This is a genomic window from Streptomyces sp. NPDC033270 (assembly GCF_055576575.1).
The window spans coordinates 88,105-130,957 of record NZ_JBVIRA010000006.1; the positions used below are offsets into that span (position 1 = coordinate 88,105).

The following is a 42,853-nucleotide window of genomic DNA, read 5'->3' on the forward strand; positions in this document are numbered from 1 at the left end:
TTTGGGCGGCGGGGGGGGGGGGGGGTGGGGGGGGGGGGGGGGGGGGGAAAGAGGGCCCCCCCCCCCCCCCCCCCCCCCAAGCCGGACGCGGTGGCGCCCGCCGCCTCCGTACCGTCCCTCGGCGCCGGGCGGGGGGCCGCCAAGGGGAAGGCTCCGCAGGGTGGGGACAGTGCACCCAAGGATGACTTCTCGGACATCGAAGCGATCCTGAAAAAGCACGGGATCTGATGAACTACCGCTGCTGAGACGCTGATTGGGCGTAGTCAGACGATCATCTGCGTCATGATGCGCGCGAGATGAACGATGAGTGCGCCCTCGCCCAAGACGACGCCCCGTCCGCCGAACCGCGCGGTTGCCTGTTCGCGCTGTCCCAGCCGCCGCTGATGCTCTTCCTCGCCGTCATCGGCTTCCTGCTCCTTCTCGGCGCCGTACACGACCTCTTCATCCTGTGAGGCCGGCCGTGCCCCGCCGCCCGATCCCGGCGTTACTCAGCCCGCCGCCTCCCGTCGCCGCGCCCGGTAGGCCGCGACATGCAGGCGGTTTCCGCAGGTGCGGCTGTCGCAGTAGCGCCGGGAGCGGTTGCGGGAGAGATCGACGAAGGTGTGCCGGCAGTCCGGCGCCTCGCAGTACCGCAGCCGCTCGCGCTCTCCGGCGACGACGATGAAGGCCAGCGCCATCCCGCCGTCCGCGGCCAGATGGTCGGCGACCGACGCGTCCGGCGCGAAGTAGTGGACATGCCAGTCGTACCCGTCGTGGTCGGTCAGCTGTGGTGTGGTGCCCGCCGAGGCGACCAGCGCGTTGAGCCGCTCGGCCGCGGTGCGGTCGTCCTCGGCCGCGAAGACCTCGGCGAACCGCGCCCGGACCGCCCGTACGGCCGCCAGATCGCCGGGGCCCAGGGCGCCCACCCCGCTGACGTCGTTGCGCCGGACGAAGTCCTCCAGGCCCGCCAGGTCGGTCAGGCTGTCCGGCGCGCCGGGCGCCTCGCCCTCCGGGGCGGTGTTGAGCAGGTCGACGACCGCGTCCAGCGCGCACCGGGTGTCATGGGTGATCATCACGGTTCCGCTCCCTGGCCGCCTGAGGCCGGACGGGTGCCGCCCGGTGCCGTTGCCGAATGGTCGCCGACTCTAGCGTCTGGAACAAGCTCCACAGCGCCTGGAACAAGCTCCAGCGTCGCCTCCGCGGTGGGCCCGCGGCGACGACGCCGAAGTGTGCCGTATGAACTTGTCGGTCCTGCGCCGTCTCCCCGAGTCGGACGGTCGCAAGTGTGAGCGGGTGAGTGCTTTCGGTTACCTCTCCGCGTCTCAGCTCTCCGCCAGGATGTGGGAGAGCTCGGTGTCGAGATCGAAATGCCGGTGCTCCGTACCGGGCGGTACGGCGGCATCGGTCCTTTTGAGGAACGACTCGAGGGCCCGTGCGGGCGCCTCCAGCAGTGCTTCGCCTTCCGGGGAGCTCAGGGCGATGCAGACAACGCCCTGCCCGTGACTCCGGGACGGCCATACGCGGACGTCTCCGGTGCCGGTGGGCCGGTGCAGACCTTCGGCGAGGAGGTCGCGGGCGAAAACCCACTCGACGGTCTCCTCGGCTCCGGTGTGGAAGGTGGCATGCACGGCATAGGGATCGGCCGTGTCATACCGCAGGCCCGCGGGTACAGGCAGTGAGGACTCGCTCGACACAACGAGGCGCAGGTGCAGCTCGCAGCTGACCGTGGTGTTCATAAGCGCCAGGGCCTTTCGCTCAGTGTGCGCTCGGGGATTCGCACGTCGGCGAAATCGACATGCCACCTACGGTGCCGTTGTAAACCCCTCTGACGGTTTTGAGTGGTTTCAGGTACCTCTTACGGCGGATTGCGAGATCGTCCCCGGCGGTAATTCCGCGGAGTGATCCCGTCCGGTAAGTTTGGGAGTATGAATACGCAGAGTAACGGGGGGCCGGGAGTCGTCGAGGAGGATGCCGTGCCGGCCGAGCAACCACTCGGATCGCGAGCGCCGCACTTCATCAAGCGCTCCCGGCCGCTGCACGTGAGCTGGCAGGTCGGGGTCTTCGTCGTCGGTCTCGCGGTGGTCGTGGGCGGCGTGATCATGCTGCCGCTGCCCGGCCCCGGCTGGCTGGTGATCTTCGGCGGTATGGCGATCTGGGCGACGGAATTCGTCTGGGCGCAGCTGGTGCTGCGGTGGACCAAGCGAAAGGTCACCGAAGCGGCCCAGAAGGCGCTCGACCCCAAGGTGCGGCGCCGCAACATCATTCTCACCACCATCGGCGTGGTGATCATCGCGGCGGCGCTCGCGGTCTATGTGTGGAAGTTCGGCTTCGCGATGCCCTGGAACGTCTCCGAGTGACCTGGCGCCGATGCGGCCGCGCTGCGCCGAGGCGGCCCGGGTCATGGTCATGAGTGCCCGCCGACGTGGGGTAATGTTGGCGGTGCGCCCGGGCGATTAGCTCAGTGGGAGAGCGCTTCGTTCACACCGAAGAGGTCACTGGTTCGAACCCAGTATCGCCCACCCCGGACGACGGCCCGGAGACTTCCAAGTCTCCGGGCCGTCGCAGTTGTTGGGCGCGCGCGGCCGCTGGCGCACACTGGTCCCATGCCCGACTGGTCGCGCCGGCTGCACCACTACCGCTTTCGCAGCGTATGGCTGCTCGACGCCCCGCCGGCGGTCGTCTACGCCGCCCTGGCGCACGCCGAGGCCTACCCCCGGTGGTGGCCGCAGGTCCGCGAGGTGACCGCGCTCGACGACCGCAGCGGCACCGCCCGGTTCAGATCGCTGCTGCCGTACGACCTGAAGGTCACCGCGACCGAGCGGGTGCGGGACCCGGAGGCGGGGCTGCTGGAGATCGCGATGCGGGGGGACCTGGAGGGCTGGGCCCGCTGGACGGTCGGGCCCGCGGGCGGCGGCACCCGGGCCGTGTTCGATCAGGACGTCGAGGTCCGCAAGCCGCTGCTGCGGCGGTGCGCGCTGGTGGGGCGCCCGCTGTTCGTGGCCAATCACGCGCTGATGATGCGGGCCGGACGGCGGGGGCTGGCCGCCCGGCTGGCCCGCGGCTGACAGGAATTTGATGGAAGGCCCGGACGACCTGTATTGTTCAGGTCGTTCGCGAGGGAAACCTCGCCGCATCCGGGCGATTAGCTCAGTGGGAGAGCGCTTCGTTCACACCGAAGAGGTCACTGGTTCGAACCCAGTATCGCCCACCGGATCAAGAACCGGGCCACCAAGAGGTGGCCCGGTTTTTTGCTGGCGGAATGCCGCGGCCGGAATTCCCGTCCGGTGGTGGGTCTTTGCCGGGCGGAGCGCGGAATTCCTGATGTGTAATCAGGCGGCGGCCGGGAGTTCGGGACGCAGCGGCCAATGCGGATCGACCGCCTCGAAGCTGCCGGTGCGGGCGAACCACGCCTGCAGCCCCCGGGCCTGGGCGGCGTGCCAGACCGCCTGGCGGGTGTGCAGCTCCGCCGGGTGCAGGCCCTCCAGCCGGTCGGCGAAGCGGTGGCCCAGGGCGCGTACGACGCGCAGTGCGGCCAGCGCGTCGGCGGCCGCCTCGTGCGCATCGGTCAGCTCGACCTCGTAGTGCGCGCACAGATCCGTGAGCGTGCGGCGGCCCTTGCGGTAGCGGTCCAGGTGTTTGTCGAGGACACGGGGGTCGAGGACGCACAGCGGATGCGCGCCCAGATAGGCGTTGAGCGAGCTGGCGCGGTGCCGCTTCAACTCGCGCTCCAGAAGGGTCAGATCGAAGGGGGCGTTCATCACCACCAGCGGGCGGCCGGCCACCGACTGCGCGGCCAGGGCGCGTGCGACCTCCTCCAGCACCGGCGCCGGCCAGCGGCCGTGCAGGGCGAGATGGTCGGCCGTCAGCCCGTGCACCGCCGTCGCGGCTTCCGGGATCTCGACGCCGGGGTTGATCAGCCAGCGGGTGGTGCGGGGCGTCGAGCGCGGGGTCTCCTGGACCACCAGGGCCGCGGAGACGATGCGGTCCTGCTCGACATCGATGCCCGTCGTCTCGGTGTCGAAGGCGGCGAGCGGACCGTCATACCAGCACGGCATCATCCCAACTCCTCGTGCTTGTACGGGGGATGGCATCGCATACCACCCGAGCTGGTGATACCCGAGCCGCCCGGTGGTCGAACCGTCGTTGTTTGCGGACCACTTGACGCGGAGACAACCAAAGGGACGGGCCGCGCGATCCGCCGCTTCCCCGTCATCCCAGACGCATCGACCGCGGGGGTGTTCCCCCCAGCCCGGAAGGCCCTGAGCGATGACGCTCGCGCAGCCCGAACCGGGCGGGCTGCTGCCCCAGCGGACCACACCGCAGCGCGGCGGACTCGCCACCACTGCCTGCATGGAGACCCTCCAGGTGGGCTATCTGCACGCGGTCGCCGCCGCCTCCGGATGCTCGCTGGCGCAGCCCTTCCCGGACAACGGAATCGACTGGCACGTCAGCCATGGCGCGCCGGGCCACACCGTCGACGACGAGGTCACCATCAAGGTGCAGCTCAAATGCACCTACCAGACCGCCCCGCGCCCACCGGGGCCGACCTTCGCCTTCACGCTCGACAACGACCACCTGGCCAAGCTCGCCCGCACGCCCGTATCGGTGCACAAGATCCTTGTCGTGATGCTGGTCCCACGGACCCAGCAGGACTGGCTGCGGGCCTCCCACGACCGTCTCGAACTGCGGCACTGCTGCTACTGGACAAACCTGGCCGGTCATCCGGTGACCGGCCGGCGCAGGACCACTGTGCGGATCCCGACCACGCGGATCTTCGACGACCGAGCGCTCTGCGAGATCATGACGCGGGTCGGGGCGGGAGGGAGACCCTGATGTACCGGCCGACCGATGAACCCGACGCGCGGCTGTTGGATCCCGCGCTGCTCGACCCGGCGGTGCTCAGCGCGCTGCTGGCCCGGCACGGCTGGCGCCGCCGGGGCGCCGCCGCCGGCCATTACGCCCGGTGGACGCCGCCCGGCGGGAGGGGCGGCACCAGCCTGCTGGTGCCGCACGACCGTCGTTTCCCCGACAGCGCGGAGCTGCTCGCCGAGGCGCTGGCGGCGCTGGCGCAGAGCGCCGCACCCTCCGCACGCGAGGTGCTGGTGGGGCTGGCGGTGCCCAGCGACGAGGTGCGCTGGGAGCGCGAGGTCCCCGAGGGCGGCTCGGGTGCCGCGTACTGGGTGGCCCAGGAGCAGCTGCGCGGCGCCGCCCGCTCGATGCTGGTCGCCGGGGCGCTGGGCACGTACGGCAGGGCCGGCTTCTACGGCGCCCGGCACAAGCGGCAGGCCGAGGGGTTCCTGGGCGAGGTGCTGGTCGGCCCGGCGGCCGGCGGGCGCCGGCTGACCGCGTTCGTCCCGGTGCGCGGCGGGCGCGGGGCGGTCGCCGGGCTGCAGCGGGCCCTGCACGCGGCCCGCGACGCCACCGACTACCAGCGCGCCACCGGCGGCATGGAGGCCTTCGACGCGGCCGTCGAGCTGGGCGTCTGCCATGAGCTGGCCCAGGCGCTGATCGCGCTGGTCCGCGATGCGGAGGGGGTGCGGATCGCGGTCGAGTGGTCACCGGCCGCCGGCGCCCCGGCCGGCTGCGCGGCTCGCCCCGAGCCGGTGGAGTTCTCGCCCGGCGACCTGCCCGCGCTCCAGCAGGCGGCCCAGCGCTATGTGCGCGACGAGCCGTCGCTGCCGGTACGGGTGACCGGCGCGGTGGTACGGCTGCGCAGGGAGCGGCCCGGGGGGCCCGGCACGGTGCGGCTGCGGGTGATCACCGGCGCCGACGTGGGACAGGTGCGGGTCTCGCTGGGGGAGGAGGACTACCGGATCGCCGGGCACGCCCACCTGGTGGGACTGCCGATCAGGGTCAGCGGGCGGCTGGAGAGCCGGGGCGGCTTCCGCCGGATCACCGGCGGCCGCGACGTCACGCCCGTACAGGTCGACGAGGCGGAGCGGGACCGCCTGCTGAAGTCGCTGCAGGAGAATCTCGACTTCTTCGAGGAGGCGTGCGGCGGGCCGCTGGACGACACGCCCTGACAAAGCCGCCCGCGGAATCCGTTTCGCGGTCGGGACCACCGGCTCGGTACGATTCGGCTGCGCAGCAATCGCTGTCGTGAAAGAGACATGAGTCAGGAGAGACCGGTGTCAGACGTCCGTGTGACCGTCCAACGCGATTCCGAGCGGGAAGAACGCGTGGTGACCACGGGCACTACGGCCGCCGACCTCTTCCAGGGCGAGCGCAGTGTCGTCGCCGCGCGGGTGGCCGGGGAGCTGAAGGACCTGGCGTACGAGGTCGCCGAGGGCGACGAGGTCGAGCCCGTCGACATCACCTCCGAGGACGGCCTGAACATCCTGCGGCACTCCACCGCGCATGTGATGGCCCAGGCCGTGCAGCAGCTGTTCCCGGACGCGAAGCTCGGCATCGGCCCGCCCATCAAGGACGGCTTCTACTACGACTTCGACGTCGAGACCCCCTTCCACCCGGACGATCTCAAGCGCATCGAGAAGAAGATGCAGGAGATCCAGAAGCGCGGGCAGAAGTTCGCCCGCCGCGCGGTCAGCGACGACGCCGCGCGCGAGGAGCTGGCGAACGAGCCGTACAAGCTCGAACTGATCGGGCTGAAGGGTTCCGCCGCGGACGCCGCCGAGGGCGCCTCCGCCGAGGTCGGCGCCGGCGAGCTGACCATCTACGACAACCTCGACGCCAAGACCGGCGACCTGTGCTGGAAGGACCTGTGCCGCGGTCCGCACCTGCCCAGCACCCGCGCCATCCCGGCCTTCAAGCTGATGCGCTCGGCCGCCGCGTACTGGCGGGGCAGCGAGAAGAACAAGCAGCTGCAGCGGATCTACGGCACCGCCTGGCCGACCAAGGACGAGCTCAAGGCGCATCTGGACTTCCTCGCCGAGGCCGAGAAGCGTGACCACCGCAAGCTCGGTGCCGAGCTCGACCTGTTCTCCATCCCGGAGATCCTCGGCTCGGGCCTGGCCGTCTTCCACCCCAAGGGCGGCGTCATCCGCCGGGTGATGGAGGACTACGCCCGCCGGCGGCACGAGGAGGCGGGCTACGAGTTCGTCAACACCCCGCACATCTCCAAGCAGAAGCTCTTCGAGGTCTCGGGCCATCTGCCGAGCTACGCGGACGCGATGTTCCCGCCCGTGCAGTTCGAGGGCCAGGACTACCGCCTCAAGGCGATGAACTGCCCGATGCACAACCTGATCTTCCAGGCGCGCGGCCGCTCGTACCGCGAACTGCCGCTGCGGCTCTTCGAGTTCGGCACGGTCTACCGCTACGAGAAGTCCGGCGTGGTGCACGGCCTGACCCGGGCCCGCGGCTTCACCCAGGACGACTCGCACATCTACTGCACCAAGGAGCAGATGCATGACGAGCTGGACTCGCTGCTGACCTTCGTGCTGGACCTGCTGCGCGACTACGGCCTCAGCGACTTCTACCTGGAGCTGTCCACCCGCGACGACTCCGAGAAGTTCATCGGTGAGCCCGAGGAGTGGGCGGAGGCCACCGAGACGCTGCGCGAGGCCGCCGAGAAGCAGGGCCTGGAGCTGGTCATGGACCCGGGCGGCGCCGCGTACTACGGTCCCAAGATCTCCGTGCAGGCCAAGGACGCCATCGGCCGTACCTGGCAGATGTCGACCATCCAGGTCGACTTCCAGCAGCCCAAGCGCTTCGAGCTGGAGTACACCTCCGCGGACGGCTCCAAGCAGCGGCCGGTCATGATCCACCGTGCGCTGTTCGGTTCGATCGAGCGGTTCTTCGCGGTGCTGCTGGAGCACTACGCGGGGGCGTTCCCGGCGTGGCTGGCCCCGGTGCAGGCGACCTGCATCCCGATCGGCGACGCGCACGTTCCGTACCTGGAGGAGTTCGCCGCGCAGGCGAAGGCCAAGGGGCTGCGGATCGAGGTCGACTCCTCGTCGGACCGGATGCAGAAGAAGATCAGGAACGCGCAGAAGAGCAAGGTGCCGTTCATGGTCATCGCCGGTGACGAGGACATGGCGGCCGGGGCGGTGTCCTTCCGCTACCGCGACGGGTCGCAGAAGAACGGGATCCCGCGCGACGAGGCGATCGCCGAGATCCTCGACGTGGTGGAGCGCCGTCTGCAGGTGTGACGCCGGTTTCCGTGACGTGCGGCCCCGGGGAGCGATCGGCTCCCCGGGGCCCCGTCATGTCTCGCCCTCCACCCGGAAGCGCCGCACCAGCCATGACGAGAACGAGCCCACCACCGCTCCCACCAGGGCGACGCCGACGAACATCAGCGCCACTCCGGCCAGCCGGCCGCGCGGGGTGACGGGTGTGGCGTCGCCGTACCCGGTGGTCGTCAGGGTCGAGCAGGCCCACCAGACCGAGTCGCCGTAGGTCGTGATGGTCGAGTGCGGGGCCAGGCGCTCGTCGTGGTAGACGGCCAGGCTCGCGGCGAAGCCCAGCAGCAGCGAGGTCAGACCGGCGTAGGTCATCACGCGGGCTTCGAGGGCGAGCCGTGGGTGGTCCCTGCGGCGCTGCATCCGGTCGTGCGTCTCGACGAGCCGCAGCGGCCGCAGCAGCGGCAGCACGGTCACGATCAGGTCCAGCCACCGGGTGCGGACGAAGCGCCGGCGGTGCTCGCTGAGCAGCAACCGGGCCAGGTATTCCACGACGAAGCCGCCCCAGGTCACGACGGTGACCAGGCCCCAAAAGGCCTGCCAGCCGGGGGAGAGGTCCAAGATCAGGACCCGGATCGCGTAGGAGACGAGGAAGAGCAGCGAGGCGATCGCGAGGTACGGCTCCGCCCGCTCCTCCCACTCCCGCAACCGCGCTTCCCTGTCCATCGCCACAGCATCGCGGAGTGTCCGGTGCTGTGCGCCCCAACGACACGCTGCCAATGGACGAAGCCATATGCTGGCCCGTATGACAAGCGAGCCGGAGCAGCAGATCGGAGTCGGGACGCAGGACGCCTTCCAGCGCCTGTGGACGCCCCACCGGATGGCCTACATCCAGGGCGAGAACAAACCGAGCGGCCCGGGGGCCGACGACGGCTGCCCGTTCTGCACCATCCCCGCGAAGTCGGACGAGGACGGCCTCGTGATCGCGCGCGGTGAGCATGTCTACGCGGTGCTGAACCTCTACCCGTACAACGGGGGCCACCTCATGGTCGTCCCGTTCCGGCACGTCGCCGACTACACCGAGCTGGACGGCCCGGAGACCGCCGAGCTGGCCGAGTTCACCAAGCGGGCGATGACCGCGCTGCGCACCGCGTCCGGGGCGCACGGCTTCAACATCGGGATGAACCAGGGCACGGTCGCCGGCGCCGGCATCGCGGCCCATCTCCACCAGCACGTCGTCCCGCGCTGGGGCGGGGACACCAACTTCATGCCGGTGGTCGGCCACACCAAGGTGCTGCCCCAACTCCTCGCCGACACCCGGGTGATGCTCGCCGCGGCCTGGCCCGCGTAGGCGGCTCGGGCCGTCGTCCGGGGCGGCGTCCCGGACGACGCTCGGTACGACACGTACGCGGGTGAATCGGGCATATCGCCCTAATTCGGATTAGTTGCCTCTCTAATGGGGTGGTGACTTCACTGGATCGTCGCTCCGTGCTGCGCGCGGCCGCCTCGGCCGCGGGAGCCGGTGCGCTGGTGGCGGGCTGCGCCCCGGACCGGGCCGCGGACCCCGGCGCCGCACGGGCCGCCGGCGGGCCGGACCCTTCCGGGGCCGGGCGGCGCCCGCCCGTCCCCGCCGCCCGGCGGCCCACCCGGGTACCCGGCCTGGGCGCACAGATCGAGCACGGGCCGCGCGACGGGCATGCCGTCGCGCTGACCTTCCACGGCGCGGGCGATCCCCGGCTGGCCACCGCCCTGCTCGGCCTCGCCGAGCAGGGCGGCGCCAAGGTCACCGTGCTCGCCGTCGGCGACTGGCTCGACGAGCAGCCCGCGATGGCCCGCCGCATCCTCGACGGCGGCCATGAGCTGGGCAACCACACCATGCACCACCGCGCGATCTGCGCCCTGCCGGCCGCCGAGGCGTACGCCGAGATCGCCCGCTGCGCCGACCGGCTGCGCACCCTCACCGGCACCATCGGCAGCTGGTTCCGCCCCTCGCAGACCCGGCGGGCCACCGCACTGGTGACCTCGCTGGCCCGCAAGGCCGGCTATCCGCATGTCCTGTCCTACGACGTGGACTCCCTCGACGCGAACGACCCCGGTGCCCCGGCCGTCCGGCGCACGGTCCTGGACTCGGTCGGGCCGGGCTCGGTCGTGAGCCTCCACCTGGGGCACGCCGGCACGGTGGCCGCGCTGCCCTCCATCCTCGACGGCCTCCGCCGGCGCGGTCTGCGCGCGGTGACGACAACGGAGCTAGTGACCTGATGGCTGACCGGAACCGTACCGATTCCCCGACCCGCTCGCTGAGCCGGGGCCTTCGCCACCGGGCGGCCGCGCTGCTCGCCGCGGCCTGTGCGCTGGTGGCGGCGGGCTGCAGCGACGGCGGGACCAAGCCCGCCGCGCCAAGCCCCCCGCCGGTCGAACGCGCACCGGTCAAGGCCGCCAAACCGGGCCTGCCCGGGATGCCGCCGCCGCTCGACGAGCACGACCTGTACGCCGCGGACCGCCCGGGCAAGCTGGCGCCGCAGGTCAAGGGCTACCCGTCGCGGATCTATGTGCCCAACACCGGGTCCGACACCGTCAGCGTCATCGACCCGAAGACGTACAAGGTCATGGAGACCATCCCGGTCGGCGTCCAGCCGCAGCACGTCGTGCCGTCCTGGGACATGAAGACGCTCTGGGTCAACAACAACCGGGGGCACGACCTCACTCCGATCGACCCCGCCACCGGCAAGGCCGGCAAGCGCGTCAAGGTCCACGACCCGTACAACCTGTACTTCACGCCCAACGGGAAGTACGCCGTGGTGATGGCCTCCATGGACCGGCAGCTGGTCTTCCGCGACCCGCACAGCATGGAGATCCGCAAGACCGTCCCGGTCCGCTGCGCCGGCGTCAACCACGCCGACTTCTCGCCGGACGGCAAGTACTTCATCGTCTCCTGCGAGTTCTCCGGCGAGCTGCTGAAGGTCGACACGGAGAAGATGAAGGTCATCGGCCAGGAGAAGCTGCCGTTCGAGGGCGCCATGCCGCAGGACGTGAAGATCTCCCCGGACGGCAGGACCTGGTACGTCGCCGACATGATGGCCGACGGCATCTGGGTGCTCAACGGCGACACCTTCGACCGGCCCAGGCTGATGCCGACCGGCAAGGGCGCCCACGGCCTCTACGTCAGCCGCGACTCGAAGACCATGTACATCTCCAACCGCGGCGAGGGCTCGATCTCCCTGCTCGACTTCAAGACCGGCGAACTCGCCGGCAAGTGGCACATCCGCGGCGGCGGCAGCCCCGACATGGGCGGGCTGTCCACCGACGGCAAGGTCCTGTGGCTCTCCGGCCGCTACCACTCCGAGGTCTACGCACTGGACACCCGCACCGGCAAGACCCTGGCCAAGATCCCGGTCGGCCAGGGCCCGCACGGCCTCGCGGTCTACCCGCAGCCGGGGCGCTACTCCCTGGGGCACACCGGGATCTTCCGCTAGGGCCTCACCCATCGGACAGGCCCTGGGGGACATACACCTGGGGCCCGCCCGGCGGACAGTGCCGGACGGGCCCCAGGAGCCGAGGACCGCTACGCGTTGTACTCGTCGACCTTGTGCGGTTCCACGCCCTGGACCATGCCGCTGAGCACCAGGGAGCGGTTGGTGAAGCGCTCGGTGTCCACGCCGTTGTCCTTCAGGACGGTCATCGCGGCGGCGTGGACCGTGCGCAGGACCGGCGTCGCGGCGCGCAGCGCGTCATCGGCCATGAAGCGGTGCCGCCAGGGCTTGTCGGCCCAGACGTGCCGCAGACCGAACGGCTCGGGGAGCGTCAGCTTGCCGCCGAGGAAGTCCAGGATCGGCGGGAACCAGGTCAGCGGGGCCCGGGCGGCGAGCCGGACCACCTCCTGCGGCTCGATCAGCGGAAGCGTCTGGGTCTTGGTCTCCCAGAACTTGACGACCTTGGCGACGTCCTTGGTCTTGGGCTCCGGCTTGGTCGTGAACAGGCCGTTGACCGGGCCGAGGGCATGGCCGGTCACCTCGATGCGCAGCGTCTCGTGCAGCACCGTGACGGTGATCATCAGGGTGATCACCAACTGGCCGTCCCACAGGACGAACTGGACGCCGAGGTAGTGGCGGTTGCCGCTGCCGAACTGCTGGTCGTTGCAGATCCGCTCTATTTCGTGGCCGCGGATCTGGTACGCCTCGACATGCGTGCCCTCCGGACGGCTGACGGCGGCGGCCTTCTCGCCGACCGGCGAGACGATCCAGTGGCGGACGGAGGGAGTCGGGAAGCCGCCGGTGTGCAGCGGGCTGCGCTCCAGCAGCCGCAACTTGTCGTGGATCGCACGGATCACGTCCCAGCTGCGGAACGGGTTGATCTCCGTGCCCTCCTGCGCCGGCCTGAGCTCCTCCGCCAGCTGCCAGCTGCCCCAGCGGGTGCCCATGCCGAGTATGCCCTTGGGGCCGGCGTAGAAGACGACATTGCTGTTCTGCTCGGCGGTGACCTTGGCCAGATTCTGCCGGAGGGTCTCGGCGGCGGTCTCGTTCGGGTCCTGCGGCACCGCCTCGGGGATCTTGGCGGCCACCCCGCCGCCCTCCAGCAGCCCCTTCCACGCCTCCCGCATCGCCACCGCGGTCTTCTCGCAGATCTGCTTGGCCAGCCACCAGCCGACCACCGGGGCGACGACCATGGCCCGGGCGTACATCGGCCAGAAGCCGTTCATCGGCAGCTTGATCATGAAGACCAGGCCGACGCCGGCGAGCACGGTCAGCAGCACCGCGCCGAGCAGCGAGACACCCTTGCCCTCGCCGTCCTTGGAGAGCATCTTGCGCAGCTGGAAGACGCCCAGCCACAGCAGCACACCGGGCAGGAACAGCAGCCCGAACAGCACCATCAGCAGCGTCAGTTTGCTGTCGCGCTGCTTGCGGACGCGGGTGGCCGACAGACAGTGCTCGACGATGGTCTGCGGCTCGACCCCGAACGACTGGATGAGCGCCTTGCGGCCGCCGCCGAGCATCCGCACCTGCACGGCGCGTGAGTACGCCTCGCCGAGGTTGGGCGCGAACAGCGACAGCTTCGGCTTCTTGATCTCGGACTTGCCCGAGTCGGAGTCCGCCTTGGAGATGTCGGCCAGCGGGCTGTCCCGATAGGCGGCCGAGGCCAGCGCCTGGGTCGCCGCCGTCTGCCCGGCGCTCCCCGAGAGCGGCACCTGCGCCCCTGGGCTGAAGTCGAACCCGTCTGCCACTACCGCCCCCCACACCGCTCGCATCCGATGATGCGGCTCTTCCCGGCTTCCGCCGACGGCACACCTGTCAGGAGCCGGTGGCCGACGCGCCCCGCCGCCGCGCGCACGGCCCGACGACAAGGTTCTCAGCGTACAGCCGCCGTCCAGCCCAAGGGGGTTGAGCCGGACAGCGGCCGAGCCACGGCTGACCGGGCGTCAACTACCCGCCGTCCTCCGCCTCTTCCCGCACCTTGGCGGCCAGCTGCGGCGGCATCGGCTCATGCCGTACGTAGACGCGGGAGAACCGCCCGCTGCCGTGCGAGAGCGAACGCAGATCGATCGCGTACCGGCCGATCTCGATCTCCGGTACCTCCGCACGCACGACGGTGCGGCCCGCACCGGACTGCTCGGTGCCCACCACCCGGCCGCGCCGGCCCGACAGATCGCTCATCACCGGGCCGACGAATTCGTCCGGAACCATCACACTGACCTCGCAGACCGGTTCGAGCAGATCGATCCGGACGTCGGCGGCCGCCTCGCGCAGCGCCAGCGCGCCCGCCGTCTGGAACGCGGCGTCCGAGGAGTCGACCGAGTGCGCCTTGCCGTCGAGCAGCGTGACGCGGATGTCGACCAGCGGATGCCCGGCGGCCACCCCGCGCGCGGCCTGGGCGCGCACGCCCTTCTCCACGGACGGGATGAACTGCCGGGGCACCGCGCCGCCCACGACCTTGTCCACGAACTCGATGCCGGAGCCACCGGGCAGCGGCTCCACCTCGATCTCGCAGATCGCGAACTGCCCGTGCCCACCGGACTGCTTCACATGGCGTCCGCGGCCGGCCGACGCCTCGCCGAAGGTCTCCCGGAGCGGCACCTTGTGCGCGACCGTGTCCACCTGGACGCCGTAGCGGGTACGCAGCCGCTCCAGCGCCACATCGACATGCGCCTCGCCCAGACACCACAACACCACCTGATGGGTGTCCTGATGGTGCTCCAGACGCATCGTCGGGTCCTCGGCCACCAGACGGGCCAGCCCCTGCGAGAGCTTGTCCTCGTCGGCCTTGCTGTGCGCCCGGATGGCGACCGGCAGCAGCGGGTCGGGCATCGTCCAGGGCTCCATCAGCAGCGGACTGCCCTTGTCGGAGAGGGTGTCGCCGGTCTCGGCGCGCGACAGCTTCGCCACACACGCCAGATCGCCGGCGATCGCCTGCGGCAGCGGACGCTGCTGCTTGCCGAACGGTGCGGACAGCGCCCCGACCCGCTCGTCGACGTCATGGTCCTCATGGCCCCGGTCCTGCAGACCGTGGCCCGAGACATGCACCGTCTCGTCCGGGCGCAGGGTGCCGGAGAAGACCCGGACCAGCGAGATCCGGCCGACGTACGGGTCGGAGGAGGTCTTGACCACCTCGGCCGCCAGCGGCCCGTCGGGATCGCAGCTCAGCGCCGGGCGCGGGGCGCCCTCCGGGGTGGTCACCTCGGGCGCCTCGCGTTCCGCGGGCGTCGGGAAGCCGCCGGTGATCAGCTCCAGCAGCTCCACGGTGCCCAGCCCCTGCTTGGCGCCCTCGGGGGCCGGGGCGGCGGCCAGCACGGGGTGGAAGGTGCCGCGGGCGACCGCCGTCTCCAGATCTCCGACGAGGGTCTTGACGTCGATGTCCTCGCCGGCGAGGTAGCGGTCCATCAGGGACTCGTCCTCGCTCTCGGCGATGATCCCCTCGATGAGGCGGTTGCGGGCCTCCTCGATCAGCGGCAGCTCCTCCGCCGTCGGCTCGCGTTCGGTGCGCTCGCCGGACGCGTAGTCGAAGACCCGCCGGGAGAGCAGGCCGATCAGACCGTGGACGGGGGAGTGGCCGTCGGCGCCCGGTGTTCCGTACAGCGGCAGGTACAGCGGCAGCACCGCGTCCGGGTCCTCGCCGCCGAACGCGGTCCGGCACAGCTCGGTCATCTCGTGGAAGTCGGCGCGGGACGCCTCCAGATGCGTGATGACCAGGGCCCGCGGCATCCCGACGGCCGCGCACTCGTCCCAGACCATGCGGGTCGCGCCGGCCACGCCGTCGGCCGCCGAGACAACGAAAAGGGCCGCGTCCGCGGCGCGCAGACCGGCCCTGAGCTCCCCGACGAAATCGGCGTATCCGGGGGTGTCCAAGATATTGATCTTGATTCCGCCCCAGTCCACCGGGACCAGGGAGAGCTGTACGGAGCGTTGCTGACGGTGCTCGATCTCGTCGTAGTCCGACAGACAGCCGCCGTCCTCGACCCGGCCCGCCCGGTTGACCGCGCCGGATGCCAGCGCGAGGGCCTCGACCAGAGTGGTCTTTCCCGATCCGCTGTGGCCGACCAGCACCACATTGCGCAGGGCCGTGGGCTGGCCGGCCGCTGATGCCCTTCCGGCGGCTCCCGGGTGTGTACTCGACTTCTCGCTCATGTGTCTCGCCTCCAGGTCGACACTTTGCGGTGATTCGAGCTTTCCACCGAGGTCACCATGCGTCCATACATGGCGCAAGAGCCCGGTCCTCCCAAGGGCTCCGGGGGCCTGTCCGTACGCCGGGAGGCGCGCAACCGCGGCCCCGAGCCGCCGCATGCACCCTGCGCCGCGATGCCTTCGCGGCGGCCCGGGGCCTCGTGGCTACGATGGGCCAGCCGGTGGCCCCTTGACCGCGCGGCCCATATCGACCTCCGGGAAGGCCATGCTGAACAAGTACGCGCGTGCTTTCTTCACGCGTGTTCTCACGCCGTTCGCCGCCCTGCTCATCCGTATCGGCGTCAGCCCGGACGCGGTCACCCTCGTCGGAACCGGAGGGGTGGTGGCCGGCGCCCTGGTCTTCTACCCACAGGGCGAGTTCTTCTGGGGCACGGTCGTCATCACCCTCTTCGTCTTCTCCGACCTGGTCGACGGCAACATGGCGCGGCAGCTCGGCCGCTCCAGCCGCTGGGGGGCCTTCCTCGACTCCACCCTCGACCGGGTCGCCGACTCCGCGATCTTCGGCGGGCTCGCCCTCTGGTACGCGGGCCGCGGCGAGAGCCTGATCCTCTGCGCCATGGCGATCTTCTGCCTGGCCAGCGGGCAGGTCGTGTCGTACACCAAGGCGCGGGGCGAGGCCATCGGGCTGCCGGTCGACGTCAACGGCCTGGTCGAGCGCGCCGAGCGGCTGGTCATCACGCTGGTGGCCTGCGGGCTGTCGGGTCTGCACGCGTTCGGGGTGCCCGGCGTCGAGGCCCTGCTGCCGATCGCACTGTGGATCGTCGGCATCGGCAGCGCCGTCACCCTCGGCCAGCGCGTGGTGACGGTACGCCGGGAGTCGGCCGAGGCCGACGCCATCGCACAAGGGGGGAACAGCGCATGAGCGCACGCAGGACCGGCCTGCCGGGGATCGACACCGGCACACTCACCGACGCGCTCTACGGCCTGGGCTGGAGCACCGTCAAGAAGCTGCCCGAAGGGGTCGCCGTACGCCTCGGCCGGCGGATCGCCGACACGGCCTGGAAGCGCCGTGGCAAGGGCGTCCGCCGCCTGGAGGCCAACCTCGCCCGGGTGGTCCCGGACGCCTCCGCCGAGCGCCTGGCCGAGCTCTCCCGGGCCGGGATGCGCTCGTACATGCGCTACTGGATGGAGTCCTTCCGCCTGCCGGCCTGGAGCAAGGACCGGATAAGGACGGGCTTCGCGCCCGAGGACGTGCACCACCTGGAGGAGGGGCTCAAGAGCGACCGCGGCGTCATCCTCGCCCTCCCCCACATGGGCAACTACGACCTCGCGGGCGTCTGGGTCACCACCAAGCTCAACACCCCCTTCACCACCGTCGCCGAGCGCCTCAAGCCCGAGTCCCTCTACGACCGCTTCGTCGCCTACCGCGAGGGCCTGGGCATGGAGGTGCTGCCGCACACCGGCGGCGCCGCCTTCGGCACGCTCGCCCGGCGGCTGCGCGCCGGCGGCCTGGTCTGCCTGGTCGCCGACCGCGACCTGTCCAGCTCCGGCATCCCGGTCAAGTTCTTCGGCGAGGAGACGAAGATGCCGGCCGGCCCCGCGATGCTCGCCGTACAGACCGGCGCGATGCTGCTGCCGGTCACCCTCTGGTACGACGACACCCCCGTCATGCGCGGCCGGGTCCACCCCGAGATCGAGGTCCCCGAGACCGGCACCCGCACCGAGAAGGCCGCCCTGATGACCCAGGCGCTCGCCGACACCTTCGCCTCCGGCATCGCCGACCACCCCGAGGACTGGCACATGCTGCAGCGGCTCTGGCTCGCCGACCTGGAGCCGCGCGAGCCCGGAACGGAGACGCCATGAGCGTCGCACCCGCGGCCCCCGGGCCGCAGCAAGGCACCAAAGCCGCACCTCTGCGCCGCGGGGGCGGAGACGGGGGTACCGCCCAGGCCGTACGGGCACTGGGGGAGAACGAGGGAACACCGTGAAGATCGGCATCGTCTGCCCCTACGCCTGGGACGTCCCCGGCGGCGTCCAGTTCCACATCCGGGACCTGGCCGACCACCTGATCCGCCTCGGCCACCAGGTCTCCGTCCTGGCCCCCGCCGACGACGACACCCCGCTCCCGCCGTACGTCGTCTCCGCCGGCCGCGCCGTCCCCGTCCCCTACAACGGCTCGGTCGCCCGCCTGAACTTCGGCTTCCTCTCCGCGGCCCGGGTCCGCCGCTGGCTGCAGAACGGCGCCTTCGACGTCATCCACATCCACGAGCCGGCCTCCCCCTCGCTGGGCCTGCTCTCCTGCTGGGCCGCCCAGGGCCCCATCGTGGCGACCTTCCACACCTCCAACCCGCGCTCGCGGGCGATGATCGCCGCGTACCCGATCCTGCAGCCGGCGCTGGAGAAGATCAGCGCCCGCGTCGCGGTCAGCGAGTACGCGCGCCGGACCCTCGTCGAACACCTTGGCGGCGACGCGGTGGTCATCCCCAACGGCGTGGACGTCGACTTCTTCGCCCGCGCCGAACCCCGGCCCGAGTGGCAGGGCGGGACCATCGGCTTCATCGGCCGCATCGACGAGCCGCGCAAGGGCCTGCCGGTGCTGATGAAGGCGCTGCCCGCCATCCTCGCCGCGGTGCCCGACGCCCGGCTGCTGGTCGCCGGCCGCGGCGACGAGGAGGAGGCCGTCGCCACCCTGCCCCCCGAGCTGCGCTCCCGCGTGGAGTTCCTCGGCATGGTCACCGACGAGGACAAGGCGCGCCTGCTGCGGAGCGTCGATGTCTATGTCGCCCCCAACACGGGCGGGGAGTCCTTCGGCATCATCCTCGTGGAGGCGATGTCCGCCGGCGCACCCGTACTCGCCAGCGACCTCGACGCCTTCGCCCAGGTCCTCGACCAGGGCGAGGCCGGCGAGCTGTTCGCCAACGAGGACGCCGACGCCCTGGCCGCCGCCGCGGTACGCCTGCTGGGCGACCCCGCCCGCCTGGCGGAGCTCCGCGAACGCGGCAGCCGCCATGTTCGCCGCTTCGACTGGTCGACCGTGGGCGCCGACATCCTCGCCGTCTACGAGACCGTCACCACCGGCGCCGCCTCGGTGGCCACCGACGAACGCGTGGGCCTGCGGGCGCGGCGCTGGCTGGCGAGGGACTGACCAGGCGCCGCCCCGGGGGAGCCCACCACGTGCGGGTAACGTGACGGCCCGTGACCACCATCATCTGGATCGCGGTAGCGGTCCTCCTCATCGGCATCTACCTCAGCTGGACGGCCGGCCGCCTGGACCGCCTGCACGCGCGCATCGACGCGGCCCGGGCGGCCCTGGACGCCCAGCTCCTGCGGCGCGCGTCCGTCGCACAGGAGGTCGGCACGTCGGGAGTCCTGGACCCCGCCGCCTCGATCGTCCTCTACCAGGCGGCGCACGAGGCCCGGCAGGCCGAGGAGGACCACCGCGAGGTCGCGGAGAGCGAGCTGAGCCAGGCGCTGCGGGCGATCTTCGCGGAGGAGGCGCAGCTGGAGGCCGTACGGGAGGCACCGGGCGGCGAGCAGACGGTCACCGAGCTCACCGCCGCGGTCCGCCGCGTCCCGATGGCCCGCCGCTTCCACAACGACGCCGTACGGGCCGCCCGCGCCGTCCGCCGCCACCGGGTGGTGCGGATCTTCCGGCTGGCGGGGCACGCGCCGTTCCCGCTGGCCTTCGAGATGGACGACGAGCCGCCGGCCGTCCTCGACGACCGCTCGGCCGGAAACTGAGCGCGGCCGCCGCCGCGGCAGCCCGGCCCCGGCCGCTGCGACTCCCCGCCGCAACGAGCCACCGGCCTTGAATTGGCCCTTTTCTCCGGTCCCGCGCAAAGGGTTGTGTGGTCGGCACGTTCCAGCACCCGCACTGAGTGAGGTCAAACCGTGTCCAGCACGCCCACCACGCCCCAGAACCCCGAGACCGGGACCGCGCGCGTCAAGCGCGGCATGGCCGAGCAGCTCAAGGGCGGCGTGATCATGGACGTCGTCACGCCGGAAGAGGCGAAGATCGCCGAGGACGCGGGCGCCGTCGCCGTCATGGCCCTGGAGCGGGTCCCCGCCGACATCCGCAAGGACGGCGGCGTGGCCCGCATGTCGGACCCCGACATGATCGACGGCATCATCGACGCCGTCTCCATCCCGGTCATGGCCAAGTCCCGCATCGGCCACTTCGTCGAGGCCCAGGTCCTGCAGTCGCTCGGTGTCGACTACATCGACGAGTCCGAGGTCCTCACCCCGGCCGACGAGGTCAACCACTCCGACAAGTGGGCCTTCACCACCCCCTTCGTGTGCGGTGCCACCAACCTGGGCGAGGCGCTGCGCCGGATCGCCGAGGGCGCCGCCATGATCCGCTCCAAGGGCGAGGCCGGCACCGGCAACGTCGTCGAGGCGGTCCGCCACCTGCGCCAGATCAAGGGCGAGATCGCCAAGCTGCGCGGCTGCGACAACAACGAGCTCTACGCCGCCGCCAAGGAGCTGCGCGCCCCGTTCGAGCTGGTCAAGGAGGTCGCCGAGCTCGGCAAGCTGCCGGTCGTGCTGTTCTCCGCCGGCGGTGTGGCCACCCCGGCCGACGCGGCGCTGATGCGCCAGCTCGGCGCCGAGGGCGTGTTCGTCGGCTCCGGCATCTTCAAGTCCGGTGACCCGGCCAAGCGCGCCGCCGCGATCGTGAAGGCCACCACCTTCTACGACGACCCGAAGGTCATCGCGGACGTCTCCCGCAACCTGGGCGAGGCCATGGTCGGCATCAACTGCGACACCCTCCCCGAGGCCGAGCGCTACGCCAACCGCGGCTGGTAGGAACCGAGGCGATGAGCACCCCCACCATCGGTGTGCTGGCCCTCCAGGGCGACGTCCGTGAGCACGTCAAGGCGCTCACGGACGCCGGCGCCCAGGCACGGCCGGTGCGCCGCCCCGAGGAGCTGGACCAGGTCGAGGGCCTGGTCATACCGGGCGGCGAGTCCACCACGATGTCCAAGCTGGCGATCGTCTTCGGCATGCTGGAGCCGCTGCGGGCGTTCGTGCGCGCGGGCAAGCCGGTCTACGGAACCTGCGCCGGCATGATCATGGTCGCGGACAAGCTGCTGGACGCCCGGGAGGACCAGGAGACGCTCGGCGGCATCGACATGATCGTCCGCCGTAACGCGTTCGGGCGGCAGAACGAGTCCTTCGAGGCGGGCGTCGACGTCGCCGGCATCCCCGGCGGACCGGTCGAGGGCGTCTTCATCCGGGCGCCCTGGGTCGAGTCGGTCGGCGGCGCGGTCGAGGTCCTGGCCACGTACGACGGGCACACCGTGGCCGTCCGGCAGGGTAACGTCCTGGCCACGTCGTTCCATCCGGAGCTGACCGGCGACCACCGCGTCCACGCGCTGTTCGTGGACATGGTGCGCAGTGTGACTGGGTAACACCGCGTCACCTCGCCCCGGTAGGATCTATGGCGTTCGTTTCAGAAGTTGGTTACGCGAAGGAGACAGGCGGATGTCCGGCCACTCTAAATGGGCTACGACGAAGCACAAGAAGGCCGTGATCGATGCCAAGCGCGGCAAGCTCTTCGCGAAGCTGATCAAGAACATCGAGGTCGCGGCCCGTACGGGCGGTGCCGACCCGGACGGCAACCCGACCCTCTTCGACGCCATCCAGAAGGCCAAGAAGAGCTCGGTGCCCAACAAGAACATCGACTCCGCGGTCAAGCGCGGTGCGGGCCTGGAGGCTGGCGGCGCCGACTACGAGACCATCATGTACGAGGGCTACGGCCCCAACGGTGTCGCGGTGCTCATCGAGTGCCTCACCGACAACCGCAACCGCGCCGCCTCGGACGTCCGCGTCGCCATGACCCGCAACGGCGGTTCGATGGCCGACCCCGGCTCGGTGTCGTACCTGTTCAACCGCAAGGGCGTGGTGATCGTCCCCAAGGCCGAGCTGAGCGAGGACGACGTGCTGGGCGCGGTGCTGGACGCCGGCGCCGAGGAGGTCAACGACCTCGGTGAGTCCTTCGAGGTGCTCAGCGAGGCCACCGACCTGGTCGCGGTCCGCACCGCCCTCCAGGAGGCCGGTATCGACTACGACTCGGCCGACGCCAACTTCGTCCCGACCATGCAGGTCGAGCTGGAGGAAGAGGGCGCGCGCAAGATCTTCAAGCTGATCGACGCGCTGGAGGACAGCGACGACGTGCAGAACGTCTTCGCCAACTTCGACGTCTCGGACGACGTGATGGCCAAGGTCGACGCCTGAGCCGGTAGTCCGCGCGGCCGCGCCGCCGCCGTTCGCACGACGGGCCGACGGGGAACACACCCCCGTCGGCCCGTCGCGTTGTCAGTGGCAGCCGATACTGTGCTGAGCAGGGGATCTCCGCCCCTCCCGCGGGGGAACGGGGGACGAAACGGTACGGCATGAGGGGAGGGGCGCCGTGAAGGTGCTCGGGGTGGACCCGGGGCTGACCCGGTGCGGGGTCGGCGTGGTGGAAGGTGTCGCCGGGCGTCCGCTGAAGATGGTCGGTGTCGGCGTCGTCCGCACCCCGCCCGATGCCGAGATCGCCCAGCGGCTGGTCCTCATCGAGCGCGGCATAGAGGAGTGGCTGGACACCCACCGCCCCGAGTACGTCGCCGTGGAGCGGGTCTTCAGCCAGCACAACGTCCGTACGGTCATGGGCACCGCCCAGGCCAGCGCGGTCGCCATGCTGTGCGCGGCCCGCCGCGGCCTGCCGGTCGCGCTGCACACCCCCAGCGAGGTCAAGGCGGCCGTCACGGGCTCGGGCCGGGCCGACAAGGCCCAGGTCGGCGCCATGGTGACGCGCCTGCTGCGGCTCGACGCACCACCGAAGCCGGCCGACGCCGCCGACGCCCTCGCCCTCGCCATCTGCCACATCTGGCGGGCTCCGGCGGTCAACCGCCTCCAGCAGGCCCAGGCCGCCGCCCGCCGCACCTCCGCTCCCGTCCGCACGCTGAAGGGCACCCGATGATCGCCTTTGTCTCCGGCCCGGTCGCGGCCCTCGCCCCCGACAGCGCCGTCGTCGAGGTCGGCGGTATCGGCATGGCCGTCCAGTGCACCCCGAACACGCTCTCCGCGCTGCGCATCGGAGCACAGACCAAGCTCGCCACCTCCCTCGTCGTCCGCGAGGACTCGCTCACGCTCTACGGCTTCGCCGACGACGACGAGCGCCAGACCTTCGAGCTGCTGCAGACCGCCAGCGGCGTGGGCCCCCGGCTCGCGCAGGCCATGCTCGCGGTGCACACCCCCGACGCGCTGCGCCGTGCGGTCTCCACCGGCGACGAGAAGGCGCTCACCGCCGTCCCCGGCATCGGCAAGAAGGGCGCCCAGAAGCTGCTGCTGGAGCTGAAGGACCGGCTCGGCGCGCCGGTCGGCGGCGGTCGGCCCGCGGCCGGCGGCCCGGCCGCCGCCGGCTGGCGCGACCAGCTGCAGGCTGCCCTGATCGGGCTCGGCTACGCCACCCGCGAGGCGGACGAGGCGGTCGCCGCGGTCGCCCCGCAGGCCGAGGAGGCCGTCGCCGCCGGCGGCGCGCCCCAGGTGCCGCAGCTGCTCAAGGCCGCCCTGCAGACGCTGAACCGCGCCCGATGACCGCCGCCCGGGCCGCGAGCCCCCGACCGCACGACCACGCAGGCGGCCCGGCCGCCCCGACCCCGCGAGGCAATCCGCAGTGAACTGGGACGACACCGCACCGCCCACCGAGGACACCACCCCGGGCGGCCCCGACCGGCTGGTCGGAGCCGACGCGGACGGCGAGGACACCGCCGTCGAGGCCGCCCTGCGGCCCAAGGACCTCGCCGAGTTCGTGGGCCAGGAGCGGGTGCGCGAACAGCTCGACCTGGTGCTGCGCGCCGCCCGCGCCCGCGGCGCCACCGCCGACCACGTCCTGCTGTCCGGCGCGCCGGGCCTCGGCAAGACGACCCTGTCGATGATCATCGCCGCCGAGATGGGCGCCCCCATCCGGATCACCTCCGGCCCCGCCATCCAGCACGCCGGCGACCTCGCCGCGATCCTCTCCTCCCTCCAGGAGGGCGAGGTCCTCTTCCTCGACGAGATCCACCGGATGTCCCGGCCCGCCGAGGAGATGCTCTACATGGCGATGGAGGACTTCCGCGTCGACGTCATCGTCGGCAAGGGCCCGGGCGCCACCGCCATCCCCCTCGAACTCCCGCCGTTCACCCTGGTCGGCGCCACGACCAGGGCCGGACTGCTGCCGCCCCCGCTGCGCGACCGCTTCGGCTTCACCGCCCATATGGAGTTCTACGCCCCCGCCGAGCTGCAGCGGGTCATCCACCGCTCGGCCGGCCTGCTCGACGTCGAGATAGAGCCGGACGGCGCCGCCGAGATCGCCGGCCGCTCCCGCGGCACGCCCCGTATCGCCAACCGCCTGCTGCGCCGCGTCCGCGACTACGCCCAGGTCAAGGCCGACGGCCTGATCACCCGCGAGATCGCCTCCCAGGCCCTCGGCGTCTACGAGGTCGACGCCCGCGGGCTGGACCGCCTGGACCGCGCCGTGCTCACGGCCCTGCTGAAGCTCTTCGGCGGCGGCCCGGTGGGCCTGTCCACCCTCGCGGTCGCCGTGGGGGAGGAGCGCGAGACGGTCGAGGAGGTCGCCGAGCCGTTCCTCGTACGGGAGGGGCTGCTGGCCAGGACCCCCAGGGGGCGCATCGCGACCCCGGCGGCCTGGGCCCATCTCGGGCTGGTCCCGCCCCAGCAGCAATCGGGAGGAAGCGGACAGCAGGGCTTGTTCGGGGCCTGACGGCGCGGAGACTCGCCCGGTCAGGAACTGCGGTGCGATGCTGGGCGTTGTTCCACTGGTGGGGACTCGCTTAGACTCCGCCGATGCCGTCCGTAAGGGCCGGCATACCCACCCCCGCTATATGAGACCGCGCAGCAGCGGTCGTGCGAAGGATTTCCGTCCCGTGCCCAATATCGTGACTCTCCTCCCCTTTATCGTCCTCATCGGGGCCATGTTCCTGATGACGCGGTCCGCCAAGAAGAAGCAGCAGGCGGCCCAGCAGATGCGCGAAGAGATGCAGGCCGGCACCGGCGTCCGGACGATCGGCGGCATGTACGCCACCGTCAAGGAAGTCCATGAGGACACCGTCCTCCTGGAGGTCGCCCCCGGCGTGCACGCCATCTACGCCAAGAACGCCATCGGCGCGGTGCTCGCGGATGAGGAGTACAACCGCATTCTGGACGGTGCCGAGGCGGGCCACGGCGGCGAGCCGGTCGTCCCGGACGACGCCTCCTCGCTGACCGGCGACACCGCCACCGAAACGGGTGACAAGGCCGCCAAGATCGAGCTGGGCAAGGCCGAGACCCCGGCCGCCGACAAGCCCGCCGGCGACGCCACGGCCGAGAAGGACGCCGAAGGCGCCAAGGACATCGCCAAGGCAGACGCCGACGCCGCCAAGGAAGACAAGAAGGCCGGCGACGACGCGAAGTAGTCCATCCCACGGAACCGCGGGGCATGTTGAGTCGTGCACCGCGGTTCCGGGACGGTCTAGGCTCCGGCGGGGGCAGGTCCGCACAAGACTTCGTGGCCGCTCGGCCGACACCCCGGGCCGAGGGGTTGGACAGGGAGAAACGAGAAGGTGGCAGCACCGAAGAAGGGCCGCAGGGCGCCCGCGAGCCAGGGGCATCCGGGCCGCACCCTGATCCTGGTCCTGATCGCGATGGCGGGGCTGATCGGAGGCATGTTCTACTCCGGCACGCTGACGCCCCGCCTGGGCATCGATCTGGCGGGCGGCACCAGCTTCACGCTGGCGGCCCAGAACCAGCCGGGCAAGCCCAACGCGATCAACGAGACCAACATGAACACCGCCGCCGGCATCATGGAGCGACGGGTCAACGGTCTCGGCGTGACCGAGTCCGAGGTCCAGACGCAGGGCAGCAACCACATCATCGTGAACATCCCCAAGGGGACGGACGCGAAGCAGGCCCGCCAGCAGGTCGGCACCACCGCCCAGCTCGGGTTCCGGCCGGTGCTGACCACCACCGCGGGCACCAAGACGCCCGAGCCGAGCCCCTCCAAGAGCGGCGCCGGCGACAAGGGCAAGGGCGACAAGGCGTCCGGCGACAAGGCCAAGGACAAGCCGGGCACCCAGCAGAACGCCTCCTCCTCGCAGTCGCCGAGCGCCAAGCCGACGACGCAGGGCCGCGCCGTGACGGACGCGCTGAAGAAGGCACCGTCCGCGAAGCCCACCCCGTCGGGCAAGCCCTCCGCGCCTCCGACGCCGCCGGGGCTCCCGGCCGCCGAGGAGATCCCGCCGGCCCTCCAGAAGCAGCTGAACGCACTGGACTGCTCCACGAAGAAGAGCCGCGCCGCGGCCGGTGAGAAGGCCGCCGGCGCCAAGCCGTCCGACCCGATCGTGGCCTGCAAGGACGACGGCACCCAGAAGTACGCGCTGGGTCCGATCGCCGTCGAGGGCACCGACGTCAAGGGTGCCAAGGCCGTCTTCGACAGCCAGCAGGGGCAGGGCTGGATCGTCCAGATGGACTTCACCTCCGACGGCGGCAAGAAGTTCGCGGACATCACCGGCAAGCTCGCCACGAAGACGCCGCCGCAGAACCAGTTCGCGATCGTCCTGGACGGCGCGGTGGTCTCCGACCCGCGGGTCACCGAGCGGCTCAACGGCGGCAACGCCACCATCTCCGGCGGCTTCACCCAGCAGTCCGCCGAGGACCTCGGCAACATGCTGTCCTACGGCGCGCTGCCCCTCTCCTTCAAGATCGACGACGAGACCACGGTCACCGCGGCCCTCGGCGGCGACCAGCTGCACGCCGGTCTGATCGCCGGCGCCATCGGCCTCGCCCTGGTCGTCATCTACCTGGTCGCCTACTACCGGGGCCTGGCGCTGGTCGCGCTGGCGAGCCTGGCCGTCTCGGCGATCCTGACGTACACGATCATGACGCTGCTCGGCCCGGCCATCGGGTTCGCGCTGAACCTCCCGGCAGTCTGCGGCGCCATCGTCGCCATCGGCATCACCGCCGACTCGTTCATCGTCTACTTCGAACGCATCCGGGACGAGATCCGCGAGGGCCGCACCCTGCGCCCGGCCGTCGAGCGCGGCTGGCCGCGGGCCCGCCGCACGATCCTGGTCTCCGACTTCGTGTCGTTCCTGGCCGCCGCGGTGCTGTTCATCGTCACCGTCGGCAAGGTGCAGGGCTTCGCCTTCACCCTCGGCCTGACCACCGTCCTCGACGTCGTGGTGGTCTTCCTCTTCACCAAGCCCCTGATGACGCTGCTGGCCCGGCGGAAGTTCTTCTACGAGGGCCACTCCTGGTCCGGCCTCGATCCCCAGCGCCTGGGCGCCAGGCCACCGCTGCGCCGCCGCCGCGGCACCGCCCCCACCCAGACGAAGGAGGCGTGAGATGTCCAAGCTCGGAAACATCGGCGCCCGGCTCTACCGCGGCGAGGTCGGCTACGACTTCATCGGCAAGCGGAAGATCTGGTACGGCATCTCGATCCTCATCACCATCACGGCCATCGTCGGCCTGGCGGTGCGCGGTCTGAACATGGGCATCGAGTTCTCCGGCGGCGCGGTCTTCACCACCCCGTCCACCTCCGTGTCCGCCTCCGAGGCCCAGAACAAGGCCGAGTCGGCGGCGGGCGGCCACCAGGCCGTGGTGCAGAAGCTCGGCGACGGCGCGCTGCGCATCCAGATCAGCGGTCTGGACACCAAGCAGGCGGTGCCGGTCCAGGAGGAGCTCGCCAAGGACCTGAGCATCCCGGTCCAGGACGTCAACACCCAGCTGGTCGGCCCGAGCTGGGGCGAGCAGATCGCCAACAAGGCCTGGCTGGGCCTGGGGATCTTCATGGTCCTCGTGGTGATCTATCTGGCCATCGCCTTCGAGTGGCGGATGGCGCTCGCCGCCCTGATCGCGCTGATCCACGACCTCACGATCACGGTCGGCGTCTACGCCCTGGTCGGCTTCGAGGTCACGCCCGGCACGGTCATCGGTCTGCTGACCATCCTCGGTTACTCCCTGTACGACACGGTCGTCGTCTTCGACAGCCTCAAGGAAGCCTCCAAGGACATCACCAAGCAGACCCGCTTCACCTACAGCGAGATCGCCAACCGCTCCATCAACAGCACGCTGGTCCGCTCCATCAACACCACCGTCGTGGCGTTGCTCCCGGTCGCCGGTCTGCTGTTCGTCGGCGGTGGCGTGCTGGGCGCGGGCATGCTCAACGACATCTCGCTGGCCCTGTTCGTCGGTCTCGCCGCCGGTGCGTACTCCTCGATCTTCATCGCCACCCCGCTGGTCGCCGACTTCAAGAACGCCGAGCCGGAGATGAAGGCGCTGGCCAAGCGGATCAAGGCCAAGCGCGCCGCCGCGGCGGCCAAGGGCGCGAGCCAGGAGGAGCCGCAGGACGCCGCCCCCGGTGAGGCGGACGACGACGAGGAGGACGCCGCGGTCGTCGGTCCGCGCCGGCAGCCTTCCACCCGTCCCCGCGGACGTGGCCGCTCGTCGGGCAAGCGCCGATGAGCGAGCGCGGCGAGGTTGCGCCTCGCGGCCGCGCGGCCCTGCGGGAGCTGCTGCTCAGCCGGATCACCGATGTCCCGGACTATCCGAAGCCGGGCGTGATGTTCAAGGACATCACCCCGCTGCTGTCCGACCCGGCGGCCTTCGGGGCGCTCACCGACGCCTTCGTCGAGCTGTGCGCGCGGCATCGCGCCGACAAGGTGGTGGGTCTGGAGGCACGCGGCTTCATACTCGCCGCCCCCGTGGCGGTCCGCGCCGGCATCGGCTTCGTCCCCGTACGCAAGGCCGGCAAGCTGCCCGGCGCGACGCTCGGCCAGGCCTACGAGCTGGAGTACGGCACCGCCGAGATCGAGATCCACGCCGACGCACTGGCCCCGGGCGACCGGGTACTGGTCATCGACGACGTGCTCGCCACCGGCGGCACCGCCGACGCCTCGCTGCAGCTCATCCGTCGCGCGGGCGCCGAGGTCGCCGGCCTGGCGGTGCTGCTGGAGCTGGGCTTCCTGGCCGGGCGGCAGCGGCTTTCGCCGGGTCTGCGGGGCGCTCCGCTGGAGGCTCTGATCACGGTCTGAGCCCCTCGCGCGCAGCCTTCGCACACCACACAAGCGGCAGGGGCATCCGGAAGAATCCGGGTGCCCCTGCCGCTGTGTCATGTACGGACCCATGGCCGCGGAGGAGCCGCCGCCGCGGGGTCGATACCATGGCACCCCGACCCGTTCGAGGTCCTGGGGTCCGGAACCGCTTGAGGAGTGCTCTTGCCAGACGAGGCCCAGCCGCTCTCCCCCGGACTGCGTCCGGCGGGATCCGACGCCGCGCGCCCGGACGAGCCGAAGCCGAAGGACGCGGCTTCCACGGACGCGCCCCAGCCCGAGCGGCCCGGCGCTCCCGACACAGGCGCGGGGGCCCGGCCGCCGGCCGGCCGGCCCGCCACGTCCCCCACCGAGCACTCCCGGCAGGCGCCCACCGCCTCCCCGGCCACGCGTGCGCCCAAGCCGCCCGCCAAGGCCGACCAGCCGGCCGCGCCCAAGCCGCTGCCGCCGACCCCCGCCGGACGCTCCGGTTCCCCCAACCGGGTACGGGCCCGTCTCGCCCGGCTGGGCGTCCAGCGCTCCAGCCCGTACAACCCGGTCCTGGAGCCGCTGCTGCGGGCCGTGCGCGGCAACGACCCCAAGATCGAGACCGCGACGCTGCGCCAGGTGGAGCGGGCCTACCAGGTCGCCGAGCGCTGGCACCGCGGCCAGAAGCGCAAGAGCGGCGACCCGTACATCACCCACCCGCTGGCCGTCACCACCATCCTCGCCGAGCTGGGCATGGACCCGGCGACGCTGATGGCGGGCCTGCTGCACGACACCGTCGAGGACACCGAGTACGGCCTGGACACCCTGCGCCGGGACTTCGGCGACCAGGTCGCCCTGCTGGTCGACGGCGTCACCAAGCTCGACAAGGTCAAGTTCGGTGAGGCCGCGCAGGCCGAGACGGTCCGCAAGATGGTCGTCGCGATGGCCAAGGACCCGCGCGTGCTGGTCATCAAGCTGGCCGACCGCCTGCACAACATGCGCACCATGCGCTACCTCAAACGGGAGAAGCAGGAGAAGAAGGCCCGCGAGACGCTGGAGATCTACGCCCCGCTCGCCCACCGCCTGGGCATGAACACCATCAAGTGGGAGCTGGAGGACCTCGCCTTCGCGATCCTCTACCCCAAGATGTACGACGAGATCGTCCGGCTGGTCGCCGAGCGGGCGCCCAAGCGGGACGAGTATCTGGCGATAGTGACCGACGAGGTCCAGGCCGACCTGCGCGCCGCCCGCATCAAGGCCACCGTCACCGGCCGCCCCAAGCACTACTACAGCGTCTACCAGAAGATGATCGTGCGCGGCCGCGACTTCGCCGAGATCTACGACCTGGTCGGCATCCGCGTCCTCGTCGACACCGTCCGCGACTGCTACGCCGCCCTCGGCACCATCCACGCGCGATGGAACCCGGTCCCCGGCCGGTTCAAGGACTACATCGCGATGCCGAAGTTCAACATGTACCAGTCGCTGCACACGACGGTCATCGGGCCCAGCGGCAAGCCGGTCGAGCTCCAGATCCGCACCTTCGACATGCACCGCCGTGCCGAGTACGGCATCGCCGCGCACTGGAAGTACAAGCAGGAAGCGGTGGCCGGCGCCTCCAAGATCCGTACGGATGTGCCGAAGAACGCGGGCAAGGGCCAGGACACCGTCAACGACATGGCCTGGCTGCGGCAGCTGCTGGACTGGCAGAAGGAGACCGAGGACCCCGGCGAGTTCCTGGAGTCGCTGCGCTTCGACCTGTCCCGCAACGAGGTCTTCGTCTTCACGCCGAAGGGCGATGTGATAGCGCTGCCGGCCGGCGCCACGCCCGTCGACTTCGCCTACGCGGTGCACACCGAGGTCGGCCACCGCACGATAGGGGCACGGGTCAACGGCCGTCTCGTCCCGCTCGAATCGACCCTGGACAACGGCGACCTGGTGGAGGTCTTCACCTCCAAGGCCCCCGGTGCCGGGCCGTCCCGCGACTGGCTGGGCTTCGTCAAGTCCCCGCGCGCCCGGAACAAGATCCGCGGCTGGTTCTCCAAGGAGCGCCGCGACGAGGCCATCGAGCAGGGCAAGGACGCCATCGCGCGTGCCATGCGCAAGCAGAACCTGCCGATCCAGCGGATCCTGACCGGCGACTCCCTGGTGACCCTCGCGCACGAGATGCGCTATCCGGACATCTCCTCGCTCTACGCCGCCATCGGCGAGGGACATGTGGCGGCGCAGGGCGTCGTCCAGAAGCTGGTGCAGGCGCTCGGCGGCCAGGACGAGGCCACCGAGGACATCGCCGAGTCCACCCCGATCCGGCCGCGCTCCAAGCGCCGCTCCAGCGCCGACCCCGGCGTGGTCGTCAAGGGCGTCGACGATGTCTGGGTCAAGCTCGCCCGCTGCTGTACCCCGGTGCCTGGCGACCCCATCATCGGCTTCGTCACCCGCGGCAGCGGCGTCTCGGTGCACCGCGCCGACTGCGTCAACGTCGACTCGCTGTCCCGGCAGCCGGAGCGGATCCTGGACGTCGAGTGGGCGCCCACCCAGTCCTCGGTCTTCCTGGTCGCCATCCAGGTCGAGGCGCTGGACCGCTCCCGGCTGCTGTCGGACGTCACGCGGGTCCTGTCGGACCAGCACGTCAACATCCTCTCGGCGGCCGTCCAGACCTCCCGCGACCGCGTCGCCACCTCCCGCTTCACCTTCGAGATGGGCGACCCGAAGCATCTGGGGCATGTGCTGAAGGCGGTCCGGGGCGTGGAGGGCGTCTACGACGTGTACCGGGTGACGTCGGCCCGCAGGCCGTAGCCGCGACGACACGAAGAGGGCCCCGGAACGAACGTTCCGGGGCCCATCGCGCGGCTCATCAGCCGCCGAACTCCTCAAGGCCCTTCAGCGCCTGGTCCAGCAGGGCCTTGCGGCCCTCCAGCTCCCGGCCGAGCTTGTCGGCCTTGGCGTCGTTGCCGGCCGCCCGGGCCGTGTCGATCTGCTTCTGCAGCTTGTCGACGGCGTCCTGGAGCTGACCGGTCAGCCCCGCGGCGCGGGCCCGCGCCTCGGGGTTCGTCCGGCGCCACTCGGCCTCCTCGGCCTCCTGGATGGCGCGCTCCACGGCGTGCATCCGGCCCTCGATCTTGGGGCGGGCGTCGCGCGGGACGTGGCCGATGGCCTCCCACCGCTCGTTGATCGACCGGAACGCGGACCGTGCGGCCTTCAGGTCGGTGACCGGGAGCAGCTTCTCGGCCTCGACGGCCAGCTCCTCCTTGCGGGTCAGGTTCTCCCGCTGCTCGGCGTCGCGCTCCGCGAAGATCTCGCCGCGCGCCTGGAAGAAGACGTCCTGGGCGCCGCGGAAGCGGTTCCACAGGTCGTCCTCGTGCTCGCGCTGCGCGCGGCCCGCGGCCTTCCACTCCGCCATCAGCTCGCGGTAGCGGGCGGCGGTGGCGCCCCAGTCGGTCGAGCCCGACAGCGACTCGGCCTCGGCGACCAGCTTCTCCTTGGCCTTGCGGGACTCCTCGCGCTGCGCGTCCAGCGACGCGAAGTGCGCCTTGCGCCGCTTGGAGAACGCCGAGCGGGCGTGCGAGAAGCGGTGCCACAGCTCGTCGTCCGCCTTGCGGTCGAGCCGCGGCAGGCCCTTCCAGGTGTCGACCAGCGCACGCAGCCGCTCGCCGGCCGCCCGCCACTGCTCACTGGCCGCCAGCTCCTCGGCCTCGGCGACCAACTGCTCCTTGGCCTTACGGGCCTCGTCGCTCTGCTTGGCCTTCTGCGCCTTGCGCTCCTCGCGGCGCGACTCGACCGCCTCGACGAGCTTGTCCAGCCGCTTCCTGAGCGCGTCCAGATCGCCGACCGCGTGGTGCTCGTCGACCTGCTGGCGCAGATGGTCGATCGCGGTGCTCGCGTCCTTCGCCGACAGGTCGGTGGTCCTGACCCGGCGCTCGAGGAGGCCGATCTCGACGACCAGGCCCTCATACTTGCGCTCGAAGTAGGCGAGGGCCTCCTCGGGAGTGCCCGCCTGCCACGATCCGACGACCTGCTCGCCATCGGCGGTACGCACGTACACGGTCCCCGTCTCATCGACGCGGCCCCATGGGTCGCTGCTCACAGCGCCTCCTCCACATGATGCCGACGGGGGCGTGCGGCCCCCCGGCATCGTCCACAGTTTCTGTCCGGCAGAGCCGCGCCCTGGCCGGTCCGACGGGCTGTCTTGCGGGTGAGGGTGGCAGCCGTCGGAGCAGGCACCCTACCCAACGCCAATCTAGGCGAACGGCGCTCGGCTGTCCGCATCCAGCGCGACCGAAATTCCACGGTGCGCGCCCGGGGGCGACGCCGCGCCGCCCCCGCCCCGACCCGCCGGTCAGGACTTCCGTACGCTCGCCCGGTCGATCACGACGGTGGCGTTGGGCGCGGTGTTGCGGGTCCGCGGGTCGGGAGTGGAGCCCGCGTCGGCGATCTTGCGCAGCACGTCCATGCCGCCCGTGATCGTCCCGAAGGGGGTGTAGTCAGGGGGCAGCCGGCTGTCCTGGAAGACGAGGAAGAACTGGCTGCCGCCGGAGTTGCGGGTCTTGTCGTTCCGCCCGTCGTAGGTGTTGGCCATCGCGACCGTGCCCGCCGGATACACCCCGCCCTTGAGCCGGGGGTCCTTGAGGTTCTCGTCGGGGAGGGTGTAGCCGGGCGAGCCCTTGCCCGTGGCCGTCGGGTCGCCGCACTGCAGGACGTGGATGTCCTGGTCCACCAGGCGGTGGCAGCGGCTGTGGTCGAAGTAGCCCTGACGGGCCAGGAAGGCGAACGAGTTGACCGTGTGCGGCGCCTTGCCCGCGTCCAGCTTCAGACCGATCGTGCCGCAGGTCGTCGCCAGCTCCACCGAGTAGGAGGCCGCGGTGTCGACGGACATCGCCGGTTCCTTCTTCCAGGTCTTCGTCGACGGCACGCCCTTCGCGGGCCTGCCGCACGGGTCCGGCGCCGCGGACGGCGTCGCGTCGGCCGCCACCTGGTCGTCGCCGGCCAGTCCCGCCGAGGCGTAGGCCGCGGCGCCGGCGGCGAGTGCCACGGCCACCGCGGACGCGATGATCACATGGCGCCGCCTGGCCTTGCGCCGGGCGGTGGACCGCCGCTGCTGCTGACGCTCGAACTTCTCCCGGGCGAGCTGCCGCCGCCGCTGATCCTTGCTGACCACCGGTCGTCTCCTTGTCCGATCATCGATGTGTCCGAGCAGTGCGGTGTCCGGGCGCCGAGGTCCCCGCCCGCCGATCGCCTCCGCCGTGGCCGTACCGTATACGGGTTCGCCCTGGCGGGAGTCCCGCCGGTAGGCTCTGGAGCTGCCGAGATGTCCGGGAGCGGCCTTGCGCAGCGCCCTCCACACCGACCTTTAAGGACGAACGTGCTGATTGCCGGGTTCCCCGCCGGGGCCTGGGGCACCAACTGCTACTTGGTCGCCCCCGCCGCCGGCGAGGAGTGCGTCATCATCGACCCGGGCCACCAAGCGGCCCAAGGAGTCGAGGACGCGGTCGCAAAGCATCGGCTCAAGCCCGTCGCGGTCGTCCTCACCCACGGCCATATCGACCATGTCGCCTCGGTCGTCCCCGTATGCGGCGCGCACGACGTCCCGGCCTGGATCCACCCCGAGGACCGCTACATGATGAGCGACCCCGAGCGGGCCCTGGGCCGCTCCATCGGTCAGCAGCTCATGGGCGAACTGACGGTGGGGGAGCCGGACGACGTCAAGGAGCTGAGCGACGGCACCGACCTGGAACTGGCCGGAATGCGGTTCTCCGTCGCGCACGCGCCGGGCCATACCAAGGGGTCGGTGACGTTCCGGATGCCCGAGCAGGCGGACATTCCGCCGGTGTTCTTCTCGGGCGACCTGCTCTTCGCCGGCTCCATCGGACGCACCGACCTGCCGGGCGGCGACCACGCCGAGATCCTGCAGTCGCTGGCGCGTGTGTGCCTGCCGCTGGAGGACTCGACCGTCGTCCTGTCCGGCCACGGCCCCCAGACCACCATCGGCCGCGAGCGCGCCACCAACCCGTTCCTGCGGGAGGTGGCGGCCGGCCTCGGAGACGGCTTCAGCGCCGCTCCACGACGAGGAATGTGACGAGAGCTTCGTGAGCACCTTCAAGGCCCCCAAGGGCACGTACGACCTGATTCCGCCGCAGTCCGCCACCTACCTCGCGGTGCGCGAGGCGATCGCCGCGCCGCTGAAGAACTCCGGTTACGGCTACATCGAGACGCCCGGCTTCGAGAACGTCGAACTGTTCGCGCGCGGCGTCGGCGAGTCCACCGACATCGTGACCAAGGAGATGTACGCCTTCGAGACCAAGGGCGGCGACCGGCTCGCGCTGCGCCCCGAGGGCACCGCCTCCGTGCTGCGCGCCGCGCTGGAGGCCAACCTCCACAAGTCCGGCAACCTCCCGGTCAAGCTCTGGTACTCGGGCTCGTACTACCGCTACGAGCGTCCGCAGAAGGGTCGCTACCGCCACTTCTCGCAGGTCGGCGCGGAGGCCATCGGTGCCGAGGACCCGGCGCTGGACGCCGAGTTGATCATCCTGGCCGACCAGGCCTACCGCGCCCTGGGGCTGCGCGACTTCCGCATCCTGCTCAACTCCCTGGGCGACAAGGAGTGCCGCCCCGTCTACCGCGCCGCGCTGCAGGACTTCCTGCGCGGGCTCGACCTGGACGACGACACCCGGCGCCGGGTCGACATCAATCCGCTGCGCGTCCTGGACGACAAGCGCGAGTCCGTCCAGCGGCAGCTGGCCGGGGCGCCGATGCTGCGCGACTACCTGTGCGAGGCGTGCAAGGCGTACCACGAGCAGGTCCGGGAGCTGCTGACGGCGGCGGGAGTGGCCTTCGAGGACGACGAGAAGCTGGTCCGCGGCCTGGACTACTACACCCGCACCACCTTCGAGTTCGTCCACGACGGCCTCGGCTCGCAGTCCGCGGTGGGCGGCGGCGGCCGCTACGACGGCCTGTCGGAGATGATCGGCGGCCCCGCGCTGCCGTCCGTCGGATGGGCGCTGGGCGTCGACCGCACGGTGCTGGCGCTGGAGGCGGAGGGCATCACGCTCGACATCCCCGCCGCCACAGCCGTGTACGCCGTACCGCTCGGCGAGGAGGCCCGCCGGGTGCTCTTCGGCACGGTCACCGAGCTGCGCCGGGCCGGCGTCGCCACCGACTTCGCGTACGGCGGCAAGGGCCTGAAGAACGCCATGAAGTCCGCCAACCGCTCGGGCGCACGGCTGGCGCTGGTGGCCGGCGAGCGGGATCTGGCCGAAGGCGTCGTCCAGCTCAAGGACCTCCAAAGCGGCGAGCAGACCCCCGTCGCGCTGGCCGCGGTGGCCGACGAGGTCCGCCGCCGGCTGGGCTGAGGCCACCGGTCCGTCAACGCCGGGCCCGCGAATTCGCCGTGTTTACGCGCAGCGAACGGCGGTGCCCGGTGCGCTTGAGGCAGAATGAAGGGCGCGGCCGCGGCCCCGCGGGCCGGTCCGCGCAGCCCATCTCCCAAGGGACCGACGGAACGGCGATATGACGACGACAGCGGTTGACGACGTGTCCATCGACGACGACCACGCGAGCGGCCCGGGCACCATCGGCTCGGGCCGCGGCCTCGCCCTGCTCCTGGTGATCACCGGAGCGCTGGGCGGCCTGGCCGCATGGATCATCACGCTGGACAAGTTCGAGCTGCTGAAGGACCCGAACTTCAAGCCGGCCTGCAGCTTCAACCCGATCATCTCCTGCGGCAGCGTCATGCAGAGCAAGCAGGCGGAGGTCTTCGGCTTCCCGAACCCGATGGCCGGTCTGGTCGGCTTCGGCGTGATCATCGCGATCGGCATGGCCCTGCTCGCCGGCGCCCGCTTCCGGCGCTGGTACTGGATCGGCCTGAACATCGGCACCGGGCTCGCCGCGGTCTTCTGCATGTGGCTGATGACCCAGTCGCTGTACAGCATCAACGCGCTGTGCCTGTGGTGCACGCTGACCTGGTGCGTGACGATCCTGATGTTCTGGTACACCACCGTGCACAACATCAAGCACGGCGTCATCCCGGCCCCCGAGGGGCTGCGCCGCACGGTGCTGGAGTTCCACTGGGTCGTGCCGGTGCTCTGGTACGGCGTGATCGCCCTGCTGATCCTCACCAAGTGGTGGTCGTACTGGAGCACCCTCCTGTAGGCGACGCCTCTCGCACCGCCCGCCCCGGTCCCGTCCCACGACGGGGCCGGGGCGTTGTCAGTGGGGTGGCATAGGCTCGTCGACGTGGAGCCCGACCTGTTCACCGCCGCCGCCGAAGACCGCCAGGAGAGGGACCCCGCGGGGTCTCCGCTCGCCGTGCGGATGCGTCCGCGCACCCTCGACGAGGTCGTGGGCCAGCAGCATCTGCTCAAACCGGGCTCACCGCTGCGCCGCCTGGTGGGGGAGGGCGAAGGAGGGCCCGCGGGGCCGTCGTCGGTGTTCCTGTGGGGGCCGCCCGGCATCGGCAAGACGACCCTGGCGTATGTCGTCAGCCAGGCGACGAACAAGCGCTTCGTGGAGCTGTCGGCGATCACGGCCGGGGTCAAGGAGGTCCGCGCGGTCATCGACGGCGCCCGGCGCGCCTCCGGCGGTTTCGGCAAGGAGACCGTCCTCTTCCTCGACGAGATCCACCGCTTCAGCAAGGCCCAGCAGGACTCCCTGCTGCCCGCCGTGGAGAACCGCTGGGTCACCCTGATCGCCGCGACGACCGAGAACCCGTACTTCTCGGTGATCTCCCCGCTGCTGTCCCGGTCGCTGCTGCTGACGCTCGAACCGCTCACGGACGACGATCTGCGCGGGCTGCTGCGGCGCGCGCTGACCGATGCCCGCGGGCTCGCCGGCGCGGTCACCCTCCCCGGGGACACCGAGGCGCATCTGCTGCGCATCGCCGGCGGTGACGCCCGGCGCGCGCTGACGGCCCTGGAGGCCGGCGCCGGATCCGCGCTGGCCAAGGGGGAGAAGGAGATCACCCTCCAGACCCTGGAGGAGTCCGTCGACCGCGCCGCGGTGAAGTACGACCGGGACGGCGATCAGCACTACGACGTCGCCAGCGCGCTGATCAAGTCGATCCGCGGTTCGGACGTCGACGCCGCGCTGCACTATCTGGCGCGGATGATCGAGGCCGGTGAGGACCCGCGGTTCATCGCCCGCCGGCTGATGATCTCGGCGAGCGAGGACATCGGCCTGGCGGATCCGTCGGCCCTGCAGACCGCGGTCGCCGCCGCCCAGGCCGTGGCGCTGATCGGCTTCCCCGAGGCCCGGATCACGCTGAGCCAGGCCACCATCGCGCTCGCCCTGGCGCCGAAGTCCAACGCCGCCTACACGGCCATCGACGCGGCGCTGGCGGACGTACGGGCCGGCCGGGCCGGTGCGGTCCCGCCCCATCTGCGCGACAGCCACTACAAGGGCGCCCAGAAGCTCGGCCACGGCCAGGGCTACCAGTACCCGCACGACCTGCCGGGCGGCATCGCGGCCCAGCAGTACGCGCCGGACGAGGTGCACGGCAGGCGGTACTACGAGCCCACCCGCCATGGTGCGGAGGCACGCTACGCGGACGTGGCCGAGCGGGTGCGGGCCCGCCTGCGCGGCGCCGCCGGCGAGGGTGGCGCCGAATAGCCCGGCGCGTCGCAGGGGGCCAAAGGCATCGGGCCGGCCGGCCGCCGGACTACTCGGCCGCCGCCTCGAAGAGCGTATGCATCGCCCGCCGCAGCTCCGCGACGTCCCGTACGGGTTCGGGGAAGTCGAAGCGGGCGTCGAAGGAGCGCTGCTCGGCATCGGTGCCGCGGTCTCCCGGGGGACGACCCCCGGACTCCCGGACAAACCGCACCCGCAGGCCGAAGCGGTCCAGGCCCACGGGAACCGCCCGGTCGCGCAGTCCGCACAGCCGGCCGCGGTCGCCCAGCAGGGCGCACAGTCCGCGCACCTGCTCGCTGTGCGCCGCGTGCAGATGCTGCAGCAGCTCCGCCTCGTGGGCGATGAGCGGATCGGGGACCGCGTCGGCGAAGTCGTCCGGCTCGACGGCCTCGGTGCCCCACAGGTCGTCCACCGCGCCCTCACCGACCTCCAGGCGCAGCATCATCCAGGCGGTCCGCCCGTACAGGCCCGGTGCCGGGTCCGGCTGCAGCGCCTCGCCGATGCCGAGCAGCTCGCCCACGGGGTGCCGCTCGGCGAGCAGCATCGCCGCCTCGGCGCGCTGCTCATTGCGTACGGGGGTCAGCCAGCCGGCCACCCAGGCCCGTCCGCGGATGCGATGGGGCACCGAAACCGGTGCCACGTCCGTGATCTCCATCACTGCGGCAAGATCATCATCCTGCGCGTGCGCGGCCGCCCGAGCCGCCGCGGAGTCCCCAGGGACCAGCAACAGCACGTCTCCGTCGGGTGTGACGGTCCGGCAGACGGGTGCCGAGAGCCCGGTCTCGTCGGGGTCCTCGACACCGGGGATGCTCAAAGACGCCATACCATGGGACTCGACGAGGGTTCGTACGCGCTCAGCGGCGGTCGGCTGCTGAGCGTCTTCCACGGGACGCGGCTGACCCGCCTCTGTGCTGTGACCAGCACTGGGCAGGGGGATCCCAGGTCGAAACATGCGTTCTCCTCGCGCTAAGGTAAGCCTCACCTAACTTACACGGAGGTCCGTTCCACGTGAACCAGTCGCGTCCCAAGGTCAAGAAGTCGCGCGCGCTCGGCATCGCGCTGACGCCGAAGGCCGTCAAGTACTTCGAGGCCCGTCCCTACCCGCCCGGCGAGCACGGCCGTGGCCGCAAGCAGAACAGTGACTACAAGGTCCGGCTGCTCGAGAAGCAGCGTCTGCGTGCCCAGTACGACATCAGCGAGCGTCAGATGGCGCGCGCCTACGACCGCGCTCGGAAGGTCGAAGGCAAGACCGGCGAAGCGCTGATCATCGAGCTTGAGCGCCGTCTGGACGCGCTCGTCCTGCGTTCGGGCATCGCCCGCACGATCTACCAGGCCCGTCAGATGGTCGTCCACGGCCACATCTCGGTGAACGACCGCAAGGTCGACAAGCCGTCCTTCCGCGTCCGCCCCGGCGACGTCGTGATGGTCCGCGAGCGCAGCCGCGAGAAGCACCCCTTCCAGGTCGCGCGTGAGGGTGGCTACGCCCCCGACGGCGAGACCCCGCGCTACCTCGAGGTCAACCTGCAGGCTCTGGCGTTCCGCCTCGACCGGGACCCGAACCGCAAGGAGATCCCGGTGATCTGCGACGAGCAGCTCGTCGTCGAGTACTACGCCCGCTAAGCACCACCGCAGGCGCAGCACCACGCTCAGCCCGCCGTCTCCCCGCCGCTCGCGGAGGGGGAGGCGGCGGGCTCGTTCGTGGCGGGCGACGCGCTCCGTGCCGTGCGGCGCGGTGCGGGGGGCCGGTCCGCGGGCCGCAGGATCCGGGCCACCACCGCGTCCAGCCCGAGCCGCCCACCCGCGCCCAGCGCGCGCTCGTACACCTCGTCCCCGAGCCGCTGGCGCGCCTGCTCCTCGCACCTCGCGTGCAGCCGGCTGTAGTGGCGCGAGCCGAACAGCGGCAGCCCCACCGACGGCCAGATCCGCCCCGCGGCGCCCTGCAGCACCGCCGCCTCCCGCGCATCGCCGTCGCCGAGCGTCACCAGCGCCAGCAGCTCGATCGCCAGCACCGCGCCCAGCAGATCGTGGAAGGCGTGGTCGATGGCCAACGACTCCTCCAGCAGCGCGCGGGCCCGTCCGCCGTCGCCCTGGGACCATGCGGCGTAGGCCAGCACGAACTGGGCGTAGGCCAGCGTCCAGCGCTCGCCGTGGTCCTCGCAGGCCTCAAGCACCTCCTGGCCCAGCCGCACGGTGTCCGCCAGCTCCTCCTGGAAGGCCGCCGCCATCGCCAGCGCGAGCTGCGCCAGCAGCGCCGTGCCGCCCAGCTCCCCGATCTCCCGGTAGCGCGCCAGCGCGCCGCGCAGCAGCTCCTCGGCGCGCGGCAGGTCGTCGCTGACCAGGGCCAGGCAGCCGGTGCGGTGCAGCGCGTACGCGGCCGCGGCGGCGTTCCCGGTCCGCTCGGCCTTCTCGCGGCACTCCTGCAGCGCCCCCAGCGCGCCGACGGTGTCCCCCTGGAGCACCGCGACATGGCCGGTCACCCACAGCGCCTTCAGCCGCGCCTCGTCGTGGTCGCTGTCCAGCTCCAGGGCCCGGTCCAGCCAGTGCCGGCCCTCCGAGAGCCGGCCGCAGCCCACCCAGTAGAACCACAGGGTGCCCGCCAGGTACTGGCCCAGGTGGGTGTCGGCGGCGCTCGTCAGGCTGTGTTCCAGCGCCACCCGCAGATTGGGCAGTTCGGCCTCGATCCGGGCGGCGATCTCGGCCTGTCGGGGGCTGAACCAGTCCAGCTCGCACCAGGTCGCCAGCCCCAGGTACCAGTCGCGGTGCCGGCGCCGGAGCCGGGCGGTGTCGCCGGTCGCGTCCAGCCAGTCCGCGCCGTAGGCCCGTACGGTGTCCAGCATCCGGTAGCGCACACCGGCCGCGGTCTCCTCGCGCACCAGGACCGACTGGGCGACCAACTCCGCGATGACGTCGAGGATTTCCCCGACCGGCAGGTCCGGGCCCGCGCAGACGTATTCGGCCGCCTCCAGGTCGAGCTGCCCGGCGAAGACCGACAGCCGCGCCCACAGCAGCCGCTCCCCGGGCGTGCACAGCTCATGGCTCCACCCGATCGCGGTCCGCAGCGTCCGGTGCCGGGCCGGGGCGCCGCGGGCGCCGCCGGTCAGCAGCCGGAAGCGGTCGTCGAGGCGGTGCAGCACCTGGTGGACGGAGAGCGCGCGCAGCCGGCCCGCGGCCAGTTCCAGCGCGAGCGGAATGCCGTCGAGGCGCCGGCACAGCTCGCCGACCGCGGCCTTCCCGGACGCCTCGACGGTGAAGCCGGCGACGACCGCCGCGGCGCGGTCGACGAACAGCGCGGCGGCGTCGGCCGCGTCCATCGGCGCCAGCGGCACCACGTGCTCGCCCGGAATCCCGAGCGGCCGACGGCCGGCGGCCAGCACCCGCAGCCCGGGGCAGTGCCGCAGCAGCTCCAGGGTCAGCTCGGCGCACGCCTCGACCAGGTGGTCGTAACCGTCCAGGACGAGCAGCAGCTCGCGGTCCGCGAGCTGCTCGCGGAGGGCGGCGCGCACGGGTCGGCCGCCGCGGTCGGTCGCCGTCAGCGCCTCGGCGACGGTGTGGGCCAGCAGGTGGGGTTCGCGCAGGGAATCCAGCTCGACCAGCCACGCCCCATCGCAGAAGCGATCCTGCAAGATCGCTGCGCTGTGTGCGGCGAGACGTGACTTCCCCACGCCGCCGAGGCCGGTGACGGTGACGAGCCGGGCCGACTCCAGCCGCCGTGCCAGCGCGGCCAGTTCGTCGTCGCGGCCGACGAACCGGTTGAGCTCCGCGGGAAGGTTGCCGGGGCCCCGCGACCGCTCGGGGGGCGGGCGATCGGCGGGCCCGGGGCGCGTGAGGCGTCGCATGGCACACGGAGAGTACTCGGCGCGATGCGGACCGTACAATCATGCCGTCGCGCGCCGCCCGGGCCCTCCTCGTGGTGCCGGGAACGGGGTACGGACGGACAGTCACGGCGCGATAAGGTCAAGGTTGCCGTTCGAGCGGGACAGTCGAGCGGGAACGGAGCCCAGACCAGACCAGTCGGAGAGTGGTGCCAGCGTGTCCGGTGGAGAGGTGGCCGGGATCCTCGTGGCCGTCTTCTGGGCGATCCTCGTGTCGTTCCTCGCCCTCGTACTGGTGAGGCTCGCGCAGACGCTCAAGGCGACCACGAAGATGGTGGCCGAGGTGTCCGAGAAGGCCGTTCCGCTGCTGGCCGACGCGTCCGCGACGGTCCGCTCCGCGCACACCCAGCTCGCCCGTGTCGACGCCATCGCCGCCGACGTGCAGGAAGTCACCGCCAACGCCTCCGCGCTCTCCTCGACCGTCTCCTCCGCCTTCGGCGGACCGCTGGTCAAGGTGGCCGCGTTCGGCTACGGCGTGCGCCGCGCGATCGGCAAGAAGGGCGCGCCGGAGCCCGAGCGCACCGTCGTCGTCGGCCGTACCCTGCCCGGGGGGGGGGGGGGGGGGGGGGGGGAAAGGTGGGGCCCAGAATGAGTAAAAAGAGGTTTTGCCGGGTCCGCTGGGTTCCCCCCATACACAACAACACCGGGGGGGGGGCGAA

40 protein-coding genes, 2 tRNA genes and 1 pseudogene are annotated in these 42,853 nt (G+C 71.5%); 33 read left to right on the forward strand and 10 right to left on the reverse strand.

Annotated features, from left to right (window positions below; all coding sequences use genetic code 11):
* Both ACZ5XZ_RS11935 and ACZ5XZ_RS11940 read left to right on the forward strand, forming a co-directional pair.
* A pseudogene (locus ACZ5XZ_RS11935) lies at nt 1–228 on the forward strand (hypothetical protein); the annotation flags it as partial.
* 68 nt (nt 229–296) lie between these two features.
* A complete protein-coding gene (locus tag ACZ5XZ_RS11940) occupies nt 297–452 on the forward strand; it encodes a hypothetical protein (protein ID WP_384428953.1) in 156 nt (51 codons plus the stop codon).
* Nucleotides 453–488: 36 nt separating this feature from the next.
* Here ACZ5XZ_RS11940 and ACZ5XZ_RS11945 read toward each other — a convergent pair whose 3' ends face one another.
* Both ACZ5XZ_RS11945 and ACZ5XZ_RS11950 read right to left on the reverse strand, forming a co-directional pair.
* Nucleotides 489–1,055 (reverse strand): CGNR zinc finger domain-containing protein, encoded by a 567-nt coding sequence (locus ACZ5XZ_RS11945; RefSeq protein WP_468976774.1) that lies wholly within the window; start codon nt 1,053–1,055, stop codon nt 489–491.
* 246 nt (nt 1,056–1,301) lie between these two features.
* A complete protein-coding gene (locus ACZ5XZ_RS11950) occupies nt 1,302–1,715 on the reverse strand; it encodes an SsgA family sporulation/cell division regulator (RefSeq protein ID WP_003959770.1) in 414 nt (137 codons plus the stop codon).
* A 189-nt stretch (nt 1,716–1,904) separates the two neighbouring features.
* Here ACZ5XZ_RS11950 and ACZ5XZ_RS11955 point away from each other — a divergent pair, with 189 nt between their 5' ends.
* The 4 genes from ACZ5XZ_RS11955 to ACZ5XZ_RS11970 all read left to right on the forward strand — a co-directional run bounded on the left by ACZ5XZ_RS11955 (nt 1,905) and on the right by ACZ5XZ_RS11970 (nt 3,187).
* On the forward strand, nt 1,905–2,336 hold the full coding sequence (locus tag ACZ5XZ_RS11955) for a TIGR02611 family protein (RefSeq protein ID WP_468976777.1): 432 nt from the start codon (nt 1,905–1,907) through the stop codon (nt 2,334–2,336).
* Between the two features lie 90 nt (nt 2,337–2,426).
* Nucleotides 2,427–2,498: transfer RNA gene (locus ACZ5XZ_RS11960), tRNA-Val, on the forward strand.
* Between the two features lie 84 nt (nt 2,499–2,582).
* Complete coding sequence (locus ACZ5XZ_RS11965; RefSeq protein ID WP_468976779.1) at nt 2,583–3,044, forward strand: SRPBCC family protein; 462 nt, start codon at nt 2,583–2,585, stop codon at nt 3,042–3,044.
* Between the two features lie 71 nt (nt 3,045–3,115).
* Nucleotides 3,116–3,187 (forward strand) — tRNA-Val (locus ACZ5XZ_RS11970).
* A gap of 121 nt (nt 3,188–3,308) precedes the next feature.
* Here the strand turns inward: ACZ5XZ_RS11970 and ACZ5XZ_RS11975 are convergent.
* Nucleotides 3,309–4,034: an exonuclease domain-containing protein gene (locus ACZ5XZ_RS11975; protein WP_468977045.1), complete on the reverse strand. Its 726-nt coding sequence runs from the start codon at nt 4,032–4,034 to the stop codon at nt 3,309–3,311.
* A 211-nt stretch (nt 4,035–4,245) separates the two neighbouring features.
* On the opposite strand from ACZ5XZ_RS11975, the gene ACZ5XZ_RS11980 reads away from it, so the two are divergent.
* The 3 genes from ACZ5XZ_RS11980 (at nt 4,246) to thrS (ending at nt 8,087) form a co-directional block, all read left to right on the forward strand.
* Entirely contained in the window at nt 4,246–4,812 is a 567-nt protein-coding gene (locus tag ACZ5XZ_RS11980; protein WP_384428968.1) for a DUF4365 domain-containing protein, read from the forward strand.
* Nucleotides 4,812–6,002, forward strand: a complete 1,191-nt coding sequence (locus tag ACZ5XZ_RS11985; RefSeq protein ID WP_468976782.1) for a hypothetical protein — start codon at nt 4,812–4,814, stop codon at nt 6,000–6,002. The genes ACZ5XZ_RS11980 and ACZ5XZ_RS11985 overlap by 1 nt, the downstream gene beginning before the upstream one ends.
* A gap of 105 nt (nt 6,003–6,107) precedes the next feature.
* Nucleotides 6,108–8,087: a threonine--tRNA ligase gene (thrS, locus tag ACZ5XZ_RS11990; protein ID WP_468976784.1), complete on the forward strand. Its 1,980-nt coding sequence runs from the start codon at nt 6,108–6,110 to the stop codon at nt 8,085–8,087.
* Nucleotides 8,088–8,141: 54 nt separating this feature from the next.
* Here thrS and ACZ5XZ_RS11995 read toward each other — a convergent pair whose 3' ends face one another.
* Nucleotides 8,142–8,783, reverse strand: coding sequence for a potassium channel family protein (locus ACZ5XZ_RS11995; RefSeq protein ID WP_468976787.1), 642 nt, complete (start codon nt 8,781–8,783; stop codon nt 8,142–8,144).
* A gap of 67 nt (nt 8,784–8,850) precedes the next feature.
* Between ACZ5XZ_RS11995 and ACZ5XZ_RS12000 the strand changes: the two genes are divergently transcribed.
* From ACZ5XZ_RS12000 to ACZ5XZ_RS12010, 3 genes are all read left to right on the forward strand, one after another.
* Nucleotides 8,851–9,408, forward strand: a complete 558-nt coding sequence (locus ACZ5XZ_RS12000) for an HIT family protein (protein WP_468976788.1) — start codon at nt 8,851–8,853, stop codon at nt 9,406–9,408.
* Between the two features lie 113 nt (nt 9,409–9,521).
* A complete protein-coding gene (locus tag ACZ5XZ_RS12005) occupies nt 9,522–10,316 on the forward strand; it encodes a polysaccharide deacetylase family protein (protein ID WP_468976791.1) in 795 nt (264 codons plus the stop codon).
* A complete protein-coding gene (locus ACZ5XZ_RS12010) occupies nt 10,316–11,530 on the forward strand; it encodes a YncE family protein (protein WP_468976793.1) in 1,215 nt (404 codons plus the stop codon). Before ACZ5XZ_RS12005 ends, ACZ5XZ_RS12010 begins: the two co-directional genes overlap by 1 nt.
* 89 nt (nt 11,531–11,619) lie before the next feature.
* On the opposite strand, the gene ACZ5XZ_RS12015 is transcribed toward ACZ5XZ_RS12010, so the two are convergent.
* The gene (locus ACZ5XZ_RS12015; RefSeq protein ID WP_468976797.1) at nt 11,620–13,299 is read right to left on the reverse strand and encodes a hypothetical protein; all 1,680 of its coding nucleotides are present in this window, start codon (nt 13,297–13,299) and stop codon (nt 11,620–11,622) included.
* Between the two features lie 175 nt (nt 13,300–13,474).
* Nucleotides 13,475–15,673, reverse strand: coding sequence for an elongation factor G-like protein EF-G2 (locus ACZ5XZ_RS12020; RefSeq protein ID WP_468976799.1), 2,199 nt, complete (start codon nt 15,671–15,673; stop codon nt 13,475–13,477).
* 262 nt (nt 15,674–15,935) lie between these two features.
* Here ACZ5XZ_RS12020 and pgsA point away from each other — a divergent pair, with 262 nt between their 5' ends.
* The 15 genes from pgsA (at nt 15,936) to ACZ5XZ_RS12095 (ending at nt 31,500) form a co-directional block, all read left to right on the forward strand.
* Entirely contained in the window at nt 15,936–16,592 is a 657-nt protein-coding gene (gene pgsA / locus ACZ5XZ_RS12025) for a phosphatidylinositol phosphate synthase (protein ID WP_399144125.1), read from the forward strand.
* The gene (locus tag ACZ5XZ_RS12030; protein WP_468976803.1) at nt 16,589–17,533 is read left to right on the forward strand and encodes a phosphatidylinositol mannoside acyltransferase; all 945 of its coding nucleotides are present in this window, start codon (nt 16,589–16,591) and stop codon (nt 17,531–17,533) included. Before pgsA ends, ACZ5XZ_RS12030 begins: the two co-directional genes overlap by 4 nt.
* A gap of 121 nt (nt 17,534–17,654) precedes the next feature.
* Nucleotides 17,655–18,815, forward strand: a complete 1,161-nt coding sequence (locus tag ACZ5XZ_RS12035; RefSeq protein WP_468976805.1) for a glycosyltransferase family 4 protein — start codon at nt 17,655–17,657, stop codon at nt 18,813–18,815.
* 50 nt (nt 18,816–18,865) lie between these two features.
* Nucleotides 18,866–19,411, forward strand: a complete 546-nt coding sequence (locus ACZ5XZ_RS12040; RefSeq protein ID WP_384429001.1) for a LemA family protein — start codon at nt 18,866–18,868, stop codon at nt 19,409–19,411.
* Nucleotides 19,412–19,561: 150 nt separating this feature from the next.
* On the forward strand, nt 19,562–20,473 hold the full coding sequence (gene pdxS / locus ACZ5XZ_RS12045) for a pyridoxal 5'-phosphate synthase lyase subunit PdxS (RefSeq protein WP_030067142.1): 912 nt from the start codon (nt 19,562–19,564) through the stop codon (nt 20,471–20,473).
* An 11-nt stretch (nt 20,474–20,484) separates the two neighbouring features.
* The gene (pdxT, locus tag ACZ5XZ_RS12050) at nt 20,485–21,078 is read left to right on the forward strand and encodes a pyridoxal 5'-phosphate synthase glutaminase subunit PdxT (RefSeq protein ID WP_468976808.1); all 594 of its coding nucleotides are present in this window, start codon (nt 20,485–20,487) and stop codon (nt 21,076–21,078) included.
* 73 nt (nt 21,079–21,151) lie between these two features.
* A complete protein-coding gene (locus ACZ5XZ_RS12055; protein ID WP_468976810.1) occupies nt 21,152–21,904 on the forward strand; it encodes a YebC/PmpR family DNA-binding transcriptional regulator in 753 nt (250 codons plus the stop codon).
* Between the two features lie 175 nt (nt 21,905–22,079).
* Entirely contained in the window at nt 22,080–22,631 is a 552-nt protein-coding gene (ruvC, locus tag ACZ5XZ_RS12060) for a crossover junction endodeoxyribonuclease RuvC (protein ID WP_468976813.1), read from the forward strand.
* On the forward strand, nt 22,628–23,248 hold the full coding sequence (gene ruvA / locus ACZ5XZ_RS12065; RefSeq protein ID WP_468976815.1) for a Holliday junction branch migration protein RuvA: 621 nt from the start codon (nt 22,628–22,630) through the stop codon (nt 23,246–23,248). The genes ruvC and ruvA overlap by 4 nt, the downstream gene beginning before the upstream one ends.
* A 79-nt stretch (nt 23,249–23,327) precedes the next feature.
* Nucleotides 23,328–24,416 (forward strand): Holliday junction branch migration DNA helicase RuvB, encoded by a 1,089-nt coding sequence (gene ruvB / locus ACZ5XZ_RS12070; RefSeq protein WP_468976816.1) that lies wholly within the window; start codon nt 23,328–23,330, stop codon nt 24,414–24,416.
* A gap of 121 nt (nt 24,417–24,537) precedes the next feature.
* Nucleotides 24,538–25,107: a preprotein translocase subunit YajC gene (gene yajC, locus ACZ5XZ_RS12075; RefSeq protein WP_468976819.1), complete on the forward strand. Its 570-nt coding sequence runs from the start codon at nt 24,538–24,540 to the stop codon at nt 25,105–25,107.
* A 147-nt stretch (nt 25,108–25,254) separates the two neighbouring features.
* Nucleotides 25,255–27,033 carry a protein translocase subunit SecD gene (gene secD, locus ACZ5XZ_RS12080; RefSeq protein ID WP_468976821.1) on the forward strand — a complete coding sequence of 593 codons (1,779 nt, stop codon included), beginning with the start codon at nt 25,255–25,257 and terminating at the stop codon, nt 27,031–27,033.
* Nucleotide 27,034: 1 nt separating this feature from the next.
* Complete coding sequence (gene secF, locus ACZ5XZ_RS12085; RefSeq protein WP_468976823.1) at nt 27,035–28,153, forward strand: protein translocase subunit SecF; 1,119 nt, start codon at nt 27,035–27,037, stop codon at nt 28,151–28,153.
* Nucleotides 28,150–28,722, forward strand: a complete 573-nt coding sequence (locus ACZ5XZ_RS12090) for an adenine phosphoribosyltransferase (protein ID WP_468976826.1) — start codon at nt 28,150–28,152, stop codon at nt 28,720–28,722. Before secF ends, ACZ5XZ_RS12090 begins: the two co-directional genes overlap by 4 nt.
* A gap of 183 nt (nt 28,723–28,905) precedes the next feature.
* On the forward strand, nt 28,906–31,500 hold the full coding sequence (locus ACZ5XZ_RS12095) for a RelA/SpoT family protein (RefSeq protein WP_468976828.1): 2,595 nt from the start codon (nt 28,906–28,908) through the stop codon (nt 31,498–31,500).
* Between the two features lie 58 nt (nt 31,501–31,558).
* On the opposite strand, the gene ACZ5XZ_RS12100 is transcribed toward ACZ5XZ_RS12095, so the two are convergent.
* Together ACZ5XZ_RS12100 and ACZ5XZ_RS12105 are read right to left on the reverse strand one after the other, a co-directional pair.
* Nucleotides 31,559–32,788: a DUF349 domain-containing protein gene (locus ACZ5XZ_RS12100; RefSeq protein WP_468976830.1), complete on the reverse strand. Its 1,230-nt coding sequence runs from the start codon at nt 32,786–32,788 to the stop codon at nt 31,559–31,561.
* A 252-nt stretch (nt 32,789–33,040) separates the two neighbouring features.
* Complete coding sequence (locus ACZ5XZ_RS12105) at nt 33,041–33,859, reverse strand: peptidylprolyl isomerase (protein ID WP_468976831.1); 819 nt, start codon at nt 33,857–33,859, stop codon at nt 33,041–33,043.
* Nucleotides 33,860–34,063: 204 nt separating this feature from the next.
* On the opposite strand from ACZ5XZ_RS12105, the gene ACZ5XZ_RS12110 reads away from it, so the two are divergent.
* From ACZ5XZ_RS12110 to ACZ5XZ_RS12125, 4 genes are all read left to right on the forward strand, one after another.
* Complete coding sequence (locus ACZ5XZ_RS12110) at nt 34,064–34,777, forward strand: MBL fold metallo-hydrolase (RefSeq protein WP_468976833.1); 714 nt, start codon at nt 34,064–34,066, stop codon at nt 34,775–34,777.
* A gap of 10 nt (nt 34,778–34,787) precedes the next feature.
* Complete coding sequence (gene hisS, locus ACZ5XZ_RS12115; protein WP_468976834.1) at nt 34,788–36,050, forward strand: histidine--tRNA ligase; 1,263 nt, start codon at nt 34,788–34,790, stop codon at nt 36,048–36,050.
* Between the two features lie 157 nt (nt 36,051–36,207).
* Nucleotides 36,208–36,849 carry a vitamin K epoxide reductase family protein gene (locus ACZ5XZ_RS12120; protein WP_468976836.1) on the forward strand — a complete coding sequence of 214 codons (642 nt, stop codon included), beginning with the start codon at nt 36,208–36,210 and terminating at the stop codon, nt 36,847–36,849.
* An 84-nt stretch (nt 36,850–36,933) separates the two neighbouring features.
* Entirely contained in the window at nt 36,934–38,304 is a 1,371-nt protein-coding gene (locus ACZ5XZ_RS12125; protein ID WP_468976838.1) for a replication-associated recombination protein A, read from the forward strand.
* A gap of 49 nt (nt 38,305–38,353) precedes the next feature.
* Here ACZ5XZ_RS12125 and ACZ5XZ_RS12130 read toward each other — a convergent pair whose 3' ends face one another.
* Nucleotides 38,354–39,145 carry a DUF2470 domain-containing protein gene (locus ACZ5XZ_RS12130; RefSeq protein WP_468976840.1) on the reverse strand — a complete coding sequence of 264 codons (792 nt, stop codon included), beginning with the start codon at nt 39,143–39,145 and terminating at the stop codon, nt 38,354–38,356.
* Nucleotides 39,146–39,330: 185 nt separating this feature from the next.
* Here ACZ5XZ_RS12130 and rpsD point away from each other — a divergent pair, with 185 nt between their 5' ends.
* Nucleotides 39,331–39,942: a 30S ribosomal protein S4 gene (rpsD, locus tag ACZ5XZ_RS12135; RefSeq protein ID WP_384429048.1), complete on the forward strand. Its 612-nt coding sequence runs from the start codon at nt 39,331–39,333 to the stop codon at nt 39,940–39,942.
* Between the two features lie 26 nt (nt 39,943–39,968).
* On the opposite strand, the gene ACZ5XZ_RS12140 is transcribed toward rpsD, so the two are convergent.
* Nucleotides 39,969–42,158, reverse strand: coding sequence for an ATP-binding protein (locus tag ACZ5XZ_RS12140; protein ID WP_468976843.1), 2,190 nt, complete (start codon nt 42,156–42,158; stop codon nt 39,969–39,971).
* A gap of 193 nt (nt 42,159–42,351) precedes the next feature.
* On the opposite strand from ACZ5XZ_RS12140, the gene ACZ5XZ_RS12145 reads away from it, so the two are divergent.
* Nucleotides 42,352–42,786 (forward strand): DUF948 domain-containing protein, encoded by a 435-nt coding sequence (locus ACZ5XZ_RS12145; protein ID WP_468976845.1) that lies wholly within the window; start codon nt 42,352–42,354, stop codon nt 42,784–42,786.
* The last annotated feature ends 67 nt before the right edge of the window (nt 42,787–42,853 follow it).

Bases quoted from the DNA above. Each gene is read 5' to 3' on its own strand.
- ACZ5XZ_RS12000 (WP_468976788.1), top strand. From the start codon at position 8,851: ATGCTGGCCCGTATGACAAGCGAGCCGGAGCAGCAGATCGGAGTCGGG.
- yajC (WP_468976819.1), top strand. From the start codon at position 24,538: ATGAGACCGCGCAGCAGCGGTCGTGCGAAGGATTTCCGTCCCGTGCCC.
- ACZ5XZ_RS11955 (WP_468976777.1), top strand. From the start codon at position 1,905: ATGAATACGCAGAGTAACGGGGGGCCGGGAGTCGTCGAGGAGGATGCC.
- ACZ5XZ_RS12015 (WP_468976797.1), bottom strand. From the start codon at position 13,299: ATGCGAGCGGTGTGGGGGGCGGTAGTGGCAGACGGGTTCGACTTCAGC.
- ACZ5XZ_RS11975 (WP_468977045.1), bottom strand. From the start codon at position 4,034: ATGCCGTGCTGGTATGACGGTCCGCTCGCCGCCTTCGACACCGAGACG.
- ACZ5XZ_RS12030 (WP_468976803.1), top strand. From the start codon at position 16,589: ATGAGCGCACGCAGGACCGGCCTGCCGGGGATCGACACCGGCACACTC.
- ACZ5XZ_RS12120 (WP_468976836.1), top strand. From the start codon at position 36,208: ATGACGACGACAGCGGTTGACGACGTGTCCATCGACGACGACCACGCG.
- ACZ5XZ_RS11985 (WP_468976782.1), top strand. From the start codon at position 4,812: ATGTACCGGCCGACCGATGAACCCGACGCGCGGCTGTTGGATCCCGCG.
- pdxT (WP_468976808.1), top strand. From the start codon at position 20,485: ATGAGCACCCCCACCATCGGTGTGCTGGCCCTCCAGGGCGACGTCCGT.
- ACZ5XZ_RS12090 (WP_468976826.1), top strand. From the start codon at position 28,150: ATGAGCGAGCGCGGCGAGGTTGCGCCTCGCGGCCGCGCGGCCCTGCGG.
- pgsA (WP_399144125.1), top strand. From the start codon at position 15,936: ATGCTGAACAAGTACGCGCGTGCTTTCTTCACGCGTGTTCTCACGCCG.
- ACZ5XZ_RS11965 (WP_468976779.1), top strand. From the start codon at position 2,583: ATGCCCGACTGGTCGCGCCGGCTGCACCACTACCGCTTTCGCAGCGTA.
- ACZ5XZ_RS11995 (WP_468976787.1), bottom strand. From the start codon at position 8,783: ATGGACAGGGAAGCGCGGTTGCGGGAGTGGGAGGAGCGGGCGGAGCCG.
- ACZ5XZ_RS11950 (WP_003959770.1), bottom strand. From the start codon at position 1,715: ATGAACACCACGGTCAGCTGCGAGCTGCACCTGCGCCTCGTTGTGTCG.
- ACZ5XZ_RS11980 (WP_384428968.1), top strand. From the start codon at position 4,246: ATGACGCTCGCGCAGCCCGAACCGGGCGGGCTGCTGCCCCAGCGGACC.
- ACZ5XZ_RS12140 (WP_468976843.1), bottom strand. From the start codon at position 42,158: ATGCGACGCCTCACGCGCCCCGGGCCCGCCGATCGCCCGCCCCCCGAG.
- ruvA (WP_468976815.1), top strand. From the start codon at position 22,628: ATGATCGCCTTTGTCTCCGGCCCGGTCGCGGCCCTCGCCCCCGACAGC.
- secF (WP_468976823.1), top strand. From the start codon at position 27,035: ATGTCCAAGCTCGGAAACATCGGCGCCCGGCTCTACCGCGGCGAGGTC.
- ACZ5XZ_RS11940 (WP_384428953.1), top strand. From the start codon at position 297: ATGAACGATGAGTGCGCCCTCGCCCAAGACGACGCCCCGTCCGCCGAA.
- ACZ5XZ_RS12055 (WP_468976810.1), top strand. From the start codon at position 21,152: ATGTCCGGCCACTCTAAATGGGCTACGACGAAGCACAAGAAGGCCGTG.
- ACZ5XZ_RS12010 (WP_468976793.1), top strand. From the start codon at position 10,316: ATGGCTGACCGGAACCGTACCGATTCCCCGACCCGCTCGCTGAGCCGG.
- ACZ5XZ_RS12130 (WP_468976840.1), bottom strand. From the start codon at position 39,145: ATGGCGTCTTTGAGCATCCCCGGTGTCGAGGACCCCGACGAGACCGGG.
- ACZ5XZ_RS12020 (WP_468976799.1), bottom strand. From the start codon at position 15,673: ATGAGCGAGAAGTCGAGTACACACCCGGGAGCCGCCGGAAGGGCATCA.